This is a genomic window from Oryzomonas japonica (genome assembly GCF_008802365.1).
GTDB lineage: Bacteria > Desulfobacterota > Desulfuromonadia > Geobacterales > Pseudopelobacteraceae > Oryzomonas > Oryzomonas japonica.
Window position 1 is genome coordinate 54,923 of the sequence record NZ_VZQZ01000006.1, and the last position, 57,285, is coordinate 112,207.

Here is a 57,285-nt window from a genome sequence, read left to right on the forward strand (position 1 = left end):
GACCTGTGACAAAGGGCGTTCCGGGCGGGCAGTGCCCGGACCCGGCGCAGATATTCTCCCGTGGCTGTGCCACCCCCGCAGTATCCCTTGTCTGTTATCCCCCGATTCCTTTTGCACTTTCCCCATTTGTATGATTTAATCAACACTGTTTCTCTGTAGTATATCCTGATTATATTCCAGTTTTATCCACAATCCCGTAGTACACCATGATCAAGGCCGCCACTGTGCAAAAAGAGACATTGAGGCATATACCGAAGGTTGACCGTGTCCTGTCATGGGACCTGATGGCGCCGCTCGCGGCTTCGCATCAGCGTCCGGAGCTGCTGGCAGCCATACGTTCGGTGCTGGACCGGTTGCGCTCTGCCGTTCGAAACGGCGATTCCGTCGATTTTTCCGAGGAACGAGTCGTCTCTCTGGTGGGGGCCGAGCTTGATCAGCGTTCCACGCCTAGCCTGCGGGAGGTCGTCAATGCCTCCGGCGTGGTGATTCATACCAATCTGGGGCGCTCGCCCTTGGCCGGCGCCGCTGAAGAGGCCATCCACCGGGCCTCCCGCGGCTATTCAAACCTTGAGTTCGATCTCGCCGCCGGCGAGCGGGGCACCCGCTATGTCCACGTGGAGGGACTGATCTGTGAGCTGACCGGTGCCGAGGCCGCCCTGGTGGTCAACAACAATGCCGCCGCGGTCATCCTGGCCCTATCTTCCCTGGCCCAGGGGCGGGACGTGATCGTCTCCCGTGGTGAGTTAGTGGAGATCGGCGGGTCGTTTCGCATTCCCGAGGTGATGCTCCAGAGCGGAGCCCATCTGGTAGAGGTCGGTGCGACCAACCGCACCCATCCCCGGGACTACCGTGCTGCGATCAACGATGCCACGGCACTGTTGCTCAAGGTGCATACCAGTAATTTTGCCGTGGTCGGCTTCACTGCCGAGGTTACGGTGGAGGAGATGTCGGCCCTGGGGCGCGAGACCGGGGTCCCGGTCATGGTGGATGCCGGCAGCGGTTGTCTGATCGACCTGGCCCCCTACGGCATTGCCGGGGAGTCGACCATACGCCGCTACCTGGCCGCAGGTGCCGATGTGGTGACCTTCAGCGGCGACAAGCTCTTGGGCGGTCCCCAGGCCGGGATCATCGCCGGGCGCCGGGACCTCGTGGCGCCCATGAAACGCCACCCCCTCCTGCGCGCCCTGCGCATGGACAAGCTTTCCCTGGCGGCACTGGAGGCCACGTTGCGGCTCTACCGCGACGAGCGGCGCGCAATCCGCGAGATCCCGACGCTGTCCATGCTGACGGCCACCCCGGCAGATCTGTCGCGGCGGGCCGACCGCATCCTCGGCATGCTGCGCCGCCGCCTCCCCAAAACGGTCACCCTGGCGAAACAACCGGGGGAGTCGAGCGCCGGCGGGGGATCGCTGCCCCTCCTCCGCCTGCCCACGAGCCTCATCGAGGTGCGCATTGCCGGAGCCTCCGTGCAGCAGATCGAACAGGGCCTCCGCCTGACATCGATCCCGGTCGTGGGTCGTATCCAGCGGGACCGGTTTCTGCTGGATGTGCGCACCATCCTCGACCACGACCTTCCCGGCCTGGCACTCGCGCTCGGCGAGGTGGCGGCCTCATTGTCAGGGGGAGACCAATGACAGCTTCCAGAACCTTTGCCGTGATCCCGGCCGCCGGCATGGGCAAGCGCATGGGCGCTTCCATCAACAAACAGTACCTGCAACTGGCGGGCATGCCGATCGTGGCCCGGACCCTCTCCGTATTTGAAAACGCCCCCTGTATCGACGGTATCCTCCTGGTGACTCCGGCCGACGAGATCCCCTACTGCCGCGAACATGTGGTTGATGCCTACGGGTTCCGCAAGGTTGTGGACATCGTGCCGGGCGGCAAGGAACGTCAGAACTCGGTCATGAACGGGTTGCGGGCGCTTCAGGGACGGGTGGGGGAACATGACGTCGTATTGATCCACGACGGGGTCAGGCCGCTCATCAGCCCTGAACTATTGCAGGAATCCATTGCTGTGGCCCGTACCTGCGACGGCGCCCTGGTGGCGGTTCCGGCCAAGGATACCATCAAAACCGTCCGGGACGGATTCGTCATCGCAACCCCGGACCGGGAAACCCTCTGGCAGGCCCAGACCCCCCAGGCGTTCCGTTTTGGCGTCATCTACGCAGCACATCTGGCGGCGGAACAGGAAGGATTTACGGGGACCGACGACGCTTCCCTGATTGAGAGGCGCGGCGGCGCGGTCCGCATTGTACGCGGGGACTATCGCAACATCAAGATTACGACGCCCGAAGATATTATTCTGGCCGAGGCGTTCCTGGCCGGTAACAGACAGAATGGAGCTCTCTGATGGCCGCACAGCAGCCTTCCGAAAAGATCCTGGTAGTGGACGGTCAGGCCGATATGGCGAAGCTTATCGTGCTGCAACTCCAGGAGGCCGGCTTCGCCGCTGCCTGGGCGGGGGACGGGGAAGCGGCCATCGGCATGCTGGACGGGGATGACTACTCCCTGGCGCTGCTGGATATCAGTCTTCCCAAGGCCAATGGAATCGAAGTAGTCGGCCATATCCGCGAATCGGGCAAGGATACGGCGGTCATCATGATGACCGCCCACGGCAACGAAAACCTGGCGGTGGAGTGCATGAAGGCCGGGTGCGTGGATTACCTCTCCAAGCCTTTCGCCATGGACGATATGCTCCAGCGGGTCATGCACGCCATGACCAACCGGCGCGTGTTGTTGCAAAAACAGCGCCTCGAACAGGAAAAGGACGATTTCGTCTCCATGCTCTCCCACGATATGAAAAACCCCCTGACCGCCGTGATCGGCTCCATCGACATCATACGCGAGGGGCGGCTGGGGACGGTGAACCAGGAGCAGACGGAGTATCTCCACGCGGCCATCGACAGTTGCAATGAAGTCATTGCCATGATCGACAACCTCCTTGACATCCATCGCTTCGAGGCGGGCCGCATGCAGATGAAGATCGCCGCGTACAGCGCCGTGGAAATCCTGCGGGGGGTTACGCGGCACTTCACGCGGATTGCCGAGCACGACGGCATCAGGCTGAGGGAACGGCTTTCCCACGAAACGCCCAGGATTGCCGTCGACAAAAACGCTTTCAACCGGGTTATCGCCAACCTGCTGGCAAACTCCGTCAAATTTACCCCCGAGGGTGGCGAGATCGTGGTGTCCTGCCGTTGCCTGAAAGGCGCGGAGGTCCCTTGGACGCGCCTGCCAAGCTATGTGACGGTACCCGATGGCTTTGCGGAGAAAGATTGTTTCGTGCAGGTGAGCATTCGCGACACCGGCAGCGGTATCCCGCCGGACGACCTGGGGCGCATCTTCGAACGGTATGTCCAGTCGCGCAGCGGCGTCGGCCGGGAGCGCGGCGGTGCCGGGCTGGGGCTGGCGTTCTGCAAGATGGCGGTGGAGAGTTGCGGGGGAATCATCTGGGTGGAAAGCGAGGCCGGGCTGGGGAGTATCTTCGTCATCCTGTTGCCCTGCTATTTAAACGGCACGGAGTGTACCGGAAAATGAACAAAAAGGAAGGTTTCATGAACTGTTTCAAGTATGTTCTGTTTGTGATCGCCGCCCTGGTGTTGTACGTAGGGACGGCGTCCGCCTCGGGTATAGATTTCGACAAGGCGATCGTCATCGGCTCCGGCCCCAAGAAGGTCGTTGAGTTCACAGATCCCGACTGCCCCTTCTGCCGCAAGGCGGCAAAGTTTTTTGCGGGGCGCGCGGACGTCACCCAGTATATCTTTTTCTGGCCTCTTCCCCGCCATCCCAAGGCGAAGGAAAAGGCCCAATTCATCCTCTCCCAGCATGACAAGGCCAAGGCCTATCATGACGTCATGTCGGGCAAATTGGACAGCCAACAGACTTTTGCCATTACGCCCGCGGGGATCAAACTGCAGGAGGAACAGTACGAGATTGCCAAGAAGAACAAGGTCTCCGCCACGCCCACCTTCATGCTGTTCGGCAGGATTATAGAAGGCTTCGATCAGAAGAAGATCGAGGAGGCGCTGGGCAGATAGATTCGGCACAGATTTCAGCAGCTAGATCAACGGGAGCAGGCTTACGAGCCAGCTCCCGTTTTTTTTGCGCCCGTTTGTCGTACCGAACAGCTGCCTGTAGGATTTTCTCCACAGGTTGTCGCATATTCGTTAGCGGCACAACCGGTGGCAAAGATGGGTGGTTAGGAAATAGTGTAGTCGTTAGTACGTGTTATGCTGATCGCTCCGGTTTGGCATGCTAATTGAGATATCCCATGACAACGGATCAAACTGATCACATTTTCAAGAAAAGGAGAACGACACAATGAAAAGGAATATTGTCATGGGGATTGCCATTGCGCTGGGGGTGCTTTCAATCGGCGTCGCGGGCGCTTCAGCCGCCACCACCACCTCCTGCTGCAATGAGGGTGCCTGCTTTGATAAACCGTCCGCGCAGCAGTATAAGCAGGAGACTGCTCCACTGTCCGATGCCGTGAGGATCAAGGAAATAGAGTTGTCCCAACTGCTTGGGTATGATTCCACGATCATTGAAGTGCGCCAGCTTGAAGCCGAGATTAAGGATCTTAAGGGGAGGATCGGGGCTGTGGCAAAAAAATACGATATCCAGGATTGTTGTCGAGGTTGAAGGGCGCATGACACGAGATGAGCCGGGAGACAGCCCCCGGCTCATCCGGTTCAAAACTCCGCAGGCATGGCCTTGACCTGTTTCGCCGTGAACACCGGGCCGTCCTTGCAGACATAGACGTTGCCCACGTTGCAGCGGCCGCATTTGCCCAAGCCGCACTTCATGCGGTTCTCCAGGGTGGTGTAGACCTGCTCGTCCGTGAAGCCCAGCCGTTCCAGCACCGGAAGGGTGAATTTGATCATGATCGGCGGGCCGCATACCAGGGCAATGGTGTTCTCTGCGCTGGGGGCCGTTTCCTCCAGGATGGTCGGCACGAAGCCTACCTTGCCGTCCCAATCCGGCTCGTTGCCCCCCGGATCGACGGTCTTCACCAGCCGCACGTCTGCCCGTTCTTGCCATTCCTGCAACTCCCGCTTGTAGACCAGGTCCGCCTCGGTACGGGCGCCGTAGACGATGGTGATGTCGCCGAACTTGTCGCGCCAGTCCAGGCAGTTCCAGATCAGGGTGCGCAACGGCGGCAGGGCGATGCCCCCCGCCACGAAAACCAGGTTCTTACCGAAGAACTCCTCGATGGGGAAGGAGTTGCCGTAGGGACCGCGCACCCCCACGGTGTCCCCCGGCTCCAGGCGCCGCAGGGCCTCGGTCACCCGGCCGACGGCGCGAAAACAGCATTCGATATAACCCGTGCGGGTCGGCGAGGAGGCGATGCAGAAGGTGGACTCGCCGGCGCCGAAGGCGGAATACTCGGCAAACTGTCCGGCCCGGAAAGCAAAATCGTCCCTGACCGTCTCATCCTGGAAAACCAGGCGCAGGGTGCGCACATCCGGCGTCTCGTCGATGACCTCGGCAACGGTGGCCAGGTGGGGGAGGTAGATGTTCTTGCTGTGATCACACATTCAGGAAACCTTTTTTGCCACGGAGGCTTGGAGAACGCCACAAACAAAAGCGTCTTGCATTTTGCTTTACGGTTTTCTCCGTGCCTCTGTGTCTCTGTGGCAGATTTATGATGTTTGTAGTTTGGCGGCCATCTCCGCAAATGCCTGGGCCTTGACTTTCAACTCCACGGGCCGGTTGTTGTCGCCGAAGCCGATGGTGATGACGCCCCCCACCAGTTGATGCTCCATCTCGGCGAACAGGACCGCCGCCGGGTCCACCAGCAGGTTGCCGGACTGGATGAAACCCCGCTCGTGGAGCGCCGTCACGAACGCCTCCTGCTCAACCTTGGACACCTTCTTGAAAAGCTGCTTCCTGACCGCCGGGCCGCCGAACCACACATCCATCATGCGGGTGGTGTCCGATACCAGGGGATTGTCCTCGGGGGTGGTCATCTGGGCGGCGATGACGTGCCGTATGTTGATGAATCGTTCCATGGAAACCTCATTTTTCCACAGAGACACAGGGGAAGGCAAAAGAGAGAAAAACAAAATCGATCCGGGTAAAGACAAAAGGCAGAATAAGGACTTTGAAGCTTTTTTGTTTTTCCCTCGTTTTTGTCCTTGACCTTCTCTGTGTCTCTGCGTCTCTGTGGCAGATTTATTTCTTGCTTATCTCGTTGACAATCGCAGCGATGTCGATCCCCACCGGGCAGAAGCGGATGCACCTGCCGCAGCCGGTGCAGAGCGTCTGGCCGAACTTGTCGTCGTAGTATTTGAACTTGTGCATGATGCGGTTGCGGTAGCGCTTGGGCTGGAGGTCGCGCGGGTTATGGCCCGAGGCGTGGTGGGTGAATTTCCAGAAACCGCAGGCGTCCCAGCTCTTGCGGCGCTTGCCCGCCTTCTCGGTCCCCTCGTCCACGATGTCGAAGCAGTGGCAGGCCGGGCAGAGGAAGGCGCAGGCCCCGCAGCCGACGCAGCGCACGGCGATGCTGTCCCAGGCCGGGTCTTCGAAATGGTCGTCCAGCCAGGCCTTGACCTTTTTCAGGTCGAACTTCTCCGTCTGCGGTTCGGCCAGGGGAAGCGCCGGTGTGCCGTTCGGTTCGGCGAACAGTTCCCCGTGGTTGTTGACTAACGCCTCACCTTTGTCGGTGAAGGTCTCGCAGGCGTAGCCGCCCCCCTCCACCGGGGTCAGGAACAGGTCGCTCCCCTTGGGATCGGCCGGGGAAAGCCCAACGGCGGTGCAAAAACAGGCGTCGTCCGCTTGCGTACAGGCCAGGCCGACGATGGTGGTTTTCCTGCGGCGTTCCAGGAAAAACTCGTCCTTGTAGTCCCAGGAGAATACGGCGTCCAAAACCGGGATCGCGGCGGCGTCGCAGGGGCGCACCCCTACCAGGATCGTCTCCGGGAAGTTTGCGGGGCTTACATCCCTCAGCGTGACCTGCTGCCCCTCCTTGTCGTAGGACATGATGTCCTCGCAGACCGGGAAAAAGGTCTCCTTGGCCGAACGGCGGGGCAACTGGTCGAGCACGATCCCGGCGGAGTCCGCCAGCGGACCGTACAGGGGCGTCCCGGCATCCATGCGCGGCGCAATGACCCGCTTGCCGTCGGCAATCAAATGATCGAGGAGTGCCTTCAGGTTGTTTTCCGAGATGTACTTGTGCATGTAAAACCTTTTTCACCGCAGGTAAATCCGCAGTTATTTTATAAAACTCTGGTCATCCTTCTCGTCGTACATCGCCAACGGCCCCTTTTCCCGCACCTCGAACCCGGCCTCGTAGTCGTACAGTTCTTTCAACTCCTTGGCCATCTTGCGGTTCAACAGGTTGAGCGGGATGTCCATGGGGCAGACTCGTTCGCACTCGGCGCAACCGGCGCAGCGGCCGGCCAGGTGCATGGCCCGGACGATGTGCCAGGCCGTGTTGCCGGCCGGGCGGGGGGTGGTCTCCACCATCTGTGGCTTGTTGCGGTCGCACAGACACTGCTCGCAAAAGCAGAACGGGCAGACCTGGCGGCAGGCGTAGCACTTGATGCACTTTTTGAACTGTTCTTTCCAGTAGGCCCAGCGCTCGGCCGGAGTCATGGCCTCCAGGCGGGCGATCTCGGCGCTGTATTTCCCCGCCAACTCGAGGGTGACTGGCCGCTGATCCGGCACGAAGTCGCATCCCTGCGGTAGGTGGTTATCGCATTCGCGGCACTTGGGGGCGATGGTGTCGCCGGTCAGTTCCCGGGCAGGCTGGGCCGTGGAGGCCAGCACCCCGGCGCAGGGAACGCCGATCAGGTACAACTCCTCCCGCTTCAGTTGCGATTCCCCCAACAGCCCCACCAGCGCCTTCAGGTCGCACCCCTTGACCACGATGCCGATCTTCCCGCCCTTGGGAATCTCCTTCTTGGCCTTGGTCAGATAGACGGCCAGATTGTTGACGCAGGCGGCGGAGAAGATCAGTTTGCCGGCATCGTCGGCCTGAGTAATGACCACCGGCTGGGCAGAACCTTTGCGCCGGGCGGCGGTGTAGCCGACCACGGCAATAACGCTGCGTTCCGACAGAATACGTCGCGCCTCGTCCTGTATGGCCTCGGTGATGGCGGTGTAGATGGATGTGTCGATGCTGTTTGTCATATGAAACCCTTAAAACCTTAAAATCTGCCACAGAGACACAGAGGCACAGAGGAAAAACAAAGAGAAGAAACCAATCATCATTTGGGTAAAGCCAAAAACTATAAGCAGTTGCGGGGTATAATTCTTCAAAGCCTTTTGTTTTTCCCTCTGGACTCTCGTTTTTGAATTTCTCTGTGTCTCTGTGGCAGATGTTGATTTTAAATAGAATTATACGCTTCCCTCAACTCCGGTGTGTCGATAGCCCCGGACCACTGTTCCTCCAGGGCCAGTTCCCTGAACTCCTGCATCGGCCCCATGCCCCTGACCCGCTCGGTCAGGTCGGTGACCATCTCCACCCATTTGCCCCCCTCAGCGGCCGAGACCCAGGAGAATTGCAGGCGGCCCAGATCAACCCCCACGAACTCCAACAGCTTCCGGAAAGCCGCGAACCTGCGGCGGGCGTGGAAGTTGCCGGCAATGTAGTGGCAGTCGCCGGGATGGCAGCCGGACACCAGCACGCCATCGGCCCCCTGCTGGAAGGCCTTGAGGATGAAGACCGGGTCGATGCGCCCGGTGCAGGGGAACTTGAGCACCCGTACGTTGGCCGGGTACTGCATGCGGCTGGTGCCGGCCAGGTCGGCCCCGGCATAGGTGCACCAGGTGCAGACAAAGGCGATGATCTTCGGTTCGAAGTTGTGCTTTTCGGTATGGTGCATTTTTGATCCTTAAACCGTTTTGCCACAGAGACACAGAGACACAGAGGAAAACAAAAAAGAGAAAAACCAATGTTTTTGGGTAAAGCCAAAGGCTAAAGCAGAATGGGGGAATAACTCTTTAAAGTTTTTTGTTTTTCCCCACGCTTTGTCTTTGCCGTTCTCCGTGTCTCTGTGTCTCTGTGGCAGATTTTTTCTTACAAAGACTCGATCATCGCCACGATCTGCTCATCGGTATACCCATCCAACTCCACGCTCTTGGACGGGCAGGTCGCTTGGCAGGTGCCGCAGCCGCCGCAGACGCCGGGGTTGACGTAGGCCACCACCTTGATCAGGTTGCCCTGGCGGTCGCGGATCTCCTTCTCCTCCACCGCGCCGTAGGGGCAGACCTTCCGGCAGTAGAAACATCCCACACAGCCGGCCTCCCTGACCTTGGCCACGATCGGCTCCCGCTCCAGCTTGTCCTTGGCAAAGAGGGTCATGACCTTGGCTGCGGCGGCCGAGGCCTGGCTGACGGTGTCGGGGATATCCTTGGGCCCCTGGCAGGCGCCGGCCAGGTAGATGCCGGCCGTGGCGCATTCCACCGGGCGCAGCTTGGCGTGAGCCTCGGAATAGAAATGGTACTTGTCGTAGGAGATGCCCAGTTTCTGGGCCAGGGTATCGGCTCCCTTCTGGGGTTGTACGGCCGTGGCCAGCACCACCATGTCGGCCTCGATCTCCACCTGCACCCCCACGGCGATGTCGCTCCCCATGACCACGATCTTGTCACCCTTCTGATAGAGGCGGGAGACCATGCCCCTGATGTAGACCGCCTCTTCCTCCTCGATGGAGCGGCGCCAGAATTCGTCGTAGCTCTTGCCCGGCGTGCGGGCGTCCATGAAGAAGACATAGGCCTGGCCATCATGCACCTTGTGGTGGTAGAGCATGGTGTGCTTGGCGGTGTACATGCAGCAGATCTTGGAACAGTAGGAGATGCCCTTTTCCCGGGCCCGGGAGCCGACGCACTGGATGAAGACGATCTGCTTCGGTTCCCTGCCGTCGGAGGGGCGGAGGATCTTGCCGCCCGTGGGGCCGGAGGCGGAGGCCAGACGCTCGAAGGTCATGCCGTCGATCACGTCCGGGATCTTGCCGTGGCCGAACTCCCCGTACCCCTTGATGGGGGAGCCCTTGGGCTTCTCCTCGATGGAGTAGAGGTCGAAGCCGGTGGCAACCACGATGGCGCCGACCGGTTCCACGATCAACTGGTCTTCCTGCTCGTAATCCACGGCGCCCGGGCCGCATACCTTCTGGCAGACCCCGCATTTGCCGGTTTTGAACTTGGTGCAGTTCTCCCGGTCGATGACCGGCGTGTTGGGCACCGCCTGGGGGAACGGCACATAGATGGCCGGGCGCATGCCCAGGTTCCGGTCGAAGGTGTTGGGAATCTTCTTCTGGGGGCACTTGGTCATGCAGACCCCGCAGCCGGTGCACTTGTCCTCGTCCACCGAACGGGCCTTCTTGCGCACCGTGACCTGGAAGTTGCCGATGTACCCTTCCACATGCTCGATCTCGGCATAGGTGTAGAGCTTGATCTTGGGGTGATTGGCCACGTCCACCATCTTGGGGGTCATGATGCACTGGGAGCAGTCCAGGGTCGGGAAGGTCTCGGAGAGTTGGGCCATGTGCCCGCCGATGGAGGGCTCCCGCTCCACCAGCACCACCTCGTGGCCGCAGTCTGCGATGTCCAGGGCGGCCTGGATGCCGGCGATGCCGCCGCCGATGACCAGGGACCTCTTGGTGACCGGCACGGTGATGGTGGGGAGCACGCGGTTCTTCTTGACCCGCTCCACCATCATCCCCACGATCTCGATGGCCTTTTGGGTGGCCTCTTCCCGGTCCTCGTGGACCCAGGAACAGTGCTCGCGGATGTTGGCCATCTCGCACAGGAAGGGGTTCAGCCCGGCCGACTCCACCGCCTTGCGAAAGGTCTTCTCGTGCATGCGGGGCGAGCAGGCCGCCACCACCACGTGGGAGAGCCGCTGCTCCTGGATGGCCTTTTTCAAAAGCCCCTGACCGGGGTCGGAACACATGTATTTGTAATCGGTGGAGAAGGCTACGCCGGGCAGGGTGCCGACCTGGGCCGCGACCCGCTCCACATCGACCGTCCGGGAGATGTTTTCACCACAGTGGCAGATAAATACGCCTATTCTGGACATCTACGATTCCTTTTTACCATAAAGGCTTTTGCCACAGAGACACAGAGACACAGAGACACAGAGGAAAAACGGGAGAAAATCAAAATCTTTTTTGTTGAGAAAAACGAAGGCTCAAGAACTATTTAAGGTTTAATCCTAAAGTCACTCGTTTATGCCTTTGCCGTTCTCTGTGTCTCCGTGTCTCTGTGGCAGATTATACCGATTATAAAAGCTGTTTTTCCTTCAAAAGCGGCATGGGGTTGACGATCAGGGCGTCCAGGCCGAGTTTGTCCGCTCCCAGGCCGGTAGCCAGGCCTACCAGTTGGGTGATGTAGAAAACCGGCATGGCGTACTCGGTATTGTAGACCCCCTCGATCTCCTTTTGGCGGATATCCAGGTTGCCGTGGCACAGGGGGCAGGCCACCATGATGCAGTCGGCACCAGCCTCCTTGGCCGAATCCAGGATGGCGTGGGAGAGCTGGATGACCACGCCGGGTCGCGACAGCGTGAAGTTGGCGCCGCAGCATTCCATGCGGTGGCTCCAGGCCACTGTTTCAGCCCCGGCCGCTTTCAGGATATCTTCCATGATGGTCGGCGCCTCGACGCAATCCAGGTTCGGCACGTCGGTGGGGCGGGTCAGGAGACAGCCGTAGTAGCAGGCCACCTTCAGGCCGGCAAGCGGCTTGGTGACGGCCTGTTCCAGCTGTTCCAGCCCCAGGTCGCGGGCCAGGATGTCCAGCAGGTGTTTGACGTTGCCAGTCAGGGGCACCGGGGCGTCGATGGCCTTTTCCACCTGCCTGCGCTTGACATCGCTTTCCGAGAGGACGTGCTGGGTGGTCTTGAGCCGCGAGAAGCAGGCGGCGCAGGCGACTGCCAGATCGCCCTCCACCTGTTCGGCCAGTTCCAGGTTTTTGGCGCACAGGGAGAGGGAGAGCAGTTCGTCCACGTTGTGGGCCGGGGTGGCGCCGCAGCAGAACCAGTCCGGCACCTCCGTCAGGCCGATGTTGAGTTTTTTGAACAGCTCCCGGGTCGAAAGATCGTATTCGCCGGCCGAGGCATGGAGCGAGCAGCCGGGATAGTAGGCGTAGTTGAGGGTCTTCTTGGGGGTCACAGGGCCTCCCCGTTTTTACGCATCTCCTCGATGCGGCCGAAGATTTTTTCGATCTCGATCATGTTCTTGTTTTTCTGGTGAAACATCTTGAGTTTGCCCTTGCTGATCAGCTTGGGCCCCAGCATCAGGTCCTTCAGAAACTGACCGGATTTGACGTTGAACACGGCGGCCAGGCGCATCTCGTACTGGCGGCCGTAGGTGCGGATGTTTTGCAGGAAGAGCCGGTTTGCCAACTGCACGTAACTCTCCTTGGACGGCCCTTCGGCGTCCCACGAGAGCTTGCGCAGGGCGTCCATGATGGAGGCCAGGTGCACCTTGTTCGGGCAGCGGGTGGAGCAGGTCTCGCAGGAGGCGCAGTACCAGATGGAGCGGCCGGCCAGGATACGTTGCCACTGGCCGAGCTGGAGCAGTCGCACGACCCGGTTGGGGGGATGCTCCATGAAGGTGGCCATGGGGCAGCCGGCCGAACACTTGCCGCACTGGAAGCAGCGCCGGACCGATGTCCCGGAAAGGGCTTCGACCTTGCGGACGAAATCCACGTCCATGGTCTCGGTCGAAAGAAGCATCTTCTTCTTTTTCACAGGAATACCTTTTTTAGTTAAACTAAAATTCCACCAGTCGATCGTTGACTGGTGGATATGCGTACCGTAGAATTTGTCTAACTGTGGAGTTTATAACATAATTTAATATAGTTATTATTGTTTACACAAATGCTTTGAAAAATGCAAGCCAAAATTATAGCGGCCACGGTGCGTTTAGGAAGAGTAAAAAAATACCGCGGCCAGCGTCGGGATTCGGCCAGTATAGTGCTTTCCGTGGGAAAGCGAATAAAAAACCATAAGCCACACAAATATGTTGGCCTTTCGTAACATGATCGCAATAATACTATGTTACAAGAAAGCAAAAAAGGGTAAAAATACAAGAAAATTCTTCTGCTGCGCCTCAGGGAGGCCCCGATGAAAAATATCCTGATAATCGAGGATGAAAAAGATCTGACCGAACTGCTCGTGTTCAACCTGGAGAAGGAAGGGTTCAAGATGCAGTGGTCCTATGACGGCTTGGAAGGGCTTGAGGCGGCGCGGCGCGACCCTCCGGACCTGATTGTGCTCGACCTGATGCTGCCGGGCATGATGGGGACGGATGTGTGCAAGGAGTTGCGCAAGGACGGCCGCACCAGCCAGGTTCCGGTGCTGATGCTCACCGCCAAGGGTGAGGAGATCGACCGGGTGGTCGGTTTCGAGGTGGGGGCCGACGACTATCTGGTGAAGCCGTTTTCCATGCGGGAACTGCTGCTGCGCATCCGGGCGATCCTGCGGCGGTGCGACAGCCAGCCGGCATCCGCGGCCGAAGGGGGAATCTCCATCGGGGATATTTCCATCGAGACCGAACGCCACCGCGTGCTGAGCGCCGGGAACGAGGTGGAGTTGACCAGCACCGAATACAAGCTTCTGCTCTACCTGGCGGAGCGCCCGGGCCGGGTGCTGAGCAGGGAACTGCTCCTGCAAAACGTGTGGAGCTACAACAATGTGGGGGACACCCGGACCGTTGATACCCATATCACCCGCTTGCGCGGCAAATTGGGCAAACCGGGCGATTTGATCAAGACCGTACGCAGCTTCGGCTACAAGATAGAGGAGTGATGATGGGATTCCGCCTGAAATTGATGTTGTCGTATCTGCTTTTGATCGTTGCGATCGCCGGCAGTTTTTATCTGTACATGGACCATGTCCTTGAGACGAACCTGGTGGAGGAGAGCCGGACGAACCTGCTCAGCCAGGCCAAGCTGGCCCGCCTCCTGGTGATGTACGACCATATGAAGCTGCCTCCCCAGCAGTTGGCCGAGACGGTCGGCTCCGCCATCAGGGAGCGGCTGACCCTGATCGCCCCCGATGGCCGGGTTATGGGCGATTCCGACGTCAAGGGCGCCAAGCTCGGCGAGTTGCAGAACCACCTGGACCGCCCCGAGGTGCAGGCGGCCCTTACCTCGGGGACCGGCATCGCCCTGCGCTACTCCGAGACTCTCAAGACCGATATGCTCTACGTGGCCATGACCTATGGGAGCGGCAGGACCGACGGTTTTGTGCGGCTGGCCATGCCGTTGTCCTACCTCACCAACTCCAGCAATGCCCTGCATCGCGTGGTGGGCGTCGCCGTGCTCCTGACCACCCTGGCCGCCCTGTTGCTGAGCTATATCCTCTCCAACCTGACCTCCCGTCCCCTGCGCAACATGGCCGCGGCAGCCGCCCGTATCGGGCGCGGCGAATCGCCGGTCAGGATACCGGCGACGGCCCATGACGAGGTGGGGGACCTGGCCCGGGTGCTCAACGACATGAGCGAGCGGATCGAACAGCAGATGCTGCGGCTCTCCTCGGAAAAACAGCAGTTGGACACCATCCTGCGCGGCATGGGGGAGGGGGTGATGGTCACCTCGCCCGATGGGACGATCACCCTGGTGAACCCGGCCTTCCGCAGGCTCTTTTCCCTTGCGGGCGACGTGGAGGGGAAGAAGCTGATCGAGATTTCCCGTCATCCCGACCTCCTGGCGGCCTTTACGGCCCTGGGGGCCGCCGAGGGGGAGGAGCTTATCCGGGAGATCACCATCCAGCCGGGAGAGATCACCCTGCTCACCCACTGGGCGCCGCTCGCCGTGGATGGCAGGAAGAGCGGGGTCGTGGCGGTGTTCCACGACATCAGCGACATGAAGAAGGTGGAGAATATCCGCCGCGATTTCGTCGCGAATGTGTCCCACGAATTGCGCACCCCGGTGTCGGTCATCAAGGGGTACGCCGAGACGCTGCTGGACGGGGCGCTTCAGTCGGATGCGGACCGGGCCACGCGCTTCGTGGAGATCATCCTCAGCCATTCCGAGCGGCTGTCCGCCCTGATCAACGACATTCTCACCCTCTCGACCCTGGAGTCCCGGGCGCTGGTCCTTGACCGCCACCCGCTGGATATCTCCGGCACCATGCGCAAGACCTACATGCTGCTGGAGGAGAACGCCAACAAGAAGGACATCAGGATGCAGCTCGACATCCCGGCCGGGCTGCCGCGGGTGCTGGCCGACCAGGGGCGCGTGGAACAGGTGATCGTGAACCTGCTGGACAATGCCATCAAGTACACCCCTCCCCAGGGCATGGTGACCCTCTCGGTCCGCCCGGGCGATGACCCGGGGTTCCTGAAGATCGCCGTCGCCGATACCGGCATCGGCATCCCGTTCAAGGATCTTCCCCGCATCTTCGAACGTTTTTACCGGGTGGACGAGGCCCGCAGCCGCGACCAGGGGGGGACCGGGCTGGGGCTGGCCATCGCCAAACACATCGTTCAGTTGCACGGCGGGGAGATCTCCGTGACCAACAATGAGTTCGGCAAGGGGTCCATCTTCTCGTTCACCCTGCCCGTTGCCGCTGACTGATCCGGCCCGTTTCTGTTACGGGTAATTTGCCTGTCCGTAACATCGCTGTAATATTTCTCCTGTACTGTTTCGGTAACGATTACAAAAACAAGGAGGATTATGATGTTTTCAACCATCCGTAAGACCGTACTGACCCTCGCCCTTCTGGCGTCGGTCTGCGTTGCGGGCCAGGCTTCCGCGGAGACGCTGATCAACGGCGCCGGGGCCACCTTCCCCTATCCGCTCTACTCCAAGTGGTTCAGCGAGTACGCCAAGATCGATACCTCGGTGAAATTCAACTACCAGTCCATCGGCAGCGGCGGCGGCATCAAGCAGATCACCGCCGGCACCGTGGACTTCGGCGCCAGCGACAAATTCCTCTCCGACGCCGAACTCAAGGCCGCCCCGGGCAAGCTCCTGCACATCCCGACCGTCATGGGCGCCGTGGTCGTCACCTACAACCTGCCCGGCGTTCACAAGGGGCTCAAACTCCGCTCCAGCGATGTGGCCGACATCTTCCTCGGCAAGATCACCAAGTGGAACGACAAGCGCATCGCCGACGACAACCCGGGCGTGAAGCTCCCCAATGAGTCGATCATCGTGGTGCACCGTTCCGACGGCAGCGGCACCACCAGCATCTTCACCGATTACCTCTCCAGTGTTAACCAGGAATGGCACGGCAAGGTCGGCAAGGGCGCTTCCGTGAACTGGCCCATCGGCCTGGGCGGCAAGGGTAACGAGGGCGTTGCCGGTCAGATCAAGAACACCAAGAACTCCATCGGCTACGTGGAATTGGCCTACGCTTTCGAAAACAAGCTCCCCTATGCCACGCTGATGAACAAAAACGGCAAGTTCGTCGAACCCTCCATCAAGACCACCAGCGCTGCCGCGGCAGGCGCGGTCAAACACATGCCGGCCGACTACCGCGTATCCCTGGTCAACCAGCCGGGCGACGACGCCTATCCCATCGTCGGTTTCACCTGGCTGGTGGTGTACGAACACCAGAAGGATGCGGTTAAGGGGAAGAAGCTGGTGGAATTCCTGAACTGGGAACTGCACAAGGGACAGAAGATGGCCGCAGGGATGCTCTATGCGCCGCTCCCCGCACCGGTCGTGAAGATGGTTGAGAAAACCATCAAGACCATCAAGCACTAATCAAGCAAGGGGCTGATGCAGTTACCCCGTCATCCCGAGCGCGGGCCGTCACCACGGCGCCCGCGCTTTTTTCTTGCCCGGCATGTGTAACAGCTGCCGGATAGCGCCGAGGAAGGACAAGGAAAACCCTCCCCCGGCAGTCACCTGAATTTGACAAAATGGCGGCATGTTACAAACTTGACAATGTTGCCGGATAGTTCCCGCTCCGTAACATGTCCGTAACATGTTCTTGATACGATCCGAACAGATACAAACGAGTAAAAAGATAGGAACCAGACATGCAGAACAGCGCACAAGGCATCAAGGGTGACGCCATATTCCGGGGATTCACCCTGCTCCTCGCCTGCAGCATCATCGTCATCCTTCTGCTCATGACCGCCGAGATGGTGAAGGAGAGCCTGCCGGCCATCAGCCGTTTCGGCTGGCGGTTCATCAGCGGCAGCACCTGGGACGCCGTCCAGGAGGAGTTCGCCTCGCTCCCCTACCTGTACGGCTCCATCGTTTCCTCGATCCTGGCGATCCTCCTGGCCACCCCGCTGAGCATCGGCACCGCCCTGTTCATCACCGAACTGGCGCCCCGCAAGGTCGGCGCCGCCACCGCCGCCCTGGTCGAGCTCCTGGCCGCCATCCCCAGCGTCATCTACGGCCTGTGGGGCATCCTGGTCATGACCCCCTGGCTCCAGAGCACCATCCAGCCGTTCTTGATCGAGCATTTCGGCTTTCTCCCCTTTTTTAGGGGGGCGCCCTACGGGGTCAGCATGCTGGCCGCCGTCTTTATCCTGATGATCATGATCGTGCCGATCATCACCTCCATCACCAAGGAGGTCCTGATGGCGGTGCCGTCGAGCCAGAAGGAGGCGGCCATCGCCCTGGGAGCGACCCGCTGGGAGATGATCCGCATGGCCGTGCTCCCCTACGGCCGCTCCGGCATCCTTGGCGCGGTGATCCTCGGCCTGGGCCGGGCCATCGGCGAGACCATGGCGGTCACCATGGTGATCGGCAACACCCCGAAAATATCCCTGTCACTCCTGTCGCCGGCCTACACCATGCCCAGCGTCATTGCCAACGAGTTCGCCGAAACCACCACCAAGATGCACGCCTCGGCGCTGATGGAGATCGGCCTGATCCTCTTGTTCGTGACCCTGGTGATCAACTTCCTGGCCCGCATGCTGCTCTGGAGCGTCACCCGCAAGTGGAAAGGAGGCGTGGCATGATCCTGCGTTCCATTACCCTGCGCCGGACGGCCAACCTGTCCGCCACCCTGTTGATGGGTGGGGCGACGCTCCTGGTGCTGCTGCCGCTCATCATCATCTTCTATCACATCGTCAAGATGGGGATCAGCTCCATCTCCCTGGACTTCTTCACCCAGATACCCAAGCCGACCGGCGAGGCGGGCGGCGGCATGGCCAACGGCATCGCCGGCTCCGCCATCATGATCGGCATGGCCTCGCTGGTGGGGCTTCCCATCGGCATCTTCGGCGCGGTCTACCTGACGGAATACGGCACCGGCAAGCTCGCCACCGCCATCCGGTTCTGCGCCGACGTCCTGTCCGGCATCCCCTCCATCATCACCGGGATGGTGGCCTACAGCATGCTGGTAGTGCCGCTCAAGGGCTTTTCCGCCCTGGCCGGTTCCTTCGCCCTGTCGCTCATCATGATCCCCATCGTGCTGCGCACCACCGAGGAACAGCTCAAGATGGTGCCGGCCACCCTGCGGGAGGCGTCCCTGGCCCTGGGGGTACCGCTCTGGCGCACCAGCATCAAGGTTACCCTGCGCAGCGCCCTGACCGGCGTCATCACCGGCGTCCTGCTGGCCATCGCCCGGGTGGCCGGGGAAACGGCGCCCCTGCTCTTTACGGCACTGGGCAACCAGTTCTGGAGCAAAAAGCTCACGGAACCCATGGCCGCCCTGCCGCTGCAGATCTTCAATTTCGCCATCTCGCCGTACGAGGATTGGCACCGTCTGGCCTGGGCCGGAGCCCTGGTGCTGGTGGTGCTGATGTTCGGCCTGAGCCTGGCCGCCCGCTGGCTCGGCAGAAGCAAACATTCCTGAAAGGGCATTTTATGAACAGCAAATTAGCCATACGAGACCTCAATATCCACTTCGGAGATAACCATGCCGTCAAAAATGTCGCCATGGAGGTCGCCGAAAACAGCGTGACCGCCATCATCGGCCCGTCCGGCTGCGGCAAATCCACGGTGTTGCGCAGCATCAACCGGATGCACGACCTGACCCCCTCCGCCCGGGTGACCGGCACCATCATGCTGGACGACACCGACATCTACGGCCGCAGCGTGGACCCGGTCACGATCCGCCGCCGGGTCGGCATGGTCTTCCAGAAGCCCAACCCCTTTCCGGCCATGTCCATCTACGACAACGTGATCGCCGGCTACAAGCTGAACGGCGTGCTGAAGAAGGGGGATGCGGACGAGATCGTGGAGTCGAGCCTGAAGCGGGTGGCCCTGTGGGACGAGGTCAAGGACCGCCTCCGCACGGGGGCCGTGGAACTGTCCGGCGGCCAGCAGCAACGCCTCTGCATCGCCCGAACCATCGCCGTCAAGCCGGAGGTGATCCTGATGGACGAACCGGCCTCGGCCCTGGACCCGATCTCGACCCTCAAGATCGAGGAGTTGATCGAAGACCTGAAATCAAAGTATACTATCGTCATCGTTACCCACAACATGCAGCAGGCGGCGCGGGTGTCGGACGTGACGGCCTTCTTCTACATCGGCGAACTGGTGGAGATCGGCGAGACCCGCAAGGTCTTCACCAACCCCGAGAAAAAGCAGACCGAGGATTATATCACGGGGAGATTCGGCTAGAGGAACCGGCCGGCGGGCTCTATCCCGGCCCCCATGAACAAAAAAACACACCAACCGGTTGCCGGGATGGAAAGGACGACGATATATGGAACGTGAACACTTCAGTGCAACATTCGACACAGAGCTGGACGAGCTGCGCAGCATGCTCCTGGCCATGGGCGGCAAGGTGGAGATGATGATCTCCGGGTCGGTCAAGGCGCTCGTGGAGCGGGATACCCCCCTGGCCGACCGGATCATCGCCATGGACCACGAGGTGAATAACCTGGAGGTGAACATCGACGAGCGCTGCCTGGAGCTCCTGGCGTTGCGCCAGCCGGCCGCCCGCGACCTGCGGTTCATCACCCTGGCCCTCAAGATCGTTACCGACCTGGAGCGCATCGGCGACCAGTGCACCAACATCGCCAAGCGGGCCAAGGAGTTGAACGCGGAGCCGCAGCTCAAACCGTATATCGACATCCCCCGCATGGCCCACTGGACCGAGGTAATGGTCAAGGAGTCCCTGGACTCCTTCGTGCACGGCGACGACGATCTGGCCATCAAGGTCTGCAACGACGACAACTTCGTGGACGAGATCAACGAGCAGATCCACCGGGAGTTGCTGACCTTCATGATCGAGGACTCCAGCACCATCTCCCGTTCCATGAAGCTCAACTACGTGGCCAAATCCCTGGAGCGCATCGCCGACCACGCCACCAACATCGCCGAGATGGTGATCTTCATGGTGAAGGGGAAGGATATCCGGCATACCATCGCGTAAGCGGGGCAGACCCTGCGGCATTTTTGAAAAAGGCACCCACAAGCCCGGATATTTTCCGGGCTTTTTTTGTGTCAAAATGATGCAATAGCGGGTAGCCGGGTGAGGTTCGCGGGCCTTTTATTGTTTGATATTAAGGTAATAGGAAATTGAGTCTTTTGTGGTGATTTTTTTAACACTTTGATTTTACGTTGAAATTGGGTTTTGCTGGGTGTAGAAGAGCGAGAGGCGTGTTTTGGTGTTCGCTGTGGTATCGTGACAGGCGAGGCCAAAATTTACGGGGATGTATAGGTAGCTGAGACCCTGCTCTTTTTTTCCAAAATTCAAATTTACTATTTGGAGTTTTGGCCCCCTTACCTCTCCATAAGCTGCTTGATCACGCGGCCAGCGCAATCGGGCGTATCTGCCTGACCCGGTGCGCCATGATCTTCTCCGTGATTTTCAGATCGTAGCTCGTCTGGAGGTTCATCCAGTACTGCGGCGTCTGGCCGAACGCTTTGCCGAACAACACGGCCAGTTCGGCAGTCACCGGGCGCTTGCCATGAATGACATGGGAAACCCTCATGGCGGAGACGCCGATGGAGCTGGCAAAGGCATTTTGCGATAGCCCAAGCCCTTCAAGGATTTCTTTCAAATATTCTCCGGGGTGGATGGCCGGAAGCCCGTTCTTTGTTGCCATGCCAGTTCTCCAGTTCTAGTGATAATCGGTGATCTCTACGTCATACGCATGACCCTCGGCGAAGGTGAAACATACCCGCCATTGGTCGTTTATCTTGACGCTCCACTGACCTTTTCTGTCTCCCGAAAGCGTTTCAAGGTGGTTTGACGGCGGCATCCGTAAGTCCTCGACCACCGTGGCATTGTCGAGCTGGTTCAACCGCATGGCCGCACGGGTGACAATGCCTGGCGGTAGCCTTTTCGACTTCCCGGATTCAAAGAACCGTTCGGTTGCTTTGTCGGCAAAGGTCTTAATCATGGATGCAGTATAAACAAAATGTTTATACTCGGCAAGTTAAATTCTTGTCACGGATTCTCTCCGCGCTGTTGACGCGCCACGCAATTTCTGTGAAAGGCGGGAGGGGTAGGTCTCCAAAATTCAAATTTGATATTTGGAGCTTTGACCCCCTTGCTTCTCCCTGATTTTGCGTTGAAATTTGTTTTTGTGGGGTGTAGAAGGGCGAGAGGCGTGTTTTGGTGTTCGTCGTGGTATCGTGACAGGCGAGGCCAAAATTGACGGGGATGTGTAGTTAGTTGAGACCTGCCCCCCTCTTTTTTCTCTTGGCCAAACAAAAAGGATAACCTAAATGATAAGCGAGATGACTTGGCACAGAAGTGAGGAGAAGCAAACGCGATTCGAGTGGAGTGCAGAGAGTGAAGGGCTTCAACTGCGACATGAGAACGGAAATCCACCTTATTTAATTCCCTGGAGAATCTTTTATTTGATCCTGCGGCAAGCAATGACTATGGCAGCAGTAAATAATGGTGAAATAACAGCCGGAACACACCAATCTACGCCTTCTCCTGACTCAGTTGGAGAATGGGTGCTAGCACAAAATTTTACTCTTGAACCTGGTGCCCTAACACCTAGGCATTTGTCATTCCTTGGTCCCATATTCGGCCGCATGGGGTTCTTCACTCGAAAAATTAAAGGAAACTCGATAATGTGGGTGCTTACAGTATGACTCAACCTGCTGAAGTTACACTCTGGCTCCAACCTCAAGTTGTTGTGCCTGTCATTTCAACAATTCTTGTATCAGTAATTGTACCGATACTGCTCCATCACCTGAAGTACAAACGTGAACGTGCTGAAATGGTTTTTAAGGCGAGAAAAGAAGCTTATGAGGAATACTTCAAAAAATTTGAAAAGTCAGCGGCAAACATAGGGCAAGAGTATGACAAGTATACAAACGAAATTCTCCCACAGGCGCTCCTTAAACTGCTACACAGCGGGAACTCTCCTGAGGGAGTTGTTGAATTTCAGGCTACAGTCGGGAGTTTCCCTCATAAAATCCAAGAAAGCCATCGAAGTGCATTGGAGGAAATGACGACACTCCAGATTTTCGCGTCTCCAATCCTTCTCGCTCACATAAAGCAGTACGAGGAACTTCATCGTGAAATGATGACCCAGGCCGCACCATGGTTACAAGAGGCAAACAAAAAACTTACTGAACCTGACCTTGATTCTCCAATAGCAAATGAAATGAAACAACGTGGCACTAGAATCAGTTGCCTTAAAGATAAAATCATTGCGCAGATGAGGACAGAGCTGGGAACGGACAGGTGATGTCCAACCACGTCGCAAGACTTGACCGAAAGGAAGTCGGTGGGGTCAGGCTTCCGGCGGAGTTCCGGGGACGGTATATTAAATTCAGAGTTGAGTATACTGTCCCCGGAATTACCCAGCGGCGGCAGCGGCCTCCGCTGACGCCTTGAGACGTTGAACCAAAAAGGAGAAAAGTAAAATATGAGCCAGAGAAGCAATCTGAAGCTTGCAACGAAGTATATTAAGAGCCTCTCGGGCGTGCTTATCCTCCTCGGGGTTGGCTTTTTGCTATTGAGTGGCTTCTATGACTGGAAAGGCTTTATTCAGAACATCGGCCTTGTACTGTCTGGTGCTGGTGTGACCACCTTCATTCTAAAATTCGATTTATTCGAGATTGTTTCAAGTGATGAGATTAGAAAATCTGGAATCGAAATGGTGAGGCACGGCAGGAATTCAATGGTAGAAATGATTGAATCAATCGAAGAGTTTATGAGAAAGGCGAGACCTAAAGAAATCGATATTTGCGGAATTTCAATGTACAGCTTCTTTGAGCCGCATAGCTTATATGATTTGGTTTTGAACCTTGCTTCCGAAGGTTATAAATTCCGCATAATCTTTGCCGACCCTAATAGCACTGAACTATCTTTTCAAGAACAAGTTGAACATAAGCCTGGAGCTTTAAAGTCGCACATTGAATATTTATCTAATAAATTTTCGGATCACTGTCGTAGGCATCAAAGTGCATCTATTATAAGAGGCAACATAAAGATAGGTTATTCTGGTTTATTGCCAAAGGTGTTTATAGTTCGTGCAGGCGGAAAAATGTTTGTCTCTTCTTATCTTCATCGCGGACCTCATGTTTCACCAACATTCATGCTGTCTGATGTACCTAATGGATTTTATAGTTATTATTTACAGTACATCGATGACATCGTTGAAAATTGTTTTACTGAATACAGCATTTGAAATCTAGCATCTGGCGAAGGTCCAACTAGCGCCAGGACCGGCCCAAAAACAAGGAAGTCGGTGGGGGCAGGCTTCCAAGCTGAAAGTCCGGCCTATAGTTGCCAGCATGGAGACCTGCCCCTCCTCCTTCCCGCTCAGGATGATCCATAGTGCCAAAAATCATAGATCTCAATAAACCAGATAGACTGCCAGAAGAGTTCGTTGCTGCGCTAAAGCGAATTAATTATCTGTGCGTTAAGTACGAATTTTCTGAGGAATTGGTAAAGCACAGAGAAGTGGTTTCACTAGTCAGCGATCTGAACTCTTTTTGCCTGGAGAATTATATTATCGGTGTGCACTACACCCGAGCTAGCCAAAATCGCATTCGCAGCCAAGGCCTGCTCATCCGAAGTGGAGAAGAAATAAGAGCGGAATTCCTCAAAGATTTTGGTCATATGTTTTCAGAATCGGAGATCGTGACTATTAAGGAACGATGGTCAAATTACTTTTTACCAGACCAATCACGCATAAGAGACGGGCGATTATTCTTTAACTTCACAAAAACTTCATTAAATAATGGTGGTGCAGAGCCATTGCTCGGACTTTATGGAGGCGAACAGGTCAGTATATGTTTTCGGCGTGATTGCTCCATAGGGTCGAAGCTTGCTTATATCGGGGAACCAGTGATGGTGTGCTGTTCATTAAACCCAAATATCGTCAGTACTTTCATAGAATACCCATGGGGTAAGATATTGGTCTCATCCTACCACTTATCAGTAAATACAGGAGCATACGGAATAGATCAGGATGGTTATCAATCTGTTCCAGTCACACCAGATAATATTGTAGAGATAATACAACTTTCAAAAGAAAATTTATGGATTATTAGTGGTACACAATGCAATTAATTTTTTTAATCAGTCGTAATTGTTTGTATTTATAATAATTTTCAAGCCAGTATGTCAAAGCCACCGCATTTTTGGCAAGTAGGTGGAGTCGGGCTTCCAGGAGTTCCGGGGACAGTATCTTAAATTCAGAGTTGAGTATACTGTCCCCGGAATTACCAGAAAAAAAAAGGAAGTCGGTGGGGTCAGACTTCCAAGTTGATAAGTTGAAAGTCCGGCCTATAGTTATCAACATGCGAAATTAGCCACTTTGGCGGCACTGATTGGACCTCTGAAAACTGACTTTGAAAACAAACTTGGCATCTTGGAAGCCTGACCCCGCGGGGGTGCCGCTGAACCTATCCACCCCACTCAATAAAATTGAAGGTAAAGACTATGTTGTACTTGGGGAGGGAGAGGGTACTTCAACAGGTATCATGTTGTTTAATTTTATTCCAATCAATCAGAATGATAGATTCAAAAATGCTTATGATGAAGCTGTTGCCAGCAAAGGCGGAACACGACTTATTAACCCAGTAATTGAAGAAAATTGGTTTTTGGCTTATGTGTTAAACGGTTATAGAACAAAAGTTACTGGCACAGTCGTTAAAGATTTATAGAACTATTTCATTTTACAAAAATAATTGCGTTGTCATGTGATAGTCTCCACTAAAGGCAAGTCCGTGGGGGCTGGCTTCCAAGTTGATACTTGGCATCTTGGAAGCCTGACCCACGGGGAACCCTGATTGGTGGCTGATTCCGGGAACGCCCATTTTTTTTGAATCAAAAAGATTTATAACGGGGCTTTCCCGACGAAGCCGGGGGATCGTTGTCCCATTGTTGTTTGTACTCGCTCCAATCCTTTTTCTCCTGATCGGTTCGAAGTTGCATCTCAAATCTCTCGGTTGCCAATCTATCTTTGAACTTTTCCTCTTCTGTCCTCGGGTCGTAAACGCAGGCGCTCATGACAGCAGACAGAACGACAAGACTGAGAACAGGCAGCAGCAAAAAAAGCTTTTGAACCATTGATTTTCTCCATTCCCCTGCCGCAAGGAAATGCCCAGGGCTGAATGTCCGGCTTGCCGGGATGAGCCTTTCCCCTATCCCTTGATCGGCCACCCCTGCTCAACCCCCTCCGGAAAGAAATTTTCCTTGGTCCTGTTGTAATAGCCGAACTGCAACTTGGGAAACTCCTGCTTCAACCGCTCCAACAGCCGGTACATGCCGATCCCCTTGCCCTCTACCCCCATTTCTTTATTATAAAAATCCGGGTCGATGGACAGGTTGCGCATCTGGATCATGTCGATGCCGGTGTCGCCCACGAAGCGCAGCAGCGCCTCCACCTCCTCCGGGGCGTCGCTGACGCCGGGGGAGACCAGGTAGTTGATCATGGTGAAACGCCCCGCCTGCTTGGCGATGGTCACGGAGCGAAGCACATCCTCGAATGTGTACCCCTTGGGACGGTAGTAGCGGTTGTACAACTCCTCCCGCACCGAGTTCATGGAGAAGCGGAAGGAGTCCATCCCCGCGTCGCACAAAAGCTGCACCCGCTCCGGTATCGACCCGTTGGAGTTGAAGTTGATCGTGCCGCGGCTGGTGGCCTTTTTCAGGCGTTGCGTCGCCTCGGCGATGGTGTCGGCCTGGAGGATCGGGTCCCCTTCGCACCCCTGGCCGTAGGAGACGATGGCCTGCTCGGCCTGTTCCAGATGGGGGAGGGCGATCTGACAGATCTCTTCCGGGGTCGGCACGAAGCCGATGCGCTCGTGGTTGGACGGGCAGCATTCGGACGGTTGCAGGCTGATGCACCCCAGGCAGGCCGAGTTGCACACCGGCGAGGTGGGCAACGGCGCTTCCCAGCGGCGGTAGAAGAGGTTTTTCGCGGCAAAGCAGTGATAGTCCACGGCGCAGCGGGACAACTGCTCCAGCAGGCGGTTGCCCGGCATCTCCGCCAGCCGTTGGCGCACCAGCGGGTCGAGGGTGCGGTCGTCGTAGTTGACCGGGTTCCAGTTGCTGTTGCTGTCCACCTTGGACGCGGCCACCACGAAACAGTCCCGCTCCTCGTCCCACCCCACGGCGGTGTAGGACCAGAGCGGCAGTTGGACCGCCTTGCGCGAGTAATCGCAGGCCGGCAGCAGGGTGCGCACGTAGCCGGGGGCCATGAAGGCGGAGACCGCCTGGATGCGCCGCGTCCGTTTCCCCTCCCTGACGCTGTCCAGGGTGACGAAGCTCTTTTTGCGCTCGTCCCAGGCGATGGGCGGCATGGCGGGCATGGTGAACATCCGGCTGTCCTCGGGGAGCGGGATCAACTCCACATCCTCGGGCAGCACCGGTACGTTGCCGTTCATCCCGGCCATGCACAGCTCGGGGTGATCGTAGATATTGCCTTTTTCATCGGCGTACAGCATTTTTGGCAGTTTTTTTGGCACGTTGGTTTCCTGGTGGTTCGTTTCTCTGTAGCGTGGGTTTCCCCCACGGTTCGCTGCGCAGGCCGGGAAGAATTCGGGAGGCTGACGCAGGCTGCGCGGATGGCGCATAACGGCATAGTGTCCGTTGCCATACTGTGGTAAAATTATCCGAAAAACACGCCGAAAGCAATCTTATTGCCGTGGAAAGCCTTCTTGCATGCACTTCATGATCGTTTTTGCCGTCGCATTCCTGGCCTCCCTGCTCAGCTCCATGAGCGGCGCGGGCGCTGCCATGCTGACCACCCCGGTCTGGCTCTCCCTCGGTTTTCCCCTGCCGGTGGCCATCGCCTCCAACCAGATGAACGGCGCGGCCTGGACCCTGATCGCCGCCCGCAATTATCTTCGGGGCAGGGCGCTGGATTGGCCGCTCATCCGGCTCATGGTCTGCTTCGGGCTGGGGGGCGCGTATGTCGGCACCCTCGTGATGCGCAACGTGGACGAGCAGATCCTGAAGCGTGCCATCGGGTTCATCATCATCGCCCTGGTGGCGGCGGTCGGGCTCAACCCCACCCTGGGGCGCACGGAAGCGGAGCCGCGCCTCTCCCGCCGGACGACCGGCGCACTGGCCTTTCCGCTGGGGGTCTACGAGTCGTTCTTCGGTTCGGGCAACGGCCTGTTCACCTCGTTTTTGCTGTCAAAGGCCCGGGGCTTTCCCCTGCTCACGGCCCTGGGCTACTACTACGTAATCGCCTTCTTCTGGAACTGCTTCGCCGTGGCCGTCTACGCGGGCGCCGGTTTTGCCGACCGCAGGCTGATGATCCCCTCCACGGCCGGCTCCATGCTGGGGGCGTATCTCGGTTCGCGGGTGGGGCGCCGCACGGGGTACCGTTTGGTGAGGACCCTTTTCCTAGCCCTGGGCGGGGTGTTGGGGCTGAAACTGGCCCTGGGGTGGTAGCCCGGCGCGGTACGGATATTTTTCCTTTCGCCGTGGCGGATTACGTGCAACTATGCGGCGTTGGCCTCGTACGAAGTCGTGGAGGTGCATCATCAAATTTTTCCCCTTTCTCATAACAGCCGCGCTCATCTTCCTCGTTTCCACCCTGGCCACGGGTACGCTTTGCGCCGCCGGCGAGGCGAAGACGCCGATTGTGGTCGGCGGCGACCGGAGCTATCCCCCGTACGAATTCATCGACAAGGACGGCAACTCGACCGGTTACAACGTGGAGTTGACCAAGGCCATCGCCCGGGTGATGGGCTTTACCGTCGAAATCCGCCTCGGCGCCTGGTCGGATATGCGCCGGGCGTTGCAGGACGGCAGGGTCGACGTGCTGGAAGGGATCTCCTATTCCGACGAGCGGGCCTTGACGGCGGATTTCACCCCTCCCCACATCGTCGTCCATCATTCGATCTTCGCCCGCAAGGGGGGATCGCCGGTCGCGACGCTTGCCGACCTGCGCGACAAGGAGGTCGTGGTCCTGAGGGACGGGATCATGCAGGAATACCTCCGGTCTCGAAATGTCGGCGCACGGATCGTCCCGGCGGCGACTCATGCCGACGTCTTGCGCCTTCTGGCGTCCGGCAAGCATGATTATGCGGTGATGGCCAAACTGCCGGGGCAATACCTGATCCGGGAACTCGGCCTTACCAACCTCCAGGCCGTGGGGGCGCCGGTGGCGGCCGAGAACTATTGCTTTGCCGTGCGCAAGGGGGATGCGGCCCTCCAGGCGCGTTTCAGCGAAGGGCTGGCCATCCTCAAGAACACCGGCGAATACCAGCGGATCTACAACAAGTGGCTCGGCGTCATGGAGCCTCCCGGCATCAGCTGGCAGCAGGCGCTCAAGTACGGGGCGATCGTTGTCGCCCCCCTGGTCCTGCTGGTGGGGGGCATATTGCTCTGGTCGCGCACCCTGCAGCGGGAGGTAGCCCTGCGGACGGCGGAGCTGGCCAGCGAAGTGACGGAGCGCCGCCATGCCGAGGAGGAGTTGCGCAACCGGCAGCAGCAACTGGTCCAGGCCGACAAGATGGCGGCCCTGGGGGTCCTGGTCTCCGGCGTGGCCCATGAGATCAATAACCCCAACGGCCTTATCCTGCTCAACCTGCCGGTGATGATGGAGGCGTTTCGGGATGCGGAGCCGATCCTGGAGGAGTACTACCGGACCCACGGCGATTTCGATTTCGCGGGGTTGCGCTACTCCCGGATGCGGGAGGCGCTGCCCCGCCTGATGAACCAGACCCTTGAGGGCTCCCGCCGGGTCAAGATGATCGTCGAGGATCTCAAGGATTTCGCCCGCCAGCAGGAACCGGGGCTGACGACGGATGTGGACCTGAACGAGACGGTGCGGACCGTGCTGCGCCTCATGGCCAATCTGGTGGAAAAGAGCACCGAACATTTCACCGTTACCTATGGCGAGGCTATCCCGTTGGTGCGGGGCAGCGCCCAGCGGATCGAGCAGGTCGTGGTGAATCTGCTGGTGAACGCCTGTCAGGCCCTGCCGGGACCCGACCGGGCCATCTCCCTTGCGACCTTTGTGGATCCCGAAGAAAAGGTCGTGGTGCTTGAGGTGCGCGACGAGGGGACCGGCATCAGCCCGGAGCACCTGCCCCACCTCACGGACCCGTTTTTCACCACCAAACGGGAGAACGGCGGCACCGGCCTCGGCCTGTCGGTCTCTTCGGGCATCGTCAAAGAGCATAACGGCACGCTCACCTTCACCTCGCAGCCGGGGCGGGGAACGACCGTGCGCATGACCCTTCCTATCCCCGAAAAGGAGCGACGGACATGAACGATACCCTGTACCCTTCCTTCGGCATCCTGCTGGTGGACGATGAGCCGGACTGGCTTTACTCCATGAGTATCAGCCTGGAGCGGGCCGGCATCACCAATATCCTGACCTGCAGCGATAGCCGGCAAGCCCTGGGGATGCTTGCCGAAAACCGCGTGGGGGTCCTGCTCCTGGACCTGACCATGCCCTATCTCTCCGGGGAAGAGTTGCTCTGCCGGGTCACGGAAGAGCATCCCGAGGTGACGGTCATCATCATCAGCGGCCTGAACCAGTTGGAGACGGCGGTCAACTGCATGCGGTCCGGGGCCTTCGACTTCTACGTAAAGACCGCGGAGGAGTTGCGGATCGTCAGCGGGGTGCGGCGAGCCATCCATGAGCAGGAACTCCGCCAGGAAAACCGGGAGATGCGCCGCCGCTTCCTGAACGACCGGCTGGAACATCCCGAGGCGTTCAGGGACATTGTCACCGCCGACAAGGGGATGCGTTCCATCTTCCAGTATATCGAGGCGATCGCGTCCAGTTCGCAGCCCATCCTCGTCACGGGGGAAAGCGGCGTCGGCAAGGAGTTGGTCGTACGCGCCCTGCACCGCCTGAGCCGCCGCAAGGGGGAACTGGTGGCGGTCAACGTGGCCGGGTTGGACGACAACATGGTGTCGGATACCCTCTTCGGTCATGTCAAAGGGGCGTTCACCGGCGCCGCCGAACCACGGCCGGGGGTGATCGAGCGGGCCGGGGAGGGGACCCTGTTCCTTGACGAGATCGGCGATCTGAGCACGGCGTCCCAGGTCAAGCTGCTCCGCCTGCTTCAGGAGGGGGAGTATTACCCCGTCGGCAGCGACCGGCCCCGCCGGATGCGGGCCAGGGTCGTGGTGGCCACCCACCAGGACCTGGCCGGCCGCCAGAAAACCGGCGAATTTCGCAAAGACCTCTATTTCCGGTTGCGGGCGCACCATGTCCATATCCCCCCGCTGCGCCAGCGCAAGGACGATATCCCGTTCCTTCTGGATCACTTCCTGGAGGAAGCCGCCAATGAGTTCGGCAGGAAAAAACCGACCGTGCCCAAGGAGATGGCCCTGCTCCTGGCCAACTACGACTTCCCCGGCAATGTGCGGGAACTCAAGGCCATGGTCTACGATGCTGTCAGCTCCCACCAGGGCGGCGTGCTCTCCCTGGCCGCCTTCACGCGGGCAATCGGCGAACGGCCCGATACCGCGCCGGCCGGGCAGGAAGACGACCCGACCGCCAACCCGTTCTTCTGCGCCGAGCGGTTGCCCGGCTTCAACGAGGTCATCGACCTGCTGGTAGCCGAGGCGATCCGGCGGGCCCAAGGGAATCAATCCATCGCCGCACGCCTGCTGGGGGTCTCCCAGCCGACCCTCAGCAAGCGCCTCAAGCATCTGCGCACCTGATCCCAAAGGGGTATGCCCAGGGGAATACTATTCCTCTGGGCATACCTGCCAATAACTATATGTAATTATTGGTTTATAAAATCTGTTCCCCTGACGGCTTTCCCTCCGGCATACCCCTTTCATCCGTATCTAAGACCATCTTCTCCTGAAATAATGTGTTAATACGGCATGTTGTGATCGTGGGCCATTTTGGCATCATCGATGCTCTCTACCTTGTTAAGCAATTTCAGCCAACCACACACCAAGCAGAGGAGATCAGACCATGGCCACGGCCCATCGTACCGAGCACGATTTTCTGGGAGAGAGAGAAATCAGCAACGACTGTTATTACGGCGTCCAGACCCTGCGGGCTCTGGAAAATTTCCCCATTACCGGCATCCCCATCTCTTCCGTACCGGAACTGATCTGGTCCCTGGCCCAGGTAAAGAAGGCCGCGGCCTTGGCCAACATGGAGCTGGGCGTGCTCCCGAACGGGATCGCCGCGGCCATTGTGGCCGCCTGCGACGAGATCATCGCCGGCAAACTTCACGACCAGTTTCCGGTTGACGTCATCCAGGGAGGGGCCGGCACCTCCACCAATATGAACGCCAACGAGGTGATCGCCAACCGGGCCATCGAAATCCTCGGCCACAAAAAGGGCGAGTACAAGTACTGCCATCCCAATAATCATGTGAACTGCTCCCAATCCACCAACGACGCCTACCCATCCGCCTTCCGCATCGCCCTGCATCAAAAACTGTCCTGCCTGATCAGTTGCATGCAGTACCTGCAGAAGTCCTTTGCCGCCAAGGGTACGGAATTTTCCGATGTCCTCAAGATGGGGCGGACGCAACTTCAGGATGCCGTCCCCATGAGCCTCGGCCAGGAGTTTTCCGCCTATGCCACCACCATCGGCGAAGACATCGAACGGGTGCGCGAAGCCCAAAAACTGGTCCTGGAAATCAACATGGGGGCGACCGCCATCGGAACCGGGATTAACAGTCCCCCCGAATACACGCGGATCGTCACCGAGCACCTGCGGACCCTGACCGGAATCCCGGTCGTCACCTCCGCCAACCTGATCGAGGCTACCTGGGATACGGGCGCCTATGTCCAGATCTCCGCGGTCCTGAAGCGGGTGGCGGTGAAGATCTGCAAGATCTGCAACGACCTGCGCCTGCTCTCCTCCGGTCCCCGCTGCGGCCTCAACGAGATCAATCTGCCGCCGCTCCAGCCCGGATCATCCATCATGCCGGGCAAGGTCAACCCGGTCATGCCCGAGGTGGTAAATCAAATTACCTACGCCGTGATCGGCGCCGACCTGACCGTGACCCTGGCGGCCGAGAACGGACAGCTGGAACTGAACGTGATGGAACCGGTCATCGGCTACAGCCTCTTCAACTCCGTATCCATGCTCTGCAACGGCTTCCATGTCCTGGCCGACAAATGCATCGACGGCATCACCGCCAACAAGGAGCATTGCCGCGCCATGGTGCTCAACAGCATCGGCATCGTAACCGCCCTCAACCCGATCATCGGCTACGAAAATTCGGCGGCCGTTGCCCGTGAGGCGCTGGCCAGCGGCAGGTCGGTGTACGACCTGGTCCTGGAAAAGAAGCTGATGGACAAAGCGCTCCTGGACGAGGTGCTGTCCACCGAAAACCTGATGCATCCCCGATTCATCGCCGGCGGCAAGGCGTAATCCGCCTCAGAGCGAACGACATTCCGGAAGAGAAGGGAGAACAATCATGTTTTGGCTTGAATTCGCAGTGGTAATGGCCGCCATCTTCATCGGCGCCCGGCTGGGCGGCATCGGTCTCGGGGCCATGGGGGGAATCGGGCTGGCGGTTTTGACCTTTGTCTTTCACCTACAACCCACCGCTCCCCCCATCGACGTCATGCTGATGATCGCCGCGGTGGTCACCGCTGCCGGGGTTCTCCAGGCCGCGGGCGGTCTCGATTACCTGGTCGGGCTGGCGGAAAAGATCCTGCGCAGCAACCCGGACCGCATCACCTTTCTGGCGCCGGTGGTCACCTACTTTTTCACCCTGTTCGCCGGGACCGGACACGTGGCCTATTCGGTGCTGCCGGTCATTGCCGAGGTATCCCGGGAAACCGGCGTCCGCCCCGAACGCCCCATGTCCATCGCGGTCATCGCGTCGCAACAGGCCATCACCGCAAGCCCGATCGCAGCGGCCACCGTGGCCCTGCTCGGTCTCTTGGGCGGCTCCGCGGCCAAGTTCGGCTTCAACGTTGAACTGATCGACATCCTCAAGGTCTGCATCCCCTCCACCCTGGCCGGTGTCCTGATCGCCGCCTTCGTCTCCAACAAGCTGGGCAAGGACCTGGACAAGGACCCCGAGTATCAGCAGCGCTTGAAAGACGGGCTGGTTGCCGCTCCCCATGGGGCGGGCGGCAGCGAGGAACGCACCTCCCTGGAGAACACCCCGGCGACGGCGAAGGTTGCCGTGGCCCTCTTTCTGCTGGGCGCGATCCTCGTGGTCCTCTTCGGCTCGTTCCCCCAGATGCGCCCTGAATGGAGTGTCGGCAACGATATCAGGATCAGCCAGATCCTCGTGAAAAGCGAAAACGAGGCCAAGGACGCCCTGGTCCAGTTGAAGTCGGGCGGCACCTTCTCGGCGGTAGCCCGCCAATGCTCCATCGACGCCACCGCCGCCAACGGCGGCGACCTGGGGTGGCAGTCCAAGGGCAAGCTGCTCCCGGAGATCGAGAAGGCCTGTGCCAAGCTGAAAAAATCGGGAGACCTCACCGAGGTGATCAAAACCCCCTTCGGCTACCACATCGTCAAATTCGACGACAAGCGCCCCTCCACAAACAAGGAAAAGATGGGCATGCCCCATGTCATCGAGATCGTCATGTTGACCATTGCGGCCTTGATGCTTCTGATTTGCCGGGTCAAGGTGGCCAAGGTGGCCGAGGGGAGCGTCTTCATCGCCGGTGTCCAGGCGGTCATCGCCATCTTCGGCATCGCCTGGATGGGGGACACCTTCTTTCAGGGGAACATGGATTTCCTGAGCGGTTCCATCAAGAGCCTGGTTACCCAGGCTCCCTGGCTGTTCGCCTTCGCCCTGTTCGCGCTGTCGGTCTTGCTCTACAGCCAAGCCGCCACGGTGCGGGCGCTCATGCCGTTGGGCATCAGCTTAGGCATCCCGGCTCCCTTCCTGATCGCCATGTTTCCGGCGGTCAACGGCTACTTCTTCATCCCCAACTACCCGACGGTCGTTGCGGCCATCAACTTTGACCGCACCGGCACGACCGGTATCGGAAAGTATGTCCTGAATCACAGCTTCATGATACCGGGCCTGGTGGCGACCTTCAGTTCCATCGGCATCGGTTTCCTGCTGGTGAAATTCATGTTCTGATGCGCTGACATCATCCATCTGCCGGAGCGCGCCCACATCAGGCGCGCTCCGTTTGTCGGGGGAAACGTTTGACAAGCCGGTGGCGTTGCCGCTATTTTGGTGTTCAAATGAAGAACCGGCTCGGAAGGGCATTCGCCGCACCCATGCCGGAGGAGTCTAACGAAAACGGCATGTGGACGGCCCCATGAAACGACGCTTCAACCTGCTGCTCGAATTTTCCGTGCCCATGTTCGCCGGCGTGGCGGTGGCGCTTGCCTGGGCCAACCTCGACCCGGCCGGGTATCATGCCTTCCTGCACCAGCCGCTCGCGGGGGGGCTCACCTTCCACTTCATCACCAACGAACTGTTCATGGTGCTTTTTTTCGGCATCGCCGCGGTGGAGATCACCCAGAGCTGCCTGCCGGGGGGCAACCTCAACCCTCCCTCCCGGGCGGTCAACCCGCTCCTGGGCACCCTGGGGGGCGTGTTGGGGCCGGTGGCGGTCTACCTGGGGCTGAACGCCCTGGTGGGCGGGCCGGAACTGCGCAACGGGTGGGGCATCCCCACGGCCACGGACATCGCCCTGGCCTGGCTGGTCGCCCGGGCCGTCTTCGGCGCGGCCCACCCGGCGGTCTCCTATCTGCTCCTTCTGGCCGTGGCCGACGATGCGGTGGGGCTGGCCATCATCGCCATCTTCTACCCCGATCCCAGCCACCCGGTGGCGCCGTTATGGCTGCTGCTGACCGCCCTGGGGATGCTTGTCGCCTACGCCCTGCGCCGCCTCAAGGTCAAAAGCTACTGGCCCGCCGTCATCTGCGGCGGCGTCCTGAGTTGGAACGGCCTGCACCACGCCCATCTCCATCCCGCCCTGGCCCTGGTCTTCATCGTTCCCTTCCTGCCCCACAGCCGCCGCGAGACCAAACTGCTCTTCGAGGAGGACCCGGCCGACCGCTCGCCCCTGTCCCGGTTCGAGCACGAATGGAAGGCGGTGGTGGACGTGGGGATGTTCCTGTTCGGGCTGGCCAATGCCGGGGTCGGGTTCTCCAGCCTGGGGACCGCCACCTGGCTGGTCCTGGCGGCCCTGCTCTGCGGCAAGACCGTGGGCATCTTCGGTTTCGGCTGGCTGGCGACCCGGTTCGGCTTCGGCCTGCCCCGGGGGATGCACCGCAGCGACCTCCTGGTGGCCGGCATCATCGCCGGCACCGGCTTCACCGTGGCCCTGTTCGTGGCGGGTGAGGCCTTCGCCGACCCCTCACTCCAGGGGGCGGCCAAGATGGGGGCCATGTTGAGCATCACTGCGGCCGGAATCGGCATGGTTGCCGCGCGGCTGCTGGGGGTCAGGAGGCACAAATGAATCAAGGGGGAGTCATGATAAGATCGTTGTTCGGGAAGATGAGGGCGGTTTATCTGGTCGTGCCGGTTCTGTTGGGTGCGGCCTTGCCGGTGTTTGCTGCGGAACCCGCGCCGAGCCTCGACAGCGTCAAACAGCAGGTGACCGAACGCTTCGGCGGGCGCAAGCCGCTCCAGTGGGGCGAGACGGTCAGCGGCGTGCGCACCCGTCTGGATACGCGAGACAAGGTGGTCGCCCTGACCCTTGACGCCTGCGGCAGCGGGAAAGGCAAGGGGGTCGATGCCCGGCTGATGGATTTTTTGGCGCAGGAGCGGATACCTGCCACCCTTTTCATCAACGCCCGCTGGATCGACGCCAACCCCGAGCTGTTCAAACGCCTGGCCGCCAACCCGCTGTTCGAGATAGCAAACCACGGCATGTGGCACAAGCCGGCCTCGGTGACCGGCCGGTCGGTGTACGGCATCAAGGGCACGAAGGATGCACGGGAGTTGGTGGAGGAGATCGAACGGAACGCCCGGAAGATCGAGGCGATCACCGGAAAGCGGCCGAAACTCTATCGCTCCGGTACGGCCTATTACGACGAGGTGGCGGTGGAGGTCGCAGGCGCCCTGGGGCATGAGGTGGCCGGTTTCAGCATCCTGGGGGATGCCGGGGCGACCTACAGCGCCCCCAAGGTAACGGCGGCGCTGTTGAAGGCCGTCCCCGGGGACATCATCATCTGCCACATGAACCACCCGGAAAGCGGCACCGGGGCGGGGATAATGGCCGCTGTCCCGGAGTTGCTGCGTCGCGGTTTCCGCTTCGTCCGCATGTCCGACTATCCGCTTAAATAAAGGTTACGTACATGTTCCACATCATCCAGAACGACCCGGAGGTCCCGCCGGGTAATATCACCAGGCACCTCCGGCACCTGGACGCACCGGTCACGGTCTGCCACGCCTACCGCAATGAGCCGTTGCCCGCGCCGGAGGAGACGCAGGGGGTGATCGTCCTGGGGGGCGCCATGTGCGCCAACGACGACCAGCGCCACCCCTTTCTCACCCAGGTAAAGGGCTTCATCCGGGAGATGGTGGCCCACCGCACCCCCTACCTGGGGATCTGCCTGGGGGGGCAACTGCTGGCGGCGGCCATGGGGGGACAGGTGGTAGCGAACCGTTGGGAGGAGTTGGGGACGCTGGAGGTGGAACTGACGGCGGCAGGGCGGGAGGACCGGCTCTTTACAGGGTGTGCCCCCCGGCTCGGCACCTTCCAGTGGCATCACGACAGTTTCGACATTCCCCCTGGGGCGGTCCTGCTGGCCGCTTCCCCGGCCTGCCCGCACCAGGCTTTCCGTATCGGCCCGTACGCCTGGGGCACCCAGTTCCATCCCGAGGTGACCGAAGAGATCATCCGCGCCTGGTGCGCCTGGGACCCGGCCACCCGGGGGCGTGCCGACGAACTGGTGGCTGGCTGGCGATCTGAGGCAAACTATGATGCGACTGCACGGCGCTTGCTGGAGAACTTCGTGGGGGCGGCCTGAATCAGCCCCTCATGGGACTTATAGGTCTTATGGGACTTATGAGTTCCATAAGTCCCATTGATTTTTACGGCCGCCACAAATACATGAAACTGCTGCTCCCAAAGGCATCGAAGCCGCTCAACGCCTCGGCCAGCCCTTCCTTTTCGGCCGCGCCGGCATAGATGCTCCCCTTGTAGCTGCCGGGGCGGTAATAGCTCACCACCCGCGCCTTCCCGTCACCCACGGTCGTGCGAATCTGGGCGATGACGTCATCCAGGTAGCCGATCCGGTCGATCAGTTTCGCTGCCAGCGCCTGGCCCGCGGTATAGATCCGCCCGTCGGCCAGCTTGCGCAGTTCGTCCCGCGTCAGGCTGTTCTTGGGGCGCTCCATGATCATATCCAGAAAACGTCCGTAGAGCTGGTCGATGATCTCCTGCCCCAGCCTCACCTCTTCTGGCGTGGCCTTGCGGAAGGGTGACATGATATCCTTCTTGTCCCCGGACTTGACGGTCTGCTCCTCCACCCCGATCTTGCCCATCAACCCCTCCACGTTGAACTTCATCAGGATCACGCCGATGCTGCCGGTGATGGCCGTGGGGTGCGCCGTGATCTCGTCGGCCGCCGTGGCCACGTAATACCCCCCCGACGCGCCGGTGGCCACGATGCATGCCAGCACCGGGACGTTCCGGCGTTTCTTGAACATCATGATGTCGTGGTGGATGATATCGCTGGCGGTCACGGTGCCGCCGGGCGAGTTGATGCGCAGGATGATACCGGCGATCGCCTTGTCCTGTTCCGCCTTGTGCAGCGATTCGCGGATCAGGGAGACCAGGGAGGGGGTGGCGCGCCCCAGCAAGCCGCCCGGCTTCTCCTCCTCCGAGATGGTGCCGCTGATATCCAGCAGCAGGATCTTTTTGGTCCCATCCCCCTCAAGGACCTGTTCGGCCAGGGGACTGGGGGGCGGGATCAGCGGCACATTGACAAAGGCGCAGCCGGAGAGCAGCGCCAGCAGCAGGAAAAACGGCAGTACGGCACAACGCATACAAGACCTCCCGTTGGGACAGCATGGTTGCCCTATGATAGCAGCGATTGGTTCCGATTCAAGAGATGATTTCGTGCCGGCGTTCGGGACCTTTGGCAGTATTCATTCATATTTCCTTAATTGTAACGCGTAAATGGAATTACAGTACTAGGGATACATGCTATGGTACATACAGTACCATACAATAAACGTGGCGGACTCCTCTCATCGTCTTCGCCGGGAACGGAATGTGACGTGAGTAAAACCCTGCAGGAACTGGCCGAGTATCTCGGCGGCCAGGTTAAGGGCGATCCCGCTGCCGTCATCACGGGGCTTGGGACGCTGGACAACGCGGTGGAGGGGCAGATCACCTTCCTGGCCAACCCCCGCTATGGCGCCAAGGTCGGGACGACCCGCGCCGCGGCGATCGTCATGCCTCCCACGGCAGAGACGTTCGGCCGCAATGCCATCGTGGTGGACAACCCCTATCTGGCGTTCGCCAAGCTGCTGACGCTCTTCACCTCCCGGCCGCGCAGCGCCAAGGGGGTCATGGCGGGGGCCTTTGTGGGCCGGGACGTGGTTATCGGCAAAGATGCCTCCATCTACCCCGGCGCCTGCATCGCCGACGGGGTGCGGATCGGCGACCGGGTGACCATCCACGGGAATGTATCGCTCTACGAGGGGGTGGTGCTGGGGGATGACGTGACCCTGCATTCCGGCGTATCCGTGCGCGAGGGGTGCCTGCTCGGGAGCCGCGTTACCATCCACAACGGGACGATCATCGGCGGCGACGGTTTCGGGTATGCCCCCAACGGGAAGGGGTGGTTCAAGATCCCGCAGATCGGCAACGTGGTCATCGAGGACGACGTGGAGATCGGCGCCAATGCGACCGTTGACCGGGCCGCCCTGGAGACCACCCGTATCGGGCGCGGCACCAAGATCGACAACCTGGTGCAGGTGGCCCACAACTGCGATATCGGCGAGGATTGCATCATCGTCGCCCAGGCGGGCATAGCCGGGAGCTCCCGGTTGGGCAGGCACGTCACCCTCGGCGGTCAGGTGGCGATCGTCGATCATACCGTGATCGGCGACAACGCCATGATCTCCGGTCAGTCGGGCGTATTTGGCAACGTGGCGGCAGGGGCCGTATTGAGCGGCACCCCGGCCATGCCTCACCAGGCGCGGCTCAAGTCCGCCGCCATATTCCCCTATCTGCCGGAGATGCGCAAGACCCTCGCCAGGCTGGGAAGCCGCATGGCGAGGGTAGAAGAACGGCTGGAACCTGCCGTTGCCATAGATTAGGCCCACGCCGGTATTCTGAAAGAAAAACAGGCAGTCGATGTGCAATACATCGGCTGCCTGTTCTTTTGGGGGCGTCTGTCCGCGTCGGCCCTATTTCACCGTGTACCAGAACTTGGCGCTGCGCACCTTGCCGTCCGTCAGCTTGAACTTGCACATGACGCCGTATTTCCCCTTCTTGGAGAGGTCGAAGTCGGCGCCGAAATGCCCCTGCATGCCCATCAGGTCCTTGGTCTGTTCGGCCTTGTTCGGCCCGATTACCTTGGCCTTGACCTCGCCGGTGGTCAGGGCCTTGCCGCTCTTGGCATCCTTGAACTCGACCATGAGATGGTGGGTTTCCTTCATCCCCTTGGGCATATCCATCCCCTTCATATGTTCCTTCATGCTCATGACCTTGAAGGTTGCCTTGACCCCGTCGATCACCTCCTGGTGAGCCGCATTACCCATCTCCATCATGGAATGGTCGCCATGTCCCATGTCCATGGAGCCGTGGTCATGCCCTTCATGGTCGGCCGCAAAGGCCGCCGGGGCCGAGAGGGCCAGTGTTGCCGCTGCGATCATCAGTAGTTGCTTTTTCATCGTTTTCTCCTTTTCACGTACGAGGTTATTGCTGCTTAAAGATCAACGTCTGCCACAGAGACACGGAGACACAGAGGTGCACAGAGAAAAACAAAACATTGCGACGTAGGCCAAAACAAAGAATTGTTTTTTGTGTCTTACTCCTGATTTTCTCTGAGTCTCTGTGGCAGATTATGATTCAGTGTTTCATCCCGCTGTACTTGAGAGTCCCCTTCCGAAGCTCCCGCTTTTTCATGAGCACGAAGATCACCGGCGTCATGATCAGCACATGCACCGCCGAGGAGAGCATGCCGCCGATCATCGGCGCGGCAATGGGTTTCATCACGTCGGCCCCGGTGCCGGAGGACCACATGATCGGTACCAGGCCCAGGAGGGCGACGGCCACGGTCATGAGCTTGGGCCGCAGGCGGAGCACGGCACCCTCGAAGGTGGCGTCGTAGATGTCCTGTTCCGTGCATGGCCCATTGATCAGCTTCTTGTCCAACGCTTCGTGCAGGTAGATGACCATCACCACCCCGGTCTCCACGGCAATGCCGTACAGAGCGATGAAGCCGACCCACACCGCCACCGACATATTGTACCCCAGGGCAGACACCAGGTAGACGCCCCCAACCAGGGCGAAGGGGACCGAGAGCATGACCATGCTGGCCTCCAGGGCCGAGTGGAAGGTGAAGTAGAGCAGGATGAAGATGATAACCATCCCCATGGGTATCAGCACCTGAAGACGCGCCTTGGCCCGCACCTGATTCTCCCACTGCCCGGACCAGGCCACGTAGTAGCCGGCAGGCAGCTTGAGGTTCTTTTCCAGCACCTGTTTGGCCTCGTTGACGAACCCGCCCATGTCCCTGCCACGCACGTTGAGAAAGACCAGCGAACGCAACAGGCCACCCTCACTGTTGATTTCCGGCGCGCCGGTGGAAACCTTGAGTTTGGTCACCATGGCCAGGGGTACCTGGGCGCCGTCGGCGCTCCCCACCAGGATCTGGCGGATGGCCGGAATGCTGTCCCGGTAGTCCCGCTCGTAGCGGATGCGGATGGGGAAGCGGTTCCTCCCCTCAACCGTGGTGGAGAGGGTCGCGCCCCCCAGGGCGGTCTCGATCACGTCCTGGACATCGGCCACGTTGACGCCGTAACGGGCGGCCGCCTCGCGGTCGATGTCGATGTCGATGTAATTGCCGCCGGTAACCCGTTCGGCCACCACGTCGGCCGCTCCGGGAATAGGCTTGAGGATCGCCTCGGCCTGCACGGCCAGGTCTTTCAGCACGTTCAGGTCGGAGCCGAAGATCTTGACTCCCAGGTCGGTGCGCACCCCGGTGGAGAGCATGTTGATGCGGTTGATGATCGGCTGGGTCCAGCCGTTGCGCACGCCGATCTGCTGGAGTTTGCCGTCCAGTTCCGCCACGATGTCGGCCTTCTTGATGCCCGGCCGCCACTGCTCCTTGGGCTTGAGGATGATGATGCTCTCGAACATGGAGACCGGCGCCGGGTCGGTGGAGGTTTCGGCACGGCCGACCTTGCCCAGGACGTGCTGCACCTCGGGCACGCTTTTGATGATCGTGTCCTGTACCTGTATGAGCCGCTTGGCCTCGGTGATGGAGACGTTGGGCAGGGTAACCGGCATGTAGAGCAACGACCCCTCATCCAAAGGCGGCATGAACTCGCTCCCCAGATGCATGAACAGGGGAATGGCGATCCCCAGCGCCACCAGGTTGAGGGCGATGGTGGTCTTCTTCCACACCAGCACCCAGCGGATCACCGGTGAGTAGAGCTTGATGAAGAACGTGGAGACCGGGTTGGCGCTCTCGGGAGGCATCTTGCCCCGCATGAAGTAGTACATCAGCACCGGCACCAGGGTGATGGCGATCATGGCCGAGCCCATCATGGAGAAGGTCTTGGTGAAGGCCAGGGGGTGGAACATCTTCCCCTCCTGTCCCTCCAGCAGGAAGACCGGCACGAAGGAGAGCACGATGATCGCCAGGGAGAAGAAGATCGCCCTCCCCACCTGCTTGGCCGAGGCGATGACGACCTCAAGACGTTTCCCGGCCCGCTCCTCGGGGGGCATCTCCGACAGGTGGCGGTAGCAGTTCTCCACCATGATCACCCCGGCATCCACCAGGACGCCGATGGCGATGGCGATCCCTCCCAGGGACATGATGTTGGAGGAGACCCCCATGAGCTTCATGGTGATAAAGGCGATGAGTACCGAGATCGGCAGGGTCAGCACGATCACCAGGGCGCTCTGGAAGTGGAGCAGGAACACCAGGATGACCAGGGAGACGACGACCGATTCCTCCAGCAGGTTATGTTTCAGGGTATCGATGGCCCGTTCGATCAGGTCGGAGCGGTCATAGGAAACCGCAATCTTCACACCCGGCGGCAATCCCTTCTCCAGATCCTTGATCTTGACCTTGACCCGGTCGATGACATCCTTGGCGTTCTCGCCGTAGCGCATGACCACGATGCCGCCCACGGCTTCCCCTTCGCCGTTCATGTCCAGCATGCCGCGCCGGATGGCACCCCCCATCTGGACCGTGCCCAGGTTCTTGACGTAGATCGGCGTGCCGCGCATGTCGGCGCCCACCACGATGTTCTCCAGGTCGGCCTTGGACTGGACATAGCCGCGCCCCCGGATCAGATACTCGGCGTCGGCCTGCTCGATCAGCCTCCCCCCCACGTCCTTGTTGGAGGCCTTGACCGCCTCCATCACCTTGCCCACCTTCATGTTGTAGGCGAACAGCTTGTTGGGGTCCAGGTCGATCTGGTACTCCCGCACATAGCCGCCGATGGAGGCCACCTCGGCCACCCCCTGGACGGTGTTCAGCTGGTAGCGCACGAACCAGTCCTGCAAGGTGCGCAACTGCTCCAGGTCATACCCCTTGCCCTCGATGGTGTACCAGAACACATGCCCCACGCCGGTGCCGTCCGGGCCCAGGGTCGGCACCACACCGGGGGGGAGCAGGGAGGCGGCGTAGTTGAGCCGCTCCAGGACCCGGGTACGGGCCCAGTAGATGTCGGCCTTGTCCTCGAAGATCACGTAGATCATGGAGAAGCCGAAGGCCGACGAGGCGCGCACGGCCTTGACCTGGGGCAGCCCCTGCAGGTTGACCGCCAAAGGATAGGTGACCTGGTCCTCCACCACCTGGGGCGAACGGCCGGGGTAGTCGGTGAACACGATCACCTGGTTGTCCGACAGGTCCGGGATGGCGTCCACCGGCGTCTTGTAGGCCGACCAGATCCCGGCGGCTACGATCAGGGCAAAGATCATCAGGACGATGACGCGGTTCCTGGCGGAGTATTCGATGATTCTCTCGATCATAATTAAAAGTCCAATTCCGCCACAGAGACACGGAGACACAGAGGTTCACAGAGAAAAACTAAAAACTTCATTGGGTAAACCGACACCCCTCATCGTTGTTTTTTTGTCTGCCTTACTCCTGGCTTTCTCTGAGTCTCTGTGTCTCTGTGGCAGGTTCTAATACCTACATCTTCATATCATCCATCTTCAGCGAATCCTTTTTGGCTGGTGCCGGTGCCGTCGGTGCAACCGGTGCCGGTTTCTTGTCGTCCATCTTCATGCCGGGCATGGTTTCGTGACCGCCGCCACCCTTGAGCTGGGATTCCGAGTCGATGAGGTAGGCGCCGGAGACCGCCACCTTGTCCCCGGATTTCAGGCCGGAGAGAATCTGCACCTTGTCGTCGGTGCGCTGGCCGAGTTGCACTGCACGCGGTTCGAACATGCCGGGGGAGGTCTCGACCCAGGCCACCTGGCGCTTGCCCGTATCCATCACCGCTGTGACCGGCACGACGATGGCCTTGCCCAACCCTATCTTGATCGACGCCCGCACGAACATATCGGGCTTGAGCTTCATGCCGGGGTTGGCCATCTCCACCCGCGCCTTGACCGTCCTGGTCTTGGGGTCCAGGAAGGGGTAGATGAAGGCGATCCTGCCGCTGAAGGGCTTGCCGGGGAAGGATTGGGACTGGATCTCCACCCGCTGCCCGATCTTGATGTTGGGGAATTCGTTTTCGTACACCTCGATCTCGACCCATACCCGGGAGAGGTCGGCGATGTTGAACAGCACGTCGCCCGTGTTGACGTACTGTCCCTGCTGGACCAGCTTTTCGATGACCACCCCCGACAGGGGGGTGTAGATCGGCAGGCGGATGTTGGGCTTGCCGGCCCGTTCCAGCGCGGCGATCTGGCTCTCCTTGACCCCGAACAGCATCAGGCGCTGTTTGGCCGACTGCACCAGCCCATCACCGTTCTGGGAGATGGAGGGGATGGGCGAGTTCTTCAGCTGGTCGCGGCTTTTCACCGCCAGCAGGTATTCCTGCTGGGAGGCCAGGAGGTCGGGGGAATAGACCTCGGCCACCGGCCTGTTCCTGCCGACATAAGCACCGACCGCGTTGACGTGGAGCTTGTCGATGCGGCCGGCGATCCAAGCCGTGACCTTGGCTTGGCGTGACTGGTCGTACTGCACGATGCCCACGGCGTTGATCTCCCGGTTCAGGTCCTCCTGCTTCACCTCCACCGTGGCCACATTGGCCATCACCCGCTGGGTCGGCGAAAGGGAGACATGGCCGAGCATGTCGGCCTGCTGCTTCTGCGCTGCGGTCTGGGTGGTGGTTGCTTGGGCGTCGTTGAGTTTCTTGATCAGCTCCATGCCGCAGATCGGGCAGGCCCCCGGTTTGTCCTTGATGATGAAGGGGTGCATGGGGCAGGTCCAGAGCGGTTTGGCGCTCATCTCCTGCTTGGCGGTACCGTCGCTTTTGGTCCAGCCGCTCACCTTGCTCAGCTTGCCGCTCTTGTAGAGCCAACTGGCGACGACGATGGCCAGGACCAGGATGGTCAGGGGGATGGTTATCTTCTTGTTTAAGGCCATGTGGAGCACCTTTCCTCGTAATTTGCAGGTTGTTGAAAAACAGCCATCAGGCCTTCGTCCTCGAATGCCCTTTCGTGCGGCGTAGCGCTGCTACGCCTCCTCGGGGCTTGTCTCGCGGGTGCGACGATCTGACTATTTTTGAACAACCTGTCAGTGATGGTCGTGATTCACCGTAGTGCTGCCGTTTTCCAGGTCGGCCCCCACCGTGGCCTCCAACTGGGCCAAGCGGATCTGGTAATCGGCCAGGGAGTCGTAGTAGTCGCGCTCGTAGTTGAAGAGCGTCAGCCGGCTGTCCAGAAGTGCCAGGAAATCCACCTTGCCCACCCGGTAGGCGATGACCGCCGATTCCAGGGCCTGCTCGGCCTGGGGGATGATCCCCCCCTTGTACAGTTCGGCCAGCTTCCGGCGCCGCTCCATCTGGGAGATCAGGTCGGCGATGGCGCTGCGGATGCTGTTCTTGGCGTCGTTCAGTTCGGCCGTGGACATGGCCTGCTCAGAGGCCGACTCGGCCAGCATGGCGTGGCGCCGTTCCCGTTGCACCGGCAGGTTGAAGGTGATCCCCAGGCCGTACATGTCCGAGCCGTCGCTCCCCATGGCCGGTTCCCGTTGCATGTACTCGAAGGAGACGGTGAAATCGGGAAAAAATTCCTTGCGGGCCAGGGCCTGGGCGGCTTGGGTCTTGCCGATCTGGGCCTGCATCCCCTTCAGGAGCGGGCGGTTTTGCTCCGCCTGTTCCAGCAGTTCCGCGTCGCCGTGATTGAAGGGAGCGATCTGCGGGTCGGGGATGGTGCCGACAGGGGTGTTCACCGGGCGGTAGAGCAGGCTGTTCAGCCGGATCTCCAGGCCGCGCCGCTGCTGCTCCAGGGTGATTTTCATGTCGAGCAGCTTTGATTTTTCCAGCTGGGCCTTGAAAATATCCTGCTGAACCCCCTGGCCCACCGCATAGCGGTTTTGGGCGATGGTGATGAAATCATCCAGGATGCGGGTGTTCTTGGTCAGGATCTCCAGGGATTTGTCGGTGAAATAGATCTGGTAATAGGTTTCCTTGACCCCCCGGACGATGTCCAGGATGCGCTCTTCCCGGTTCCAGTGGGAGGCCTCGGCGTCGCGCCGCGCCACGTCGCTTTTGAGGCCGCGTTTGCCGAACCAGGGGAGTTGCTGGCTGATGCCCACGACCTTCTGGGTCATGCTGTCGCGCCTGAAGTTGAGGGGATCGCTGACGACGCCGTTCTGGATCTTCAGCATCAACATGGGATCTTCCAGGCTCCCGGCCTGTTTGGCCTTGTTTTCAAGCATCCTGAGGTGCGCCCCGGAGGCCGTGACCTCGGGGTTGTTCGTCAGGGCGGTTTTTACCAGTTCAGCGAGATTTTCCGTCGGTTTGGTCTCAGCCGCGCGGCTGAAGCCTGCCGGAAGCATGGCGGTGACGAGCAGGGCAAGAAAAACGACGCGGGTTTTCATAGGGTGCCTCGGTGTTGGTTTCGTGGTCATGCATCAACCAATTCAAGGGGTGTGCCAACGATGCAATATGGCGATTATACAGCGATTGCTTGGAATGTACAGTGAGAAGGAGGTGAAAGGGTGTGGAATATCCTACAGAGGGGGGAGCATATTCTTCAGATAGTAAAAGGGCAAATCACAAAAGATCAATCTGCCACAGAGACACGGAGACACAGAGGAAAGGCAAAAGAGAGAAAGCCAATATTTTTTAGAGTAAAACCACGGGCTGAAATTCAAAAGATTTTTGCTTTCCACCTCGTTTTGCCTTTCTCTGTGTACCTCTGCGTCTCCGCGTTTCTGTGGCAGATGTTTATTTTTCCGGGGGAACGATGCCGTATTTCTCCATGCGGTAGATGAGGGTATGGCGGGGGATGCGCAGGAACCGCGCCGCGGCGGTCTGGTTCCAGTTGTTGCGCTCCAGGGCGGCCACCACCACCTCGTGCTCCAGCTGTTCCAGGGAATACCCCTCGGGGGGGAGGTTGAACACCGCTGTCGTTCCGGGCGCAGCGCCGTTCCCGGAGCGGATCTTGTCCGGCAACTCCTCCTGGGGGATGTTGTCCCCGTTGCGCATGATCAGCAGGCGTTCCACGGTGTTCTCCAGTTCCCGCACGTTGCCGGGCCAGCCGTAGTTCACCAGCGTATCCAGGGCCTGGCGGTCGAAGTTGACCTGGGGGCTGCCGTGCTTGGCGCAGAAGTAGCGGAGCAGGAGTGGTATGTCGTCCGGCCGCTCCCGCAGGGGGGGGAGGTGGATCGGGATGACCGACAGCCGGTAGTACAGGTCCTCCCGGAAGGTCCCCTCGGCCAGCGCTTTTTCCATATCCAGGTTGGTGGCGGCCACCAGGCGTACGTCCAGCTTGTGGGCCTTGGTCCCCCCCACCGGTTCCACGACCCGCTCCTGCAAGGCCCTAAGCAGCTTGGGCTGCAATTCCAGCGGCAGTTCGCCCACCTCGTCCAGGAACAGGGTGCCCCCCTCGGCCAGTTGGAACCTGCCGGTCTTGTCCTTTACCGCTCCGGTGAAGGCCCCCTTGACGTGGCCGAACAGTTCGCTCTCCAGCAGGTCGCGGGGGATGGCGGCGCAGTTGATGGCCACGAAGGGGGCGTCCCTGCGTCCGCTGTGGGCGTGGATCGAGCGGGCTACCAGCTCCTTGCCGGTGCCCGATTCGCCGGTGATCAACACCGCCGCCTCGCTGTCCGCCACCTTGCGCACGACGTCGAAGACCCGCTCCATCTGGCGCGAGGCGCCCACGATGGTGCGGAAGTCGGATTGGTCGGCTAGTTGATTCTTCAGGCGTTTGTTCTCGGCGGCCATGCCGGTGAATTGCAGCGCCTTGCCCACGGTGAGCCGGAGTTCGTCCCGGTTGAAGGGTTTGGTGATGTAGTCGTAGGCCCCCAGTTTCATGGCCTCCACGGCGATATCCACGGTGCCGAAGGCGGTGATGATCATCACCAGGGTCTCGGGCGAGCGCTCCTTGACGGCCTTCAACACCTGAAGCCCGTCCATGCCGGGCATCTTCATGTCGGTGATGACCAGGGCGGGCGCTTCATCGGCGAACAGCCGCAACCCCTCCTCGCCGCTGGTTGCGGCAACCACCTGGTAGCCCGCTTCCTGGAGGTTGTATTCCAGCACCCGCCGGAGGGAGGTGTCGTCGTCGATGATGAGGATTTTAGGTTTCATGGCGTCTCTTCGCTTTCCATGTTCGGCAACCTGACAATAACCGTCGTGCCCGTGCCAACCTCGCTCTCCACCTCCATCGTGCCGCCATGGGCCTCGATGATCTTCTTCGTGATGGCCAGCCCCAGGCCGGTGCCGTCCGGCTTGGTGGTGAAGAACGGCTCGAAGACCCGGGCCAGGGCGCTGGCCTCTATCCCCGGTCCGCTGTCGCTGAAGCGGATCTCGTGGTGTCCGTCGGCCTGTCGGGTGGCGATGGTCACGGTGCCGTCCGCCGGTGTGGCCTGGAGGGCGTTGATGACGATATTCAGGAACGCCTGGCGCAGCTTTTCACCGTCGGCGCTCACGAAGAGGTCGCCGGTGGGCGGCTCCAAGGTGAGCTTGATCTTGCGGGCCTTGGCGTCGTTGGTGGTCAGGGTGACGATGGTCTCCAGCTCTTCCCGCAACGAGCAGCGCCCCATCTCCGTCGGTTGGGGACGGGTCATGCGCAGGAACTCCTCCACCACCCGGTTGAGCCGCTCGGTCTCCTTGATCTGAATCTCGATAAACTCGTGCTTGGGGTCGCCGGGCTGGTAGTCGTCCCGCAGGATTTCGGCCGTGCCGCGGATGGAGCCTAAGGGGTTCCTGATCTCGTGGGCCAGCACCGCCGCCATTTCCCCCAGGGTGGAGAGCCGTTCCGCCCGGCGCAACTGCTCCTCGATGGTCATGATCCGTTCCGACTGGGTTTGCAGCTTGTTGTAGGATTCCTCCAGCCCCTGGGCGGTTTTCTGCAACTCAGAGCTGCGGGCGCGCTCGCGCTGCGCCAGGAGCCCCGTGACGCCCCCCACCACGTTATACATGACGATTTCCAGGTACTTTTCCATCTCCAGGGTCAGGCCGCCCCCCCACTGGAAGAGGATGTGGGGGGCGTACACCACGCTGACCGTGAGGGAGCAGAGCAGGCCGCCCCGGAAGCCGAACCAGAGGGCCGCCAGGATGATCGGCAGGTAGTAGAACCGCTGAAAGATGTCATGCAGATAGTGGAGGTGCAGCGGAGTCAGGTAGTGGAGCAGGCTGATGCCGAGGATGGAAAAGGCCAGAAGTACGGTGCGGAGGATGGTTGATTTCATAGGTACCTATATAGCGCAACCTCGCGGAAAGTTAAACCCAAATCAGTTTCTCTCGGGCTCGTAAGTTATACTACCCGTCCATCCTTCAAGGTGATGGTCCGGTCGCTGTACCTGCCGTTGTCCGGGTTGTGGGTGACCATCACGATGGTCTGGCCGGCGGCGTTCAGTTCCCGGAACAGGGCCATGACCTCGTCGCTGGTGCGGGAATCCAGGTTGCCGGTCGGTTCGTCGGCCAGGAGGATGTGGGGCGTGTTGACGATGGCCCGGGCGATGGCGACCCGTTCCTGCTCGCCCCCCGAGAGTTGGTTGGGGAGCCGCCCGGCCTTGGCCCCCAGGCCGACCCGTCCCAGGGCCTGGCGGGCGGCGGCCTGTTTCTGGGCGTTCTTCACCTTGACGATGGCCAGGGGGAGCATGACGTTTTCCAGCGCCGTCAGATAGGGGATCAGGTGGAAGGACTGGAAGACGAACCCCAGATTCTGGGCCCGGAAATCGGCCAGCTTTTCGCCGGGGAGCCGGTAGAGCCTGACCCCGGCCATCTCCACCTCGCCCGATGTGGGGTGGTTCATACCCCCCAGCACCGAGAGGAGGGTGCTCTTGCCGGAGCCGGACTGCCCCATGACGGTGATAAATTCCCCGGCCTCGATAACGATGTCCACGCCGCGCAGGGCCTCGACCGTCTCGCCGCCGCTGGTGTAGTGCTTGGTCAGATTATTGATTTCAATGAGTGGCATTATTTGGACTCTCTTGAAAAACGGGTTTTTGTTTATGGCAGACCACCATAAGAAACGTGGATTTTGTGCAAGATCAAGGCTGTCGAGGGATTGCGCGGAGGCGTAGCAGCGCTACGCCGCACAAAGCAGTCCCGAAGACTTACGCAGATATTGCGCAAAAGCCGCGTTTCCCTACAGGGCACGTAATGCTTCCGTCGGGTCCATCCTGCTGGCATGCAACGCCGGATACAGGCTGGCCAAAAGGCCCAGCACCAGGGCCAGGGCGATGGAGCCGCCCGCCACCCAGCCATCCCAGAGCAGCTTGGCGTCTTTGGCCTCCGCCATGAAGGGGAGCGCAAGTTTGGCGCCCCCCATGCCGACGCCGTACCCCAAAAGGCCGGCCAGCAGGCTGACCAGGGCCGCCTCCAGCAGGATGATCCGCATGATGTGGCTCTTCCGGAAGCCGATGGCCCGGAAGACGCCGATCTCGGTGGTGCGCTCGTTGACGCTCCCCATCATGGTGACGAAGACGATCAGGGAGCCGATGAACACCACTACGCCGGCCATGGCGTAGGAGAAACGCTTGAACTGGTTCAGCGCCTTGAGGCGTCCCTCCACCACCTGCTGGATGGCCGATACCTTGGCGTCGGGCAGTTTTTCGGCGATCTGGACGACCATGTCGCCGATGGGGCAGCCGGAACAGAGGGCCGCCACCTCGGCCAGGGTGATCCTGCCTTCCTTGCCGAGCAGCTTCTGGGCCTTTCTGAGCGGCGCAAAGACCAGCGAGTCGTCCTGGGAGCCGGTCTGGTCCAGCACCCCGACAACCTTGAAGGCTTCACCCTTGATCTGGAGCGTGTCCCCGCTCGCCGCGTTGAGCACCTTGGAGGCGTCGCTCCCCAACAACAGTTCGTTGTCCCCCTTGGGGGCATCGCCGAAGATCCGCCACCACTGTTTCATCTTCAGCTCGCTGGCGAAATTGACCCCCACCAGGAGGACGTCGTGCCCGCCGATGGGGACGCTTCCCAGCACCTTGGGGCTCACGGCCGAGATGTTGCGGTGGTTGGCGATGGTCGCGATGCGGGCCAGGTCGGCTTCGCGGATCTCCCGCTGGTCGAAGGTCACGCCCCCCAGGCTGATGCCGCCGTAGTTCATGGCCAGGCCGTTGCTCTGGGGGGTCACCAGGATGTTGGCCCCGAACTCGTCCATCTTGTGTTCGATATCCCGGGACATGGACGTGGTGAGGGTGAGCAGGGTCACGATGGTCCCGATCCCCACCATCAGACCGATAGTCAGAAAGGCCATCTTGGCCTTGCGGCGCTTGAGATTGTTCAGGGCGATGGTGTGGAGTTTCATCTAAAAGAACCGTGCCCCTGCCTTAAGATCGGCCGCCTTGATGGTGATGGCGCCCCCGCTCAGCTGGTGGGGGAGAAAGGATGGATTGCAGCCTCCGCCCGAGTTGGGGCCGATACGGTCGATGGCGAATTTCTTATTGCAGTTCTTGCAGAGCATCTGGTTCCCCTGCTGCTCGTACCCCTTCTTTTCCCGGTAACAGACGTCGCAGGCGTCAAAGGCGGTGCGGTAGCTGCCGTCCGGCGCCTTGACGACGAAGAAAGCGATGCTCTTGCCCCCGTCGTCGAAACGGTAGAAACGGACCTTGTCGCCACTCAAGCGGGAAACCGGGATGGAAACCGTGCCGTTGTTGGCCTTGATCTTTTCGTACTTGCCCAGGGAAAAGGCAAACACCCCTGCTGCGCAGATCAACAGCGCTCCGATGATGATCCCTGCCCAAACCAGTTTCTTGGTGTAATTCATGTGCATACCCTGCTCCCCCTACTTGGTTGTAGTTCCTGTCCCGCAGCCTTTGCTCCCGCAACACCCTTGTCTGCCGGCACCGCTCGCGCCCACGTCCTTGCCGGTGATTCGCCGGTACTGCTCCGGCGTCACGACCTCCTGGACCGTGCTGGCGAACCCGGCTTTTTTGACGTTCTCCGCCAACACCTCCGGTTTGATCGCCTTGGTGTCGTAGCCGACAATGACCCAACCGCCCTCCAGGTCCACCTCGGTCGTGGCGACGCCTTTGGTACTCCGCAGCGTCTTTGTAATCCTGTCGGCGCAGCTTCCGCACGTCATGCCGGCCGTCTTCAGGACCGCCACCGAGTCGGCGGTCGCCCCGGCCCTGACGTGTACCGCCAGGAGGGCAAGGAACACGATCGCCGTCACGACCAATACCGTATTGATGATTCTGTTTTTCATAGTCGCCCCATTCGGTCGCGCACGGTCATTTCACCGGCCGATCCACGTTGTTTTCCTGTTTTCAAGGAGCATGCCAGCGCGGCTCTATTGTGTAAATGGCTGTAATATCGTTTATATATTCGGCTTGTCCGCGCTGGAATGTATTTTGCGTGTGGAGAATATCCGCCAGGCGTGTGTGGAATATTCCCCACACGGGGATCTGCCGAAACAGGCGGTAGGATGGGCCTGACGATTAATCGTTGACAGGGCGGCCCGAATTCTATACGAAGTGAACCAGCCATGCGCCATTCAGTGTATTACCCATTCGCCATCATCGTCATCGCCCTGTACCTGCTGCTGCCGGTAAAGGCCTTTGCCCATTGCGACGCCCCTGAGGCCTGCAACACCGGGACCCAGGTCGTGCAGACCGGCGACGGGGCCCCCTGCGGCTCGTGCCCCTGCTCGGGAACGCCGCATGCGGATTGCTGCGAAAGCGCCTGTTGTTGCCCCTGCCACGCCCCCTTCGGCCAGCGCGTCACGGTCGCCTATACACCGATGGTTACGTTCCTGCGCTGCCCTGAAATCCACGGGGAACTGCCCCAGGTTTACCCCTCCATCTACGTGCCCCCGCAGAACCGCACCGCCTGATCCGGCCATCGTCGGGATGCCGCACCCCTGTTTGGCATCCCTCCTGCATCGACAAGCCTTTCACCATACTGCCCTGTTGCTGCGTGCGCCCCCGGCGTCCGGCCGCAGGGGGACACACTACCAAAGGAGTCTGCCAACGTGACAACCGATCAACGCAGTTTTCTGAACTCCCTGTGGGACTTCTTCTGCTCTCTGAAGCTTACCATGTCCCTGCTCATCACCCTGGCGGCCACCTCGATCATCGGGACGATCATCCCCCAGGGGACGCCGCCCCAGGAGTACCTGCAACAGATCTCTCCGGTCAAATTCAAGCTGTACCAGGCCCTGGGCTTCTTCGACATGTACCATTCCTGGTGGTTCATCCTGCTGCTCTACCTGCTGACGGTCAATCTGGTCGCCTGCTCCATCAAACGCCTGCCCCATATCTGGAAGACCATCACCCAGCCGGTAACGGTGCTGGGCAGCGGGCTGGAAAAATCGCTGCCCAATGTGGTTTCCTTCAAGGCGGGCGGCGAGCCCGAGGCGCTCCAGGCAAAGGTGACCGCCCTTCTCAAGGCCGAGTTTGCCGAGCCGGTGGCGACGGAAAACGACGGAGCCCACCACCTGTTTGCCCAGAAGACCCCCTGGTGCCGCCTCTCGGTCTACTTCGTCCATCTGAGCGTCATCGTCATCTTCATCGGTACGATGATCGGTTCGCTTTTCGGCTACAAGGCCTTCGCCAATATCATGGAAGGGGAGAGTGTTGCCAAGGTGGTAACCCGTTCGGAGAAGGAGATCGATCTCGGCTTCTCGGTGCTTTGCGAGAAGTTCAGCGCGTCCTTTTACGACAGCGGCGCCCCCAAGGAGTTCAGGAGCGTCCTGACCGTGCTGGAGAACGGCAAGCCGGTGCCGGGTTACGAGCACAGGGCGATCATCGTCAACGATCCCTTGACCTACAAGGGGATCACCTTCTACCAATCCAGCTACGGCAATGCCGGTGAATACCGCTTTCTGGTCACCGATCTCGACGGCAAGAACGCCGTCCCGGTAACGGTGCCCGCCACCGGCTCGGCAACCCTGCCGGACGGGAGCAGCATGCACGTGCTCGAGACCACGCCCGACATCGCCCCCTTCGCCCCCGGCCTCTCCGGCCCGGCGGCCAATATCGAGATCCATGGAGCCGGCGGCGCTTCGGAACGGGTGGTGGTCTACGCCAATCATCCCGAACTGAATATCGAGCATGCGAAACAGCACGGCAAGGGGCCGGTCATCCACTTCAAAGGCGAGGAAAAGCGGATGTACACCGGCCTGCAGGTGGCGAAGGACCCGGGCGTCTGGATCGTCTGGCTGGGCTGCCTGCTCATGGTGGCGGGCATCTTTACCGCGTTCTTCCTCTCTCACCGCCGTATCTGGGTGCGGATTCAGCACGGAACCGTCACCATGGGCGGTAACGCCAGCAAGAACCAGGCTGCCTTCCAGCTCTTCTTCGACCGGCTTGCCGATAAGCTCAAAACAGAATGCTCAGGGGAGAAAAGATAATGACAAGCTCACTTCTGTTCAATGTCACCACGTTTACCTATCTCGTCTCCATGCTGCTGTTCTTCGCCTTTCTCGCCAGCCGTGCCAAGGCGCTCGGCGCGGCCGGCATCGTGACCGCCTACGCCGGCCTTCTGGCCCAGACCGGTGCAATCGTGCTGCGCTGGAAGGAGTCCTACGACATGGGGTACGGCCATGCGCCCCTCTCCAACCTGTACGAGTCCGTGGTCTTCTTTTCCTGGACCATCGTGCTGATCTTCGCCCTGCTCGACCTCAAGTACAAATACCGGGTCATCGGCGCCTTTGTCATGCCCTTTGCCCTGCTGGGCATGGCCTGGGCACAGCTCGGATTGAACAGCGGCATCGAGCCGCTCGTCCCGGCGCTCCAGAGCAACTGGCTCCTGTACCATGTGGTCACCTGTTTCCTCGGTTATGCGGCCTTTGCCGTGGCCTGCGGCATCTCCATCATGTACCTGATCAAGGCCGGCAGCGAGGAGGGGGGCGGTTCCGCCCCCGCCGGCGGCCTGATGGGCATGTTCCCCCCTATCCGGGTGCTGGACGACCTGAACTACCGCGCCATCATGGTCGGCTTCCCCCTGCTGACCCTGGGCATCATCACCGGCGCGGCCTGGGCCAACTACGCCTGGGGCACCTACTGGAGCTGGGACCCCAAGGAAACCTGGTCCCTGATCGTTTGGTTCGTGTACGCCGCGTTCCTCCACGCCCGCTTCACTCGCGGCTGGGTCGGCAAAAAGGCGGCCTGGCTCTCCATCATCGGCTTTGCCGCCACCATCTTTTGCTACCTGGGGGTCAACCTGTTCCTGTCGGGCCTCCATAGCTACGGCGGAGGGAAGTAGGTGCAATCCCCTTGACAGTCTCATCGGAGATTGAGTATATACCTAGCTGTATAAAGGGGAGTAGCTACCGGCCGGAGACATGGCCGGCCCCAGGCCCGTCAATACGGTCGCACGGCCCGGGCTGGGGACGATGACATTCGAAAGCAAGACCTTTATCCAGACGTTCACACGCCGGGATAAAGGTCTTTTTTATTTTCCCCGGCGCACATTGTATCGTCGGAGACACACGTTTTTTCCCCATCCCGTGTGCTGGCCAATCGTGCCGATGCCGGGAACCGAACAAGGAGGTACATCATGGAATGGCTCACCGACCCCCAGGTCTGGCTGGCCCTGGCGACGCTGACCGCACTGGAGATCGTGCTCGGCATCGACAACATCATCTTCATCTCCATCCTGGCCGGCAAACTGCCAGCCCATAAGCAGGAGCGGGCCAGGCTGGTGGGCCTGGGGCTGGCGATGTTCATCAGGATCGGCCTCCTGTTTTCCCTGACCTGGCTGATGGGACTCACCAAGCCGTTCTTTTCGGTGCTGGGCAACGCGATCTCGGGGCGCGACCTGATCCTGATCGCGGGCGGCCTGTTCCTGTTGGGCAAAAGCACCATGGAGATCCACGGCAAACTCGAAGGGGAGGGGGAGCACGCCGCTTCCGGCCGTGCCGGAACCACCTTCGGCGGCGTCATCGTCCAGATCCTGATGCTCGACATCGTTTTTTCCCTCGACTCGATCATCACGGCCCTGGGCATGGCCAACAAGCTGGCGGTCATGGTTGCGGCGGTGGTCATTGCGGTGGGGTTCATGATGCTCTTCTCGGGAGCGATCAGCGCCTTCGTGGAACGGCACCCGACCATCAAGATGCTGGCGCTCAGCTTCCTGCTCCTGATCGGCGTATCGCTGATCGGCGACGGTCTGGACATGCACATCCCCAAGGGATACATCTACTTCGCCATGGCCTTCTCCGTCATGGTGGAGATGCTCAACCTGCGTCTCCGCCGGGGCGCAACGCCGTTAACGCTGCATCAGCCCTACGAGGAGCCTGCCGATGAAGGCACCCCATGAGCACCGAAACCGGGGTAATGCGGTCAGGGACGCCGTTGCGCCGCCGCTGTTTTTGAATTTTGCCCAGACCTATGGTATGGTTGAGCTATCATGAACCCACACAATCCCGACAAAAGCATCGCCGCCCGGTTTCGTTACGCCATCCTGCTCACGGTGGTCACCCTGGTGGCCGAAGTCATCGGCGGCATCTGGACCAACTCCCTGGCCCTGTTGTCCGATGCCGCCCATGTGTTCCTGGACCTGTTCGCCCTGCTGCTCTCCCTGGGCGCCATCAAGCTGGCCGGGCTCCCCTCGTCCGAGACCCGCACCTTCGGCTGGCACCGGGCCGAGGTCTTCGCCTCCTTCATCAACGGGGTATCGATCTTCCTGATCGCCTTCGGCATCCTCTACGAGGCGGCCGGGCGTCTGCTGCACCCGGAACCGGTCAACAGCCTCCCCATGTTCGTCATCGCGGTGATCGGCCTGGCCATGAACCTGATCGCCGCCTCGGCCCTCCACCGGCATTCCCACGACGATCTCAACGTGCACAGCGCCTTTCTCCACGTCATCGGCGACGCGGCCGCCTCGGTGGGCGTCATCGTCGGCGGGGTGGTCATGTACTTTACCCACTGGTATCTGCTCGATGCGCTCATCTCCATCGGCATCGGCTTCGTGGTCTTCTTCGGGGCCTGGCGGGTATTGCGGGAATCGACCCACATCCTGCTGGAGGGGGTGCCCCGCGGGTTGAAGGTGAGCGAGATCGCCGGGAGCCTCCGCAGCGTGCCGGGGGTTCAGAATATCCATCACCTCAACGTCTGGTCCATCTGCTCCCACATCGTGGCCCTCTCCGCTCACCTGGACGTGAACGACGACTTCAAGTGGCAGCAGGCCGAGGTGATCCACGAGGTGGAACACATGCTCCTGGACCGCTACCACATCACCCATACCACCCTGCAGGTGGAATGCAGCGCCTGTCTGGCCCGGCCGGTCATCAAGGACCTGAACCACATATCCCACCACCATCACGACCACGCCCACTGACCCATAAAAAAAGGGCGCCTCTCACCGGCGCCCCACGTTTCTTCTCTTACGGTATCTGTTACAGCGGCTGCAGGTTTG

55 protein-coding genes (2 of these 55 only partly in view) are annotated in these 57,285 nt (G+C 60.0%); 31 read left to right on the top strand and 24 right to left on the bottom strand.

The window, feature by feature from the left end; all coding sequences use genetic code 11:
* The 6 genes from F6V25_RS10545 to F6V25_RS10570 form a co-directional block, all read left to right on the top strand.
* A protein-coding gene (locus F6V25_RS10545; protein WP_151128543.1) for a GntR family transcriptional regulator crosses the window boundary here: on the top strand, positions 1–9 show its end. 684 nt of this gene lie to the left of the window's left edge; 9 of the gene's 693 nt are visible here — the last part of the coding sequence; the start codon falls outside the window, past its left edge; its stop codon occupies positions 7–9.
* A gap of 197 nt (positions 10–206) precedes the next feature.
* Positions 207–1,634 (top strand): L-seryl-tRNA(Sec) selenium transferase, encoded by a 1,428-nt coding sequence (selA, locus tag F6V25_RS10550; RefSeq protein WP_151128544.1) that lies wholly within the window; start codon positions 207–209, stop codon positions 1,632–1,634.
* Entirely contained in the window at positions 1,631–2,350 is a 720-nt protein-coding gene (gene ispD, locus F6V25_RS10555; RefSeq protein WP_151128545.1) for a 2-C-methyl-D-erythritol 4-phosphate cytidylyltransferase, read from the top strand. Before selA ends, ispD begins: the two co-directional genes overlap by 4 nt.
* A complete protein-coding gene (locus F6V25_RS10560) occupies positions 2,350–3,537 on the top strand; it encodes a hybrid sensor histidine kinase/response regulator (protein ID WP_151128546.1) in 1,188 nt (395 codons plus the stop codon). Before ispD ends, F6V25_RS10560 begins: the two co-directional genes overlap by 1 nt.
* 17 nt (positions 3,538–3,554) lie before the next feature.
* Positions 3,555–4,037 carry a thioredoxin fold domain-containing protein gene (locus F6V25_RS10565; protein WP_151128547.1) on the top strand — a complete coding sequence of 161 codons (483 nt, stop codon included), beginning with the start codon at positions 3,555–3,557 and terminating at the stop codon, positions 4,035–4,037.
* A gap of 283 nt (positions 4,038–4,320) precedes the next feature.
* Positions 4,321–4,641 (top strand): hypothetical protein, encoded by a 321-nt coding sequence (locus tag F6V25_RS10570; protein ID WP_151128548.1) that lies wholly within the window; start codon positions 4,321–4,323, stop codon positions 4,639–4,641.
* Positions 4,642–4,691: 50 nt separating this feature from the next.
* Here the strand turns inward: F6V25_RS10570 and F6V25_RS10575 are convergent, their stop codons facing one another.
* From F6V25_RS10575 to F6V25_RS10610, 8 genes are all read right to left on the bottom strand, one after another.
* Positions 4,692–5,537: an FAD/NAD(P)-binding protein gene (locus F6V25_RS10575; RefSeq protein ID WP_151128549.1), complete on the bottom strand. Its 846-nt coding sequence runs from the start codon at positions 5,535–5,537 to the stop codon at positions 4,692–4,694.
* A gap of 105 nt (positions 5,538–5,642) precedes the next feature.
* On the bottom strand, positions 5,643–6,011 hold the full coding sequence (locus tag F6V25_RS10580; RefSeq protein ID WP_151128550.1) for a hypothetical protein: 369 nt from the start codon (positions 6,009–6,011) through the stop codon (positions 5,643–5,645).
* A gap of 163 nt (positions 6,012–6,174) precedes the next feature.
* The gene (locus F6V25_RS10585) at positions 6,175–7,179 is read right to left on the bottom strand and encodes a 4Fe-4S dicluster domain-containing protein (protein WP_151128551.1); all 1,005 of its coding nucleotides are present in this window, start codon (positions 7,177–7,179) and stop codon (positions 6,175–6,177) included.
* Between the two features lie 33 nt (positions 7,180–7,212).
* Positions 7,213–8,133, bottom strand: a complete 921-nt coding sequence (locus tag F6V25_RS10590) for a ferredoxin family protein (protein WP_151128552.1) — start codon at positions 8,131–8,133, stop codon at positions 7,213–7,215.
* Between the two features lie 197 nt (positions 8,134–8,330).
* A complete protein-coding gene (locus F6V25_RS10595; RefSeq protein WP_151128553.1) occupies positions 8,331–8,828 on the bottom strand; it encodes a hydrogenase iron-sulfur subunit in 498 nt (165 codons plus the stop codon).
* A gap of 194 nt (positions 8,829–9,022) precedes the next feature.
* Positions 9,023–11,020 carry a CoB--CoM heterodisulfide reductase iron-sulfur subunit A family protein gene (locus F6V25_RS10600; protein WP_151128554.1) on the bottom strand — a complete coding sequence of 666 codons (1,998 nt, stop codon included), beginning with the start codon at positions 11,018–11,020 and terminating at the stop codon, positions 9,023–9,025.
* 202 nt (positions 11,021–11,222) lie between these two features.
* On the bottom strand, positions 11,223–12,110 hold the full coding sequence (locus F6V25_RS10605) for a CoB--CoM heterodisulfide reductase iron-sulfur subunit B family protein (RefSeq protein ID WP_151128555.1): 888 nt from the start codon (positions 12,108–12,110) through the stop codon (positions 11,223–11,225).
* Entirely contained in the window at positions 12,107–12,691 is a 585-nt protein-coding gene (locus F6V25_RS10610) for a 4Fe-4S dicluster domain-containing protein (RefSeq protein ID WP_151128556.1), read from the bottom strand. The genes F6V25_RS10605 and F6V25_RS10610 overlap by 4 nt, the downstream gene beginning before the upstream one ends.
* A gap of 375 nt (positions 12,692–13,066) precedes the next feature.
* Here F6V25_RS10610 and F6V25_RS10615 point away from each other — a divergent pair, with 375 nt between their 5' ends.
* From F6V25_RS10615 to phoU, 7 genes are all read left to right on the top strand, one after another.
* Positions 13,067–13,750: a response regulator transcription factor gene (locus F6V25_RS10615; RefSeq protein ID WP_151128557.1), complete on the top strand. Its 684-nt coding sequence runs from the start codon at positions 13,067–13,069 to the stop codon at positions 13,748–13,750.
* Between the two features lie 2 nt (positions 13,751–13,752).
* Entirely contained in the window at positions 13,753–15,522 is a 1,770-nt protein-coding gene (locus F6V25_RS10620) for an ATP-binding protein (RefSeq protein ID WP_151128558.1), read from the top strand.
* Between the two features lie 102 nt (positions 15,523–15,624).
* Complete coding sequence (pstS, locus tag F6V25_RS10625; RefSeq protein WP_151128661.1) at positions 15,625–16,656, top strand: phosphate ABC transporter substrate-binding protein PstS; 1,032 nt, start codon at positions 15,625–15,627, stop codon at positions 16,654–16,656.
* 278 nt (positions 16,657–16,934) lie between these two features.
* Complete coding sequence (pstC, locus tag F6V25_RS10630; RefSeq protein WP_151128559.1) at positions 16,935–17,870, top strand: phosphate ABC transporter permease subunit PstC; 936 nt, start codon at positions 16,935–16,937, stop codon at positions 17,868–17,870.
* A complete protein-coding gene (gene pstA, locus F6V25_RS10635) occupies positions 17,867–18,709 on the top strand; it encodes a phosphate ABC transporter permease PstA (protein WP_420819515.1) in 843 nt (280 codons plus the stop codon). Before pstC ends, pstA begins: the two co-directional genes overlap by 4 nt.
* A gap of 11 nt (positions 18,710–18,720) precedes the next feature.
* Entirely contained in the window at positions 18,721–19,479 is a 759-nt protein-coding gene (pstB, locus tag F6V25_RS10640; RefSeq protein ID WP_151128560.1) for a phosphate ABC transporter ATP-binding protein PstB, read from the top strand.
* Positions 19,480–19,564: 85 nt separating this feature from the next.
* Positions 19,565–20,236 (top strand): phosphate signaling complex protein PhoU, encoded by a 672-nt coding sequence (gene phoU, locus F6V25_RS10645; protein ID WP_151128561.1) that lies wholly within the window; start codon positions 19,565–19,567, stop codon positions 20,234–20,236.
* A gap of 373 nt (positions 20,237–20,609) precedes the next feature.
* Here phoU and F6V25_RS10650 read toward each other — a convergent pair whose 3' ends face one another.
* A complete protein-coding gene (locus F6V25_RS10650) occupies positions 20,610–20,912 on the bottom strand; it encodes a HigA family addiction module antitoxin (RefSeq protein ID WP_151128562.1) in 303 nt (100 codons plus the stop codon).
* A 15-nt stretch (positions 20,913–20,927) separates the two neighbouring features.
* A complete protein-coding gene (locus F6V25_RS10655; RefSeq protein WP_149212053.1) occupies positions 20,928–21,209 on the bottom strand; it encodes a type II toxin-antitoxin system RelE/ParE family toxin in 282 nt (93 codons plus the stop codon).
* A gap of 702 nt (positions 21,210–21,911) precedes the next feature.
* Here F6V25_RS10655 and F6V25_RS10660 point away from each other — a divergent pair.
* The 4 genes from F6V25_RS10660 to F6V25_RS10675 all read left to right on the top strand — a co-directional run bounded on the left by F6V25_RS10660 (position 21,912) and on the right by F6V25_RS10675 (position 24,945).
* Entirely contained in the window at positions 21,912–22,517 is a 606-nt protein-coding gene (locus F6V25_RS10660) for a hypothetical protein (protein WP_151128563.1), read from the top strand.
* Positions 22,518–22,697: 180 nt separating this feature from the next.
* Positions 22,698–23,462 carry a hypothetical protein gene (locus F6V25_RS10665; RefSeq protein ID WP_151128564.1) on the top strand — a complete coding sequence of 255 codons (765 nt, stop codon included), beginning with the start codon at positions 22,698–22,700 and terminating at the stop codon, positions 23,460–23,462.
* A gap of 149 nt (positions 23,463–23,611) precedes the next feature.
* Positions 23,612–24,349 (top strand): hypothetical protein, encoded by a 738-nt coding sequence (locus F6V25_RS10670; protein ID WP_151128565.1) that lies wholly within the window; start codon positions 23,612–23,614, stop codon positions 24,347–24,349.
* A gap of 281 nt (positions 24,350–24,630) precedes the next feature.
* Entirely contained in the window at positions 24,631–24,945 is a 315-nt protein-coding gene (locus F6V25_RS10675; RefSeq protein WP_151128566.1) for a hypothetical protein, read from the top strand.
* 163 nt (positions 24,946–25,108) lie between these two features.
* Here the strand turns inward: F6V25_RS10675 and F6V25_RS10680 are convergent, their stop codons facing one another.
* Positions 25,109–25,444 carry a hypothetical protein gene (locus tag F6V25_RS10680; protein ID WP_151128567.1) on the bottom strand — a complete coding sequence of 112 codons (336 nt, stop codon included), beginning with the start codon at positions 25,442–25,444 and terminating at the stop codon, positions 25,109–25,111.
* Positions 25,426–26,730 (bottom strand): radical SAM family protein, encoded by a 1,305-nt coding sequence (locus F6V25_RS10685; protein ID WP_151128662.1) that lies wholly within the window; start codon positions 26,728–26,730, stop codon positions 25,426–25,428. The genes F6V25_RS10680 and F6V25_RS10685 overlap by 19 nt, the downstream gene beginning before the upstream one ends.
* Before the next feature lie 217 nt (positions 26,731–26,947).
* Here F6V25_RS10685 and F6V25_RS10690 point away from each other — a divergent pair, with 217 nt between their 5' ends.
* The 8 genes from F6V25_RS10690 (at position 26,948) to F6V25_RS10725 (ending at position 37,133) form a co-directional block, all read left to right on the top strand.
* Positions 26,948–27,685: a sulfite exporter TauE/SafE family protein gene (locus F6V25_RS10690; protein WP_151128568.1), complete on the top strand. Its 738-nt coding sequence runs from the start codon at positions 26,948–26,950 to the stop codon at positions 27,683–27,685.
* A gap of 52 nt (positions 27,686–27,737) precedes the next feature.
* The gene (locus F6V25_RS10695; RefSeq protein WP_151128569.1) at positions 27,738–29,513 is read left to right on the top strand and encodes a transporter substrate-binding domain-containing protein; all 1,776 of its coding nucleotides are present in this window, start codon (positions 27,738–27,740) and stop codon (positions 29,511–29,513) included.
* The gene (locus F6V25_RS10700; protein WP_151128570.1) at positions 29,510–30,922 is read left to right on the top strand and encodes a sigma-54-dependent transcriptional regulator; all 1,413 of its coding nucleotides are present in this window, start codon (positions 29,510–29,512) and stop codon (positions 30,920–30,922) included. Before F6V25_RS10695 ends, F6V25_RS10700 begins: the two co-directional genes overlap by 4 nt.
* A 262-nt stretch (positions 30,923–31,184) precedes the next feature.
* Positions 31,185–32,603, top strand: a complete 1,419-nt coding sequence (aspA, locus tag F6V25_RS10705) for an aspartate ammonia-lyase (protein WP_151128571.1) — start codon at positions 31,185–31,187, stop codon at positions 32,601–32,603.
* 46 nt (positions 32,604–32,649) lie between these two features.
* Positions 32,650–34,284 (top strand): anaerobic C4-dicarboxylate transporter, encoded by a 1,635-nt coding sequence (locus F6V25_RS10710; RefSeq protein WP_151128572.1) that lies wholly within the window; start codon positions 32,650–32,652, stop codon positions 34,282–34,284.
* Between the two features lie 184 nt (positions 34,285–34,468).
* Entirely contained in the window at positions 34,469–35,617 is a 1,149-nt protein-coding gene (locus tag F6V25_RS10715) for a Na+/H+ antiporter NhaA (RefSeq protein ID WP_151128573.1), read from the top strand.
* A 14-nt stretch (positions 35,618–35,631) separates the two neighbouring features.
* On the top strand, positions 35,632–36,447 hold the full coding sequence (locus F6V25_RS10720) for a polysaccharide deacetylase family protein (RefSeq protein ID WP_151128574.1): 816 nt from the start codon (positions 35,632–35,634) through the stop codon (positions 36,445–36,447).
* Positions 36,448–36,458: 11 nt separating this feature from the next.
* Positions 36,459–37,133 (top strand): type 1 glutamine amidotransferase, encoded by a 675-nt coding sequence (locus F6V25_RS10725; protein WP_151128575.1) that lies wholly within the window; start codon positions 36,459–36,461, stop codon positions 37,131–37,133.
* Positions 37,134–37,197: 64 nt separating this feature from the next.
* Here the strand turns inward: F6V25_RS10725 and sppA are convergent, their stop codons facing one another.
* Complete coding sequence (sppA, locus tag F6V25_RS10730; RefSeq protein ID WP_151128576.1) at positions 37,198–38,154, bottom strand: signal peptide peptidase SppA; 957 nt, start codon at positions 38,152–38,154, stop codon at positions 37,198–37,200.
* Positions 38,155–38,388: 234 nt separating this feature from the next.
* On the opposite strand from sppA, the gene lpxD reads away from it, so the two are divergent.
* Complete coding sequence (lpxD, locus tag F6V25_RS10735; protein WP_246167026.1) at positions 38,389–39,435, top strand: UDP-3-O-(3-hydroxymyristoyl)glucosamine N-acyltransferase; 1,047 nt, start codon at positions 38,389–38,391, stop codon at positions 39,433–39,435.
* A gap of 90 nt (positions 39,436–39,525) precedes the next feature.
* On the opposite strand, the gene F6V25_RS10740 is transcribed toward lpxD, so the two are convergent.
* The 10 genes from F6V25_RS10740 to F6V25_RS10785 form a co-directional block, all read right to left on the bottom strand.
* Positions 39,526–40,011 (bottom strand): hypothetical protein, encoded by a 486-nt coding sequence (locus tag F6V25_RS10740; RefSeq protein ID WP_149307017.1) that lies wholly within the window; start codon positions 40,009–40,011, stop codon positions 39,526–39,528.
* A gap of 178 nt (positions 40,012–40,189) precedes the next feature.
* Entirely contained in the window at positions 40,190–43,327 is a 3,138-nt protein-coding gene (locus F6V25_RS10745) for an efflux RND transporter permease subunit (RefSeq protein ID WP_151128578.1), read from the bottom strand.
* A gap of 163 nt (positions 43,328–43,490) precedes the next feature.
* The gene (locus tag F6V25_RS10750) at positions 43,491–44,894 is read right to left on the bottom strand and encodes an efflux RND transporter periplasmic adaptor subunit (RefSeq protein WP_151128579.1); all 1,404 of its coding nucleotides are present in this window, start codon (positions 44,892–44,894) and stop codon (positions 43,491–43,493) included.
* 150 nt (positions 44,895–45,044) lie between these two features.
* Positions 45,045–46,352, bottom strand: a complete 1,308-nt coding sequence (locus F6V25_RS10755) for a TolC family protein (protein WP_151128580.1) — start codon at positions 46,350–46,352, stop codon at positions 45,045–45,047.
* Positions 46,353–46,701: 349 nt separating this feature from the next.
* Positions 46,702–48,066: a sigma-54-dependent transcriptional regulator gene (locus F6V25_RS10760; RefSeq protein WP_151128581.1), complete on the bottom strand. Its 1,365-nt coding sequence runs from the start codon at positions 48,064–48,066 to the stop codon at positions 46,702–46,704.
* Positions 48,063–49,169, bottom strand: coding sequence for a two-component system sensor histidine kinase NtrB (locus tag F6V25_RS10765; protein WP_151128582.1), 1,107 nt, complete (start codon positions 49,167–49,169; stop codon positions 48,063–48,065). The genes F6V25_RS10760 and F6V25_RS10765 overlap by 4 nt, the downstream gene beginning before the upstream one ends.
* Before the next feature lie 65 nt (positions 49,170–49,234).
* Positions 49,235–49,900, bottom strand: a complete 666-nt coding sequence (locus tag F6V25_RS10770; protein WP_151128583.1) for an ABC transporter ATP-binding protein — start codon at positions 49,898–49,900, stop codon at positions 49,235–49,237.
* Between the two features lie 171 nt (positions 49,901–50,071).
* Positions 50,072–51,232: an ABC transporter permease gene (locus F6V25_RS10775; protein ID WP_151128584.1), complete on the bottom strand. Its 1,161-nt coding sequence runs from the start codon at positions 51,230–51,232 to the stop codon at positions 50,072–50,074.
* Complete coding sequence (locus F6V25_RS10780; RefSeq protein ID WP_338045594.1) at positions 51,233–51,691, bottom strand: Fe-S-containing protein; 459 nt, start codon at positions 51,689–51,691, stop codon at positions 51,233–51,235.
* 18 nt (positions 51,692–51,709) lie between these two features.
* Positions 51,710–52,132, bottom strand: a complete 423-nt coding sequence (locus F6V25_RS10785) for a heavy-metal-associated domain-containing protein (protein ID WP_151128586.1) — start codon at positions 52,130–52,132, stop codon at positions 51,710–51,712.
* Positions 52,133–52,411: 279 nt separating this feature from the next.
* Here F6V25_RS10785 and F6V25_RS10790 point away from each other — a divergent pair, with 279 nt between their 5' ends.
* The 5 genes from F6V25_RS10790 to F6V25_RS10810 all read left to right on the top strand — a co-directional run bounded on the left by F6V25_RS10790 (position 52,412) and on the right by F6V25_RS10810 (position 57,207).
* Positions 52,412–52,759, top strand: coding sequence for a hypothetical protein (locus F6V25_RS10790; RefSeq protein WP_151128587.1), 348 nt, complete (start codon positions 52,412–52,414; stop codon positions 52,757–52,759).
* A 138-nt stretch (positions 52,760–52,897) separates the two neighbouring features.
* Entirely contained in the window at positions 52,898–54,277 is a 1,380-nt protein-coding gene (gene resB, locus F6V25_RS10795) for a cytochrome c biogenesis protein ResB (RefSeq protein WP_151128588.1), read from the top strand.
* Positions 54,277–55,131 carry a c-type cytochrome biogenesis protein CcsB gene (gene ccsB / locus F6V25_RS10800; protein ID WP_151128589.1) on the top strand — a complete coding sequence of 285 codons (855 nt, stop codon included), beginning with the start codon at positions 54,277–54,279 and terminating at the stop codon, positions 55,129–55,131. The genes resB and ccsB overlap by 1 nt, the downstream gene beginning before the upstream one ends.
* Positions 55,132–55,425: 294 nt before the next feature.
* Positions 55,426–56,187, top strand: coding sequence for a TerC family protein (locus F6V25_RS10805; protein ID WP_151128590.1), 762 nt, complete (start codon positions 55,426–55,428; stop codon positions 56,185–56,187).
* 90 nt (positions 56,188–56,277) lie between these two features.
* Complete coding sequence (locus F6V25_RS10810; RefSeq protein ID WP_151128591.1) at positions 56,278–57,207, top strand: cation diffusion facilitator family transporter; 930 nt, start codon at positions 56,278–56,280, stop codon at positions 57,205–57,207.
* A gap of 58 nt (positions 57,208–57,265) precedes the next feature.
* On the opposite strand, the gene F6V25_RS10815 is transcribed toward F6V25_RS10810, so the two are convergent.
* Positions 57,266–57,285 carry the 3' end of a ferritin family protein gene (locus F6V25_RS10815; RefSeq protein ID WP_151128592.1) on the bottom strand. The gene runs 475 nt beyond the window's last position, so only the last 20 of its 495 coding nucleotides appear in the window; the start codon falls outside the window, past its right edge; it ends in the stop codon at positions 57,266–57,268.

Bases quoted from the DNA above. Each gene is read 5' to 3' on its own strand.
- pstB (WP_151128560.1), top strand. From the start codon at position 18,721: ATGAACAGCAAATTAGCCATACGAGACCTCAATATCCACTTCGGAGAT.
- F6V25_RS10570 (WP_151128548.1), top strand. From the start codon at position 4,321: ATGAAAAGGAATATTGTCATGGGGATTGCCATTGCGCTGGGGGTGCTT.
- F6V25_RS10585 (WP_151128551.1), bottom strand. From the start codon at position 7,179: ATGCACAAGTACATCTCGGAAAACAACCTGAAGGCACTCCTCGATCAT.
- selA (WP_151128544.1), top strand. From the start codon at position 207: ATGATCAAGGCCGCCACTGTGCAAAAAGAGACATTGAGGCATATACCG.
- F6V25_RS10720 (WP_151128574.1), top strand. From the start codon at position 35,632: ATGATAAGATCGTTGTTCGGGAAGATGAGGGCGGTTTATCTGGTCGTG.
- F6V25_RS10620 (WP_151128558.1), top strand. From the start codon at position 13,753: ATGGGATTCCGCCTGAAATTGATGTTGTCGTATCTGCTTTTGATCGTT.
- F6V25_RS10600 (WP_151128554.1), bottom strand. From the start codon at position 11,020: ATGTCCAGAATAGGCGTATTTATCTGCCACTGTGGTGAAAACATCTCC.
- F6V25_RS10695 (WP_151128569.1), top strand. From the start codon at position 27,738: ATGCGGCGTTGGCCTCGTACGAAGTCGTGGAGGTGCATCATCAAATTT.
- F6V25_RS10660 (WP_151128563.1), top strand. From the start codon at position 21,912: ATGACTCAACCTGCTGAAGTTACACTCTGGCTCCAACCTCAAGTTGTT.
- F6V25_RS10700 (WP_151128570.1), top strand. From the start codon at position 29,510: ATGAACGATACCCTGTACCCTTCCTTCGGCATCCTGCTGGTGGACGAT.
- F6V25_RS10755 (WP_151128580.1), bottom strand. From the start codon at position 46,352: ATGAAAACCCGCGTCGTTTTTCTTGCCCTGCTCGTCACCGCCATGCTT.
- F6V25_RS10780 (WP_338045594.1), bottom strand. From the start codon at position 51,691: ATGAATTACACCAAGAAACTGGTTTGGGCAGGGATCATCATCGGAGCG.
- F6V25_RS10710 (WP_151128572.1), top strand. From the start codon at position 32,650: ATGTTTTGGCTTGAATTCGCAGTGGTAATGGCCGCCATCTTCATCGGC.
- F6V25_RS10765 (WP_151128582.1), bottom strand. From the start codon at position 49,169: ATGAAATCAACCATCCTCCGCACCGTACTTCTGGCCTTTTCCATCCTC.
- F6V25_RS10690 (WP_151128568.1), top strand. From the start codon at position 26,948: ATGCACTTCATGATCGTTTTTGCCGTCGCATTCCTGGCCTCCCTGCTC.
- F6V25_RS10615 (WP_151128557.1), top strand. From the start codon at position 13,067: ATGAAAAATATCCTGATAATCGAGGATGAAAAAGATCTGACCGAACTG.
- phoU (WP_151128561.1), top strand. From the start codon at position 19,565: ATGGAACGTGAACACTTCAGTGCAACATTCGACACAGAGCTGGACGAG.
- F6V25_RS10775 (WP_151128584.1), bottom strand. From the start codon at position 51,232: ATGAAACTCCACACCATCGCCCTGAACAATCTCAAGCGCCGCAAGGCC.
- F6V25_RS10745 (WP_151128578.1), bottom strand. From the start codon at position 43,327: ATGATCGAGAGAATCATCGAATACTCCGCCAGGAACCGCGTCATCGTC.
- pstC (WP_151128559.1), top strand. From the start codon at position 16,935: ATGCAGAACAGCGCACAAGGCATCAAGGGTGACGCCATATTCCGGGGA.
- F6V25_RS10685 (WP_151128662.1), bottom strand. From the start codon at position 26,730: ATGCTGTACGCCGATGAAAAAGGCAATATCTACGATCACCCCGAGCTG.
- F6V25_RS10810 (WP_151128591.1), top strand. From the start codon at position 56,278: ATGAACCCACACAATCCCGACAAAAGCATCGCCGCCCGGTTTCGTTAC.
- F6V25_RS10785 (WP_151128586.1), bottom strand. From the start codon at position 52,132: ATGAAAAACAGAATCATCAATACGGTATTGGTCGTGACGGCGATCGTG.
- F6V25_RS10655 (WP_149212053.1), bottom strand. From the start codon at position 21,209: ATGATTAAGACCTTTGCCGACAAAGCAACCGAACGGTTCTTTGAATCC.
- F6V25_RS10740 (WP_149307017.1), bottom strand. From the start codon at position 40,011: ATGAAAAAGCAACTACTGATGATCGCAGCGGCAACACTGGCCCTCTCG.
- F6V25_RS10590 (WP_151128552.1), bottom strand. From the start codon at position 8,133: ATGACAAACAGCATCGACACATCCATCTACACCGCCATCACCGAGGCC.
- aspA (WP_151128571.1), top strand. From the start codon at position 31,185: ATGGCCACGGCCCATCGTACCGAGCACGATTTTCTGGGAGAGAGAGAA.
- F6V25_RS10715 (WP_151128573.1), top strand. From the start codon at position 34,469: ATGAAACGACGCTTCAACCTGCTGCTCGAATTTTCCGTGCCCATGTTC.
- F6V25_RS10805 (WP_151128590.1), top strand. From the start codon at position 55,426: ATGGAATGGCTCACCGACCCCCAGGTCTGGCTGGCCCTGGCGACGCTG.
- F6V25_RS10725 (WP_151128575.1), top strand. From the start codon at position 36,459: ATGTTCCACATCATCCAGAACGACCCGGAGGTCCCGCCGGGTAATATC.
- sppA (WP_151128576.1), bottom strand. From the start codon at position 38,154: ATGCGTTGTGCCGTACTGCCGTTTTTCCTGCTGCTGGCGCTGCTCTCC.
- F6V25_RS10575 (WP_151128549.1), bottom strand. From the start codon at position 5,537: ATGTGTGATCACAGCAAGAACATCTACCTCCCCCACCTGGCCACCGTT.
- pstS (WP_151128661.1), top strand. From the start codon at position 15,625: ATGTTTTCAACCATCCGTAAGACCGTACTGACCCTCGCCCTTCTGGCG.
- ispD (WP_151128545.1), top strand. From the start codon at position 1,631: ATGACAGCTTCCAGAACCTTTGCCGTGATCCCGGCCGCCGGCATGGGC.
- pstA (WP_420819515.1), top strand. From the start codon at position 17,867: ATGATCCTGCGTTCCATTACCCTGCGCCGGACGGCCAACCTGTCCGCC.
- ccsB (WP_151128589.1), top strand. From the start codon at position 54,277: ATGACAAGCTCACTTCTGTTCAATGTCACCACGTTTACCTATCTCGTC.
- F6V25_RS10665 (WP_151128564.1), top strand. From the start codon at position 22,698: ATGAGCCAGAGAAGCAATCTGAAGCTTGCAACGAAGTATATTAAGAGC.
- F6V25_RS10560 (WP_151128546.1), top strand. From the start codon at position 2,350: ATGGCCGCACAGCAGCCTTCCGAAAAGATCCTGGTAGTGGACGGTCAG.
- F6V25_RS10595 (WP_151128553.1), bottom strand. From the start codon at position 8,828: ATGCACCATACCGAAAAGCACAACTTCGAACCGAAGATCATCGCCTTT.
- F6V25_RS10770 (WP_151128583.1), bottom strand. From the start codon at position 49,900: ATGCCACTCATTGAAATCAATAATCTGACCAAGCACTACACCAGCGGC.
- F6V25_RS10650 (WP_151128562.1), bottom strand. From the start codon at position 20,912: ATGGCAACAAAGAACGGGCTTCCGGCCATCCACCCCGGAGAATATTTG.
- F6V25_RS10790 (WP_151128587.1), top strand. From the start codon at position 52,412: ATGCGCCATTCAGTGTATTACCCATTCGCCATCATCGTCATCGCCCTG.
- F6V25_RS10750 (WP_151128579.1), bottom strand. From the start codon at position 44,894: ATGGCCTTAAACAAGAAGATAACCATCCCCCTGACCATCCTGGTCCTG.
- F6V25_RS10565 (WP_151128547.1), top strand. From the start codon at position 3,555: ATGAACTGTTTCAAGTATGTTCTGTTTGTGATCGCCGCCCTGGTGTTG.
- F6V25_RS10580 (WP_151128550.1), bottom strand. From the start codon at position 6,011: ATGGAACGATTCATCAACATACGGCACGTCATCGCCGCCCAGATGACC.
- F6V25_RS10760 (WP_151128581.1), bottom strand. From the start codon at position 48,066: ATGAAACCTAAAATCCTCATCATCGACGACGACACCTCCCTCCGGCGG.